This is a genomic window from Aequorivita sp. IT1183 (assembly GCF_058068265.1).
This window is the reverse complement of sequence record NZ_JBYRHS010000005.1, coordinates 230,685-288,166: the sequence shown is the minus strand read 5'-3', so window position 1 is coordinate 288,166 and position 57,482 is coordinate 230,685. Positions and strand designations below refer to the sequence as shown.

Here is a 57,482-nt window from a genome sequence, read left to right as displayed (position 1 = left end):
CTCCCGCAAATTTGTAGAAAAACTCGTTGCCAGCAATTCCACGGGAATTATCGCTACGCACGATTTAAGTCTTTGTGTGGCTGCTGAAGAATTGCCCGAAGTAAAGAACTATTTCTTCGATGCTCGAATTGAAAACGACGAACTCTTTTTCGACTATACTTTTAAAACCGGAATTTGCCAAAATATGAATGCTTCTTTTCTTCTTAAAAAGATGCAGATTGTAGATTAAAACATATATAAGTGTCACAATAACAGTTATGTAAAGTAATTTTAATTATATTTAGGTTCTGATTCCTAAACACTCTTTCCCATATTTTCATCCTCTTTTAGTTTGCCCCAACTATTAAATAGTAATCAAATTTAATATTTATACTAATTTAATTTTATGGGATTATGAAAACAACTACCAACCTTAAGTTTATCGCAATTGCATCTATTATGTTGCTTTTGAATTTTAGTGTATTTGCGCAAGATGCCGCGAACAGGCCACAATATCTTTCAGTAACAACTAACCATTGGAATATGGATAAGGAAGATTTCAGCATGGACGAATGGAAAGCCTTGGAAAAGGAATATTTGCAAAAAGTTGTAAGCAAAAATGAACATATTTTTTCGGCATCGTATTACACGCATTTATTCTCGCCAGATAATTCTGAAGTGCTTTATGTGCAAACCTACGCTTCTTGGGAAGCAATGGACAAGGCGACCAAAAGGACCGATGAGCTTGTAAAACAAGCGTGGCCGGATGAGAAAGCTAGGGGCGATTTTTTTAAAAAACTGGGCGACTACTTTGCAGTAAACCATTCCGATGAAATATATGCTCCAATTGATGGTGCCAAATACATACCACAGGACAATACAAAAGATTTAGTGCTTTATGTTCGAAAAACTTATTTCACTTTTCCAGAAGATGGTTCACAAAAGGAATTTGATGAATTACGAGCTGAAAATTTCGCAAAAGTCATTTCAAAGAATGATTACATTAAAGGATATTATCCAAATGTTCACGCTTGGGGAAGCGATAAAACCGAATTTGTAGAAGCATTTTTTGTAGATTCTATGTGCGACATGGAAAAAATGTTTGACAGAAGCGGCGAATTATTTAATCAAAATTGGACTGGAGATGTTGCAAAACAACGTGGCAAAAAATGGGGCAAATATTTTACAGGAATTCACGGTGATGCCGCCTATACTTTAGTTGCCGAGCTATCAAAATAATCATTAAAAATAATATTGAATTGAAAAGGATGCTTTAAAAAAGCATCCTTTTTTTATACTGGGGAAGTGTGTATTTTCACCGCTTCGTAAAAAGAAATAATGTTTTCCGAATGGATTCAGTAACACAGATAGTATTAGGCGCCGCAGTTGGTGAAGCGGTTTTAGGAAAAAAGATTGGCAACAAAGCGATACTTTTAGGCGCAATTGCAGGTACTATTCCAGATTTGGATATAATTGCAAACTATTTAACCGACACCGTTACGGCTTTAGAAATTCATCGTGGTTTTACTCATTCTATAGTTTTTGCCATTACATTCGGGTTACTTTTTGGGTGGCTACTTTCACTCTGGGACAAGCGCGCAACATTAAAACAATGGTCTTGGTTTTGGTTTTTGTGTTTCGTAACCCATCCGTTGCTGGATGCGCATACCACTTGGGGAACACAGCTTTTTTGGCCACTAGATCTTCGTTTGGCATACAAAAATATATTTGTAATCGATCCGCTTTATACCCTGCCATTTTTAGTGTTTCTGATTCTTGCGATGCTTCAAAAAAGAGGAAGTATTAAAAGACGAAGATTCAACAATCTTGGTTTGATTGTAAGCAGTTCCTATATGTTGCTCACCTTAATTCTAAAGGGAATTAGCTATACTAAATTTGAAGCTGCACTCAAGGATCAAAACATTGCATACTCGGCAATAGAGACGAAACCGAGTCCGCTAAATACAATTATGTGGACCGCAAATGTGGAAACTGAAGATGCATTTTTAATAGGCGATTACTCTTTTTTTGACACCAAACCCATTCAGTTTTTTTCGCACCAAAAAAATCACGAAGCGCTCGGAGATTTAAAGGAATACGACAAAGTACAACGGCTAATAAAAATTACCCAAGGTTGGTACACTATTTCCGAAAAGGAAAATGGTATTTATTTAAACGATCTTCGTTTCGGATTGATCAGCCTTGATCCTACTGCCGATAAATATGCCTTTAGTTTTCTTATAGAAAAGGAAGGAGATGATGTAAATATCAGCGAAGAGCCGAAGGACACTAGCGATGCCAAAAATCTTTTACCAGCCCTTTGGGAACGGGTAAAGGGAAATTAGCAGCTTAAATCTGCAATAATCTTCCATTCTCCCTCAATCTTTCGGAAAATAATTAAGAAGACTCCATTGGCATTTCCAGCATCCCGCACCAAATGGAATTGGCCCATTATGTAATATGAATTAACTTCAATTTTGGTAATGGCATCAATTGTAAATGATAGATTTCCAGTATATTCTTTGGTAGGATATCCTTTTTTGTAGTTATCCAGCGTTTTTTGCCAACCGTTGGTAACACCTTTACTTCCGTAAAACTTCAAGGAGTCGCTTTTCCAATAACCCTGCATAAAACCCTCAAGATCGTTTTGGTTCCAAGCGTTTTCCTGTGTTTTTAAAACTGAAAGGATCGCTTCTTTATCTGCGGCTTCTGTCTGCGAAACAGCATTTAGTGTTGCAAGTATGCAGAAAAGGAAAAGTAATTTTTTCATAAATATATATTTTAAGCTTCGTTTCCTCTGCGCATCTGTGGTGTATATTTTTACCGCAAAGTCGCAGAGGGCGCTGAGTTTCTAAATTAAAATTTCAACATATAGTCTTCTCCAAAAACAGTTTTCAATCTAGCGAGCAGCTCTTTTGCATTCTCTTTACTGAAAGCCATTGGCGGTTTTATTTTTAATACGTTGTGATCTGGCCCGTCGATGCTCATTAAAATACCGAGTTGTTTCATTCTGTTTGCTAAATAGGAAGCGTGTTTGGGCAACGGATTTTTGTTAGAATCGTTCAATTCAAACCCCAAAAACAAACCTTTGCCGCGCACATCTCCAATAATTGGAAATTGCTTTTGAAGTTTTTTCAATGCAGCAATTAAAAAACCGCCAACCTCCAATGCGTTTTGCTGCAGATTTTCATCATCAATTACTCCCAAAACCGTGCGGCCAATAGCGCAGGAAACAGGATTGCCGCCAAAGGTGTTGAAATACTCCATCCCGGTATTGAATTTTTCGGCAACTTCTTTTGTACAAGCCACAACTGCTAATGGATGCCCATTACCAGCAGGTTTGCCCATCGTTACTATATCTGGTTTAACATCGTAAAGTTCAAACGCCCAAAAGGTTTTTCCCATCCGTCCGAAACCAGTTTGTACCTCGTCTGCAATGCAAATGCCACCCGCTTCGTGAACGTACTTGTAAATTTCTTTGAAATAATTCTTCGGTGGCACAATTTGTCCGCCACAACTAATCATAGTTTCGCCTATAAAACCTGCAATTTCTCTGCCTTCAGCTTTTAGATTTGCAATGATTTCCTTTGCGTGATTGGCGTAATCAATGCCGCAATTTTCTCCCGAATATTTCCCTCGGAACGAATCCGGAAGCGGAAGAATATGTGTTGTTTCAGGTTTTGGGAAACCGCCTTCGCCTTCAAATTTATACGAACTCACGTCCATCACGGCGTTTGTGTTTCCGTGATAACCTACTTCGATTGCTAATATATCTTTGTTTCCGGTTAGAGTTTTCGCCATTCGCAGTGCGAGTTCGTTGGCCTCGCTACCTGAATTCACAATATGAATTACCGATAAATGTGGCGGTAATTTTTTAAGCAAAGCTTCCGCGTAAGCGATAATTTCTTCGTGTAAATAGCGGGTATTTGTATTTAAAACCGCCATTTGTTGTTGCCCAGCGGCAACCACTTTGGGGTGCTGATGGCCTACGTGGTTTACATTGTTTACGGTGTCTAGATATTTTCGGCCTTCAATATCAATTAAGTAAACTCCTTCGCCGCGGACGATATGCAAGGGTTTTTCATACGAAAGACTCAAACCTTTCCCGAGGTGATCTTTTCTAAAGTTGAGCATTTTTTCTTCGGAAATCTTCGCTTCGGCAGTTTCCAATTCCTCTTCAAAAATTAAATTTGGGTTGGGGCATATACTTTTCCAAACCTCCACTTTTGAAGGCAAAGCCACGCCGTTGAAGTTTTCATCGTTGCCCAAAAGATCCAAAATAAGTTGAAAGTGAAGATGCGGCGCCCAGTTGCCATTTTCCTTCGAAGCGCCTATGTAAGCAATGCGATCACCCTGTTTTACTTTCTGTCCTACCTGCAAAATCTCTAGGGACATTAGCGATAAATGTCCGTAAAGCGAATAGAATTTTTCGTCATTAAAACGATGTTCCAAGATGAGCATTGGGCCGTAATCCTTATCGTAATTGTTGTGGTGAATTATTTTCACTACGCCATCAAAAGGTGCGTGTACCGGTGTTTTTGCGGGTACCCAAAAATCGGTTCCCAAATGAACTGTTCTATATTGCGGACCGTTGTTACCTTCACTTTTAAACGCTGCGGTGGTGTAAAACGGACGTGTTTCTAAATAACCATTTAGTAAAATTGTTTTAGGTTGAAGTTTTTGAAATTGTCTAAGTTTAAATTTCGAAATTTCCGGGTCGTTGTATTCCGAAAGATTGCCGAGAAGCGTGCTCCCAACGCTCATGTCGAGATTCACTATTTTTTCAGAAGCAACATTTGGAAAGATTGTTTTTAATGTTATTTGTTTGCTTTTTGCCCAAGTTATAAATTTCTTTTCTAGTGGATGAGCCGTGTATCCACAAGCATTTCGGAAGGAATAATAGGCGAAATTTTCATTCACATTAAACCATTTTTCCAATAAATCCCAAGCGGGTTTTTCGCTAATTACGAAATATTCATCATTGGGGAACTCTTCTTTTTTAAGCGAAGCGTTTGTTACCGTAATAACGAGGCGCATTCCAACCAAAGTATAAAGACATTTAAGCTCTTTGTCTGAAAGTTTGTAGTATTTGTTATAACCGTTTATGACCTCCAATGCTGCCGAAAGCGGATCTGGCAAATCCATAATTGCGTACGCCACAGCAATTGCGAGATCGTTGACGGTGTGAGTGAAAACCGAGTCGCCGAAATCAATAAATCCCGAAATTTTTGGATTACTGAAATCTTCCGAAACCAATATATTATAATCGTTTAAATCGTTGTGAACAATACTTTTTGGAAGCTTATTATAGGTAGTTTGAATTTTTTCAAATCGATTTTGAAAGTGTTCCACAATCTCTTTTTGCTTCCCCGAAAAACGATTTAAGTGTGTGATTGTCCAAGTTGAATTTGCCAGATCCCAATCCAAATTTCTGTGTGCGTTTGGGTGTTCAAAATCTTGCAAGGCCTTTGTTAAACTGCCTGCAGCTTCGCCTAAATTATTTCGTAAACTTTCAGTTTTTGGGTTTGCAGTCGCCCAAAGTCGTCCGGAAAGCCACGATAGTACTCTGGCAGTTTTTTTATTCTGAAGTGCGGTAAGCGGTTTTTCTTCTTTGTTTAAAACAACTTCTGAAAGTGAGACAGCAAGTTTTTTATCTGAAATATATTTTAGGATTTCAATTTGAAAATCTAGCTGATCATAATATTCTTCGTCAGAAATTTTTAGCAGAAATTTTTCACCGTTTGTGCTTTGAAGCAAAAAATTTTCGTCCACATAACCGTCAAGTTTTATGGCTTCGGTTTTTATATTATAATGTTCACTGGCAATTTTTGAAACTTGAATGGGAGTGGTTTTAGACATAATATGTTGAGGATATATTATTTCAAAATTACTGAAAGTTTGGGCTAAAGCCCATCTCAAACAGCAAATTAATTACCCCCAGATAATTCTGGGAGTAATTATATAAATATAGCAATTGAGCACGAGTTCCCCTACGGGGGTTAGGGGGCTTACAACACGCTTTTCTGTTTTGTGTAAAATGCGTCTGCCTGCATTTGCATTAGTTCGCGGGCTTTTTTGCGTTTGTAGTCGTAGAGTTCTTGTTCTTCGGCAATGTCTGCGTAAACTCTGTTATTAATTTCGCGGTCTGTGGTTACGAGTATATCGCGTTGTGCTTGTTGTTGGGTTACCCAAGATTTTAGCGCGCTTTCCTGCTCTTCAAGTTTTAAGTCGTACGCACCTTTTGGAGACAAAAGCTTTGCTAAAATAGGAGAGGTTTCAATTGCTAAAAACAATAAAAAGATAAAAAGTGAAGGCAGCCACGGTAGTTTATCCAAAGCGTTAACCCGTGCCATCAAACCATCAAAACCGTCAATTACGGGTTGGGTGCTTGCAACTTTTGTTTGATAATTTGTAGCGAGGCTGGCTAACTGTTCTTCGGCAGCGGTAATTTTTTCGGCATTTGTGTTCTTTAATTCGGCTAAAGCTGCGAGTTCGGCGTCGTGTTTTTCTCGCTTTTCTTTATAAACTGGGCCTTTGCCTAATTTTTCGGTGCCACGAGTACCTTCAGCTTCGGCTATGTAAGTTTCGTAAAGTGCGTTTACCGATGCTTCTTTGTCGGATATTTCTTTTTTCAGTCCTACTATTTCGGTTTCCAATGCAGTTACGGAAGGCGTGTATTGCAAAGCCAATTGATCTTTGTTGGCAAGGGTCATTTCGTTTTTCTCGGTAAGCAAAACCTGGTTGATTTCCTTTTCGAAAATCTTCATTTCCAAAGGTTTTGAAATTACGATAGCAATTATAATTGCCAGAGCAATTCGCGGGGAGGCTTGTATTAATTCATCAAAGAAATTATTGCGTTTTTTGATTGTAGAAACAATAAATCTATCCAAGTTGAAAATTAATAATCCCCAAATGGTACCGAAGAAAATGGCAGAAAAATAGTTGTCGAAAACTGTATAAAGTGCATAAGCGCCAGCAATGGTTGCCATAACAGCGGTGAAGAAAACGGTGGCGCCAATGCCAGCATATTTTGTGCGTTCGCCTGGCGAACATTCGTCAAGGATGGCGGTATCTGCACCAGAGCAGAAGATGAAAAAGCGTTGTAACATACGGATTTTAGATTGATGAAACTATATAACGCTATTTCTGTCAGATTGTTACAGAAGACGAATGATTATTGACTAATGTTTAAGGAATAATTCGTTTCTGTGCTTACAGTAAAACAATTGTGTTTTAAACAAAAAAATAGCTTACAGATCTATTTTTTCAATCTGTAAGCCTAGAATAATAATGTCAAAAATTAATGAAGAATTTGGTTGTTTTTTAGGTCAGTTCTTTGTTAGCCACAGTTATTTTGTAATTTGTTTAATCGCAAAAGTTAACTTTTCCGTTATTTCTTCTATCGATTGAGTACTATGCCATAATATTGAACGTTGTCTAATATCGAAAGGTAAATCTTCAATTCTTTGTGTTTCCGTATCTAAAATCATTATCACTCTTTCCCATCCTAATTTAGCAGCGGCAAACCCTAGTTCAATTAAAACATTTGGGTTTGGGCTTAAAACATTTTCTCTATGTAGACTTGAAAAAACTAGGTTAACGTCTGCAATGAAAATGTCAGATTTCTCAATCTTGTTAAAAAGAGTATTTGGGATATCCTGACTTCCAGGAACGCCTCTCATATCTGAATCAATAATTACTGTCTTTCCTGCTTTTTTCAAGGTTTTAGCAGCGTTTGTTAAACCTTTTCTAATTAACTTTCTTTCAGCATCATTGTCAGATTGCCAAGAGTAGAATATTTGAATTGTATCTGCATCTTTAAGTACTTTCTTTGCTTTAGGTAGTAATTCAATCTGATTAACTAGAAAGTCAATTTTTGCTTTAGAATCGTTTATTATCTCTAACCACCCATTTGCATAGCTTTCAGCTTTGCGTTCAATTGAATCTTGATGGTTTGGGTTATTTCCTTTTGTGCCAGAGAATTTGACATTTACAAAACCGTTAAATTTGAATGTTCCTGCTGGTGCCCATTCCGTTTCCTCGTGGACATCTTCCTTTTCTGTTATGATATTCCTTAAACTAGAAAATTCTTCTGCAAAATATTCAAGTATATTTAATCTATCTTCAATTGAAGAAACTTCTAAAACTTCTTGAAGCTTTTCTAGACCTTCTTTGCAAAGCTTTTTAATTTTAGCCTTGAATTGCCAACTAGATTTAGTTTCGTTTACACCTCTAACAGAATAATCTATAAATGACTCATCCTTGTAGTATGACATTTTGTGGTCATATTCAATTGTAAATTCCTTACTTTCTTGAAGTAAAGATTTAAAAATATCTTCAAAGAATACTTCCTCGTCCATTGGTTTTTCTAACTGTGGCTAACATGTAGATATATGCAACCATTGTATATATCTACCCTTATATGTTGATACTGTTTAATTTCAAATATAAAGCAAACAATTTATTTCCAAAGCATATCTGCTAAGAGGAATGTTTGTTCAGGATAAGGGTATTTTGGATTTTAATCTTTTCAAATTTCATCTGTCTATCTTATACAGTTCTTTTATTCTTTCTATAGCTACGGTTTTCTGTAATTCGAAAAAATAATCTAGTTGCCATTGTTGGGTTTTTTGGGCTTGTTTGTTAATTGGCGTATCCCAAATAGGGTAAACTCTAAAGCCTCTTTTGCCGTCTTTCTTTTCGGTGGAAACAATTCCTTTAACTATTAAAATTGATTTCGGAAAAACAAATTGCCCCACGCGGTTGTCCTTTTCTACATTAATAACGTAAAAGTGGAAGTTGTCCTTTACAGAAAATGGTTGTGTGATTCCTTTTGTGTTTCGGTTCCAAAAAGTAACGAACTGCCCTATTTTTTTAGGAGTTATTTTCGCTGTTCGGCATATAACAAAACACCCGTCAATTTGAAATTGACAGGCGTTGTATTCTTTGCTTTCGGGTTCAGTTTTATGGTCAGAAATCTGGAAACCACAATGATTATAAACTTCTGTTGTGACTGTATTCATTAATAAAATTAAGGTAGAAGTTTTACTTTTTACTGTTAAATTGGCTTCATAACCTCAAATTTCAATCCGCTATCTTGGTCGGTAAAAAACACTTTATCGCCGCTTTGAGAAATTTTAAACGTCATTTTGGTACGCGTAGTAGAAATAGTTTGGGTGCTTTGGTTGAAACTCCACGTTGCATTTTTATTTGAAGTAGTGGTATATGAATAAGCAGTGCCATTTTCCTGTTTTTCCTTTACCTCAAAACTATTATCGGCATACAAATTAATTACAGCTTTGGTCATTGCCGTAGCCATTTTTGGATTGCTGTTACTGTTTTCAATATTTACTACAAGCCAAGTGCCAGTAACATCTTGTTGTGTTAAAGATTGACTTTGTGCCGTGGCAGCAATAAGTACGAAGGCGAAAAGTGCGATTAGATTTTTCATAGCTATATTTTTTATTGAATTGTTTTAATGCGTTTTTAAACTTTTGTGAAGATAGGAATTTTTAGATAATGATTTTAATTTATTAAAAAATGCCCCATATTTCAGGGGCATTCCGGTTGGAGTTCAACCTTACTAGCTATTGAAAAATCTATTGTTTTATAATCCTTAAAGTTTTTGATCCTTCTTTAGCAGTACTCACTTTTACGAAATAGGTTCCTGCGGAAGCATTTAATTGCTTTTCGATAACCTTTGCAGAAAGGTATTTTTCCGAAGAAATTTGTTGCCCGAGCATATTGTATATCTGTAGGGTTACATCAGTATATTCCTTGCCGAGATCTATTGTGAAATGACCATTGGACGGATTGGGATACATTGAAAGATTACTCAACGTATTTACTTCAGTGCCTAATACAATGTCGGTAATCTTTAATGTAACATTGTCTGGATTGCAGATAACATCGAAAGTATAGTTTTGGTCGCCATAATGAGCAACGACCGTATTGGGTAGATTGCAACTGGTAATTGAATTTGCTGTAACAATTATAAATTCATCATTTAAACTTGCCGGATACCTCAGGTGCAATAGTATGTTTCCGTCCATAATGGCGTTGCCTTGAATATCAAAAACGTCATATTCAGTTCCTGCGGTTGGTCCATATATTTCCGTGGCCAAGATTGCGTTTGCAGAAGCTGTGTAATTGCCTTCGTTGGTCAAAGTTCCAGGAAAACCACCTGGAGAGATTGTGCCTTCAAAGGTAGTTCCGCTTGGCAGTTTCACAGAGCCATTTCCTGTAAGGGTTCCGGTGCCGGCATAATTCATAAACTCCAATAATCCTGTTTCGCTCTCAAAAGTTCCAGAGGCTAAATTATTCATGGTGGCAAACATAACAAACGTGTCTGAACTACCTTGTTTTCGTACCAGTCCTGAATTTGCTAAGGTTCCCACTCCCGCACTATAGGTTATTTGTCCTCCAGCATTTAAATTGATAATTCCCGAGCTTGTGTTATCAAGGGTTGAGGTTCCTTCTAAAATCAAAAAACCAGCAATATTGTAATCAATAACTCCTTCATTCCTTAAAATTGACTGTCCGCTTACGCTCCAAGTTGCGGAACCGCCCAAATTTAGTAGTCGCCTGTTAATGAGTGTGCCATCTCCCAGAAGGCTACCGTTAGTCCACGTTAGACCTGGACCGTCAAAATCGAAAATTGCTTCTGTACCGCTAGCAACATTTATAGTTCCGTTCCATTCTAGCGCGCCGTCCAATTGCCCTGTAAGGGTTCCGGAAAGGTCAAATCCACTATTCCATATTAATTTCTGTCCGCCGCTCACGTTGTAAATTCCATCACTAAGAATTGCATTAGGTACATCTCCATTTTCCGAATTTATATTTAGGGTTCCATTTTCTACTGTTATGGTTCCATTGTCATTTTGAAATGCGGCCAAGATTAAAAACCCTCCATTACTTTGCTGTTTTTTTATCAAACCAGAATTTAAAAGCAATCCGCTTCCGCCACCAAGCATGTGCGTTATTTGCCCGCCAGCATTTAAATTGATTACACCTGTTGAAGTATTAGTAAAGCCGTGATTTATATTGTTCAGCACAAGCAATTCATCAGAATTCATATTAAAGTCTCCATTGTTTATGAAGTGAGTATTTCCATTCATACCCTTATTGTTGACATTACTAAAATTAAATGTTCCATTATTTGTAATTGTACCTCCTTCAAGATATCCGAATGTCCAGTTTACAGTAGCGTTGCTAGCTACAGTTGAATTCTCACTAAAAGTGATGGTATTTGTTAGAGAAACAACGGCATTGCCCTCAATAACTATGGATTTAATGTCGGCGCCATCTATAATCATATTGCTTCCTGTTGGAATTATAACATCATTAAGTGATCCAGGAACTCCCGCAGGGTTCCAGTTGGCCGCAACATTAAAACTGCCGCCCGAAGGGCCTATCCATGTTTTGGTCTGAGCCGAAATAGTAAGGCAAAAAAGGCTCAATACTGAAAATAATAACAATCGTTTCATAATATTTGGTTTTAGGATTATACCCTTACATCGAAACGTTTTGCAATTGTCATCGCTTAAATGAAAAAGAAGTTTATTTTTGTAGTCTATCCCTAACCTTATGCCGCAACACAGATTTATTGTTAGTAGTTATACCGAATTTTTAGCAGATGGAGCCGTTTCTTGGCAATCTCCTAGCAATATTGCACTCGTTAAATATTGGGGAAAATATGGCGAACAGATGCCGATGAATACATCTGTAAGTTTTACCTTGAGTAAATCTCACACAAAAACAAAGTTGTCTTTTGAAAAATCTTCTGTGAAGGAATTTCAATTTGAAGTTTACCTTGACGGGAAAAGAGAAACATCCTTCGAGCCGAAAATTGAGAAATTTTTTGAAAGAGTAGAAGTGTATTTGCCGTTTCTGAAAGATTTCAAATTTAAAATTGAAACTTCAAACAGTTTTCCGCATAGCAGCGGCATTGCCTCTTCCGCTAGCGGAATGAGTGCATTGGCGCTTTGTTTAATGGAAATGGAAAAACAATTACAGCCTGCAATCACCGAAGAGTACTTACTCGAAAAAGCCTCCTTTTTAGCTCGGTTGGGTTCGGGTAGTGCGTGCCGAAGTTTAGAAGGACCATTAATTGTTTGGGGTGAACACCCAGAAATTCAAGGTAGTAATAACTGCTATGGAACAGCATATCCGTTTGAAGTTCACCAAAATTTTGAAAATTATCAGGATACTATTCTGTTAGTCGATAAAGGTGAAAAGCAAGTTAGCAGCACGGTTGGTCATAATTTAATGTTGGACCATCCTTTTGCAGAGCAACGCTTTAGACAGGCAAAGGACAATCTTTCAAAATTGATCCCTATTTTTAAAAACGGCGATATTTCAGAATTTATGAAAATTGTGGAAAGTGAAGCTTTATCGCTTCATGCAATGATGATGACTTCTATGCCGTATTTCATCTTGATGAAACCAAACACTTTAGAAATCATCAACCGTATTTGGAAGTTTAGAGAAGAAACCAAAAGCAATGTATGTTTTACGCTAGATGCCGGCGCCAATGTGCACGTTCTTTATCCCGAATCTGAAAAAGCAACTGTTTTGAAGTTTATAAAAAATGAACTTTCTAAATTCTGTAAAAACGGTGAGTTTATTGAAGATGAGGTTGGTTTTGGAGCTTCCAAAATTCAGAATTAAGAAGTCGTTCGTTTTTTGTATTGAAGTATAAAAATAAGAAGTAGAACTGCAACAATACCCGCAAATAAAAACCACCACCAAGCAACACCCGTATTTAAAGAAATAGGCGCGGTATCGCCAATAAGAACGAGTCCCGCCCAATATTGAGGAGCTGCAGTTCGACCTTCCGCGGTTTCCAAATAACTCAGTTTTGCCTTTTGCAAAGCTTCATCCTTCGGCATTCCCTTCGATAAATTATCATAAAAAAACTTCACTATTTTAGCGCTAGATTCTTCGTCAATTTCCCAAAGACTGGTCAAAATACTTTCGCTACCCGCGTAATTAAAAGCGTGGGCTAATGAAATCATTCCTTCACCCGACTGAAAGGTGGGTTTTCCTGTTTCGCAAGCAGTTAAAATAGCAAGGTTTGATGATAAATCTATATTGTAGATTTCATAGGAATACAAAGAGTTTTCGTCATAATTTTCTTCGCCATCAAGCTTTTTTGCAAAAATTAAACGGCTCAATTCTGGATTTACATTATTGCTTTCTGCGTGGGTGCCAATGTGTATTATTTTATGTTCGTTGGCCTGTGTTACAAACAAATCTTTGCTCGCGTTCTCATTCAGAAAATAATTGCCGTTAAAAATTTTGGAGTATTGCTTCACCAAATCTTCACTAAAAGGTTGCGGAAGCAGCGTGAGATAGGTTTTATCTAATTTCACTGAATCTTTAATAGCAAGTTTATATTGTTCCTTCATTTTAGTGTTGAAACCAGGCGCAAAGGCAACAAAATCTGAAGTATAATCCACCACCTTCTTTTTGTCTTTGTAAAGTAAAAGGCTGAAATTATACGATATTTCATATTTGGCAAGCAAACTATTGTTAGCCATTTCTTGAAAACTTTCGATAGGTTTTGGCGTGAGCATTTCAAAACTAAGATTGAAAAGCTCTCGGTCGGGAATGATTATTATTTTTTTGGTTTGCACAAATTCCTCAATTGGAAACCAGAGTATTTGATAAAGTTCGTAAAGCACAGGCCGCATTTTTTCTAATGAAAAGCTATAATCCTTTAAATTTGAAATATCATTTTCGGCTTTGTAATTATTTAAGTGAATCATTTTTTTCATTGAAGGCGAAACCACATAGGCATACAATTCATCTTCAATAAAAATATAACGCACCACGGTTGTGTTCTTCGGAATTTTCTGTTGAAGATCGCTTATAGATTCTTCCAAAGTTGCATAGCGCATTTTGTAGTATTTGGGGAAATTCTGTTTTAATGAATCTAAAAATTCCTCCCAATTTTTTGATGCTTCAAAAAAGTTGGAAATACTACTGTTTTCAGAATCATTCAATGATGAAACCATTTCGTTTTTAAGTAGATTTTCACGTGTTTGCACTTCATCAGGAATATGTTTGAACGTTACATTCTCGCGAAGATTTAACCGCGATCGAATGCGATTGTAAATGCTGGATTCGTGAAGAGCAATTAGTTTGTCTAAGTAGGTTTCATCTTTTGTAAGTTGAAAAAGTTCAAGCCTTAATTTTTCAGCAAAATTTAAAAGATCCTCATTTTCAGACATAAGTAGCGTAATATCTTCGTGATTATTTACCACTTTTTTACGTTGGTCTAGAATTGCAATGCCTTGTTCAATTTGCAATAGCAGTACTTTTAAGAGAGCTTGATTTTTGTTTTCAGTTATATAATATTTAGACGCTGCGTTAATAAGTAATGCCTGTGGTTTACGATATTGGCCCAAAATACTGTCTGAGGCATTCATCTTTTTCTCGCCCACCATATTGTAATTCAAAGCTTCGTGGCTGTACTTTATTGCTTCGTTATAATTTTTGAGTAAATAGTGAACTTGAGCAATATTAATAGTATGGTAGAATTCCTGCAACGTATTTTTAAGACTTCCTTCGTGAAGAAAATTATAGGTCTCTGCGGCAATTGCGATTGCTTTTTCTGGTTGCTTATTTTTTGCGTAAAACAGAGAAAGCTCGATTAAATTATCAAGAAAATCTTTTGAATAGGTGCCGTTCAATGATTTTCGGTACACTGCTTCTCCCTTTTCATAAAATCGTTGCGCATTTTCTATATCGCCAGTAAGTTCATAAATAGTGGCTCGGGTAACAATGGCCGCGGCATCCCAATATAAATCGGCGCCAGAACTCGTTTTTAAAAGTTCGAGCGCTTCGTCTGCATTTTTTGCGGCCTCTTCAAAATTACGATTGGCAGTTTTTGCCTCTGCAAGTATTATTAATGAAATTATAATACTGATATCATTCATTTCCAAAATCTTCTTTTTTTGAGCGTACGAATATTCCATAAGTTCTTCGGAACGCGAATACTCACCTAAAGTATTGTAGTATGAAGCAAGGTTATCTATTGCCACTAGCTGATTTCCTTTTGCTTTATGAATTCTTCCTTCGTCAGTAGATTTTTCTATGAATTGTTGAAATCCAGCTATAGCTTCGTCAGAAATTTTAATGGCCTCCCTGTTTTTACCGAGGGCATTCCACAAAATGGAAAGGTTCATTTTAACCAATGCAGGTCGGTAATATTTATTCATTATATCTTTATCATCGGTTTTTTCAAGAACTAAAACAGCTTGTTCAAAATAATATTTAGCACTGTCTAGCTTAGCTTCCTGCCACATTAGCCCGCCCAATGAATTGTACAATTGCTGATAAAAAACATAATCAGGATCTCCACTTTTTTTCAATAGTGATAACGAACGGATGTAATGTTTTTTTGAAAGCGGATAATTTCCCAATTTAGTAGAATAGTAACCCAAACTGTACTGAATTCCGGCTGCATCGGTGTTTTTAGGATCTTTGATTGTAGCGACAATTGGGACTGCGGTGAGTAACAATTCGTACGCTTTTTGAAGTTGACCGGCATCGTCGTAAACCCAGCCCATTTCAGTAAAAGCCTTTTTTATAAAATGTGGATTATTGGTTTTTTTAATCTCGGCAGTAAGTGCTTCAGCTTTTTTAACGGCCAATTTTTTATCTCTGTTATTTAGTTTAAAACTTCCTTCTAATTGAATATAGTTGGAAAGGCTGTCGTAGTTTTTTTCAGCCCTGTAAAAAGCAATATTTTTCGCAACTATTGCGCGCGCTTTTACTAAAGAATCTTGCTCAACGAGGGTTTGAATTTCTTTTACTGTGAAAATCTTTTCTTGCGCATATCCATCGAAAATGGTGAGCAGAAATAGTAAGTAAAAAACAAAAAGGAATCTCCAGTTTTTAGACACCATAATTTAGAAATGTTTTAAAAGATAAAACGCAACCGGGGATAGTGTACAGAAAGATACAACTTATTTTTTATTGATCTAGTTGGCCGCTTAAAACCAGTAAATTAATTCACACAGCTTTCTGAAAATAAACTTCTTAAAAATGTTATCTTTGTAACATATTTCAGTTTTAGGAATAAAACCTGTATTTTTATAGTTACAACAACACAGCTTATGCGCGGCCCGCTTTTTTACTCAAAAATTTTACTTTTCGGTGAATATGGTATTATTAAAGATTCTAAAGGACTTTCCATTCCTTATAATTTTTATAATGGCGCACTGAAAATTGATACCCATCACACCGTTTCTACTCATAAATCCAATGCTAGTCTTAAAAGATTTGCAGCTTATTTGGAAACGATTCAAGGTGAAAATCCAAAACTTGTTACTTTCGACATGGAGGCTTTGAAAAATGATGTAGAAAACGGATTGTATTTTGATAGTAGCATTCCACAAGGGTATGGAGTAGGCAGTAGCGGTGCTTTGGTGGCTGCTATTTATGATAAATATGCCAACAATAAAATTACGGTTCTTGAAAATCTTACGCGCGAAAAATTGTTGTCTTTAAAAACTATTTTTGCTGAAATGGAATCTTTTTTCCACGGTAAATCTTCAGGATTAGACCCTTTAAATAGTTATTTGAGTCTCCCAATTTTAATCAATTCTAAAGATAATATTGAACCTGCCGGTATTCCTTCACAAACGGAAAACGGTAAAGGTGCTGTGTTTTTATTAGACAGCGGAAGCACAGGAGAAACTGCGCCAATGGTTCAGATTTTTATGGAAAATATGAAGCAGGAAGGTTTCAGAAATATGCTGAAAGACCAATTTGTAAAACATACCGATGCCTGTGTTGATGATTTTCTGCAAGGCGACGTAAAATCTCTCTTCGGGAATATTAAGCAACTTTCAAAAGTAGTACTCGACAATTTTAAACCTATGATTCCTGCACAATTCCACAAACTTTGGAAGAAAGGAATTGACAGCAACGCCTACTATCTAAAACTTTGCGGATCTGGCGGCGGTGGCTATATGCTCGGCTTTACAGAAGATATTGATAAAGCGCGCAAAGCCTTAAAAGATTATAATCTGGAAGTGGTTTATAGTTTCTAGCAATACATTTATCTGAAATATTTCTTCAGATTTCTTCAACTTTATAAGCTATGTTAACCCGAAAACAAAAACACTTCCTGCTAAAGTTTTTCAGCTTGTTTTCTGTGGTTCGCGGCTACAATATTTTAATAATTGTAATTGCACAATACCTTACCAGTATTTACATTTTAGCGCCAGATTTGCCGGTGCGACAGGTTTTGTTTGATGTTAGTTTGCTAATGCTTGTTCTTGCTTCTTCGTCTGCAATTGCTGGAGGGTACATTATAAACAGTTTTTACGACAGCGAAAAAGATTTAATAAACCGTCCGCGCAAAACAATGCTGGATAAGCTCGTAAGTCAGCATACTAAGCTTTCTGCGTATTTCGTACTCAATTTTTTGTCGGTCATTTTTGCGAGTTATGTATCTTTTAGAGCAGTGCTTTTTTTCTCTATTTATATCTTTTTCCTCTGGTTCTATTCGCATAAATTAAAAAAATATCCCTTTATAGGAAATGCTACTGCCGCTATACTTGCGGTGATTCCTTTCTTTGCAATTTTTATGCATTATGGTAATTTTGATATCATAATTTTTGTGCACGCTACCTTCCTGTTTTTGCTAATTTCTATGCGCGAATTGGTAAAGGATCTCGAAAACATTCAAGGCGATTTAACGCACGGCTACAATACAATTCCGGTTGTATATGGCGAAAAAGCCTCAAAAAGAGTGTTGACACTTTTAAGTGTTTTAACGCTAGTGCCTATAATTCTGCTAATCACAAAATTTAAAGTAGAAATAGGATATATGGATTATTATTTTTACGCAAGTATTGCCGGACTAGCTGTGTTTCTTGGGGTTTTGTGGTATTCAAAAAATAAAATACATTATATTATTTTGCACAATATTCTAAAGTTTGCCATCGTGCTAGGTGTTTTTAGTATTGTGTTAATACACGTAGAAATTATACTTCACCGCTTGTTTTAAATTGAAAAGCTATTTTTACTGACTATTTCAGTTTTACAAATAAGTCCCAAATCACAACCCCCACACTCACTGAAATATTTAACGAATGCTTGGTGCCAAACTGTGGAATTTCGATCACTGCATCGCTCTCAGTAACCACTTTTTGCTGCACACCTTTTACTTCATTTCCGAAAATTACTGCATAAGTTAATTCCGGTTGAACAGAAAAATCGTTGAGATTAACCGCAAGTTCGGCTTGCTCAATGGAAGCCACAAAAACCCCTTCCCTTTGCAGTTTTGCAACTACGTCTAAGGTGTTTTCAGCATATTCCCAATCTACGCTGTCCGTCGCGCCTAAAGCTGTTTTTTGAATATCTTTATGAGGTGGTTGGGCAGTAATGCCGCAGAGATATATTTTCTTAATCAAAAACGCATCAGCCGTTCTAAAAACAGAGCCGATATTGTTCAAACTGCGGATGTTATCAAGAATTATTATCAGTGGCGTCTTTTCCGAAGCTTTGTATTCTTCAGGATTGATGCGGTCTAGTTCGCTATTTTTTAATTTGCGGTTTTTCATAGGCGGCAAAGTTAATTATTAGCCAGCTATAGTTGAGGCCAATTGTTGATAAAAGCCAATAATTCTCAACCCCTTCATTTCAAAGAAAAAAGCATTTTCGTTACATTTATCCATTCAATAATTAATAGGAATATAAATTTAAAATTTTGAAAAAGGAAACCCCGTTGATGAAGCAATACAACACGATTAAGGCCAAGTATCCCGATGCTTTGTTGCTTTTTCGCGTGGGCGATTTCTACGAGACTTTTGGCGAAGATGCCGTGCGAGCCGCAAGAATTTTGAACATAACACTTACCGCTCGTAATAATGGCGGCGAGAATGTGGAGCTGGCTGGTTTTCCGCATCATTCCTTAAATACCTATTTGCCTAAATTGGTTATGGCTGGTTGTCGGGTTGCAATTTGCGACCAATTGGAAGATCCAAAAATGACCAAAACCATTGTAAAACGTGGCGTTACCGAATTGATTACGCCGGGTGTGGCTTTTAATGATGATATTTTACAATCAAAAACAAACAACTTTTTGGCTGCCGTTCACTTCGGTTCAAAAAACTTGGGTGTTTCTTTTTTAGATGTTTCCACGGGTGAGTTTTTGGTTTCTGAAGGTTCTGCGGAATATATTGATAAACTACTTCAGAATTTTAATCCTTCGGAAGTGCTTTTTTCGAAACAAAAACGAAAGCTTTTTTCAGAAACCTTCGGAAATAATTTTCACGTTTTCCACTTAGAAGATTGGATTTTTCAAACCGATTATTGCTTTGAAACGCTTACAAAACATTTCGATGTAAAAAACTTAAAAGGGTTTGGCGTAGATTATTTGGAAGATGGCATTATTGCCGCCGGAGCTGCGCTTCACTATTTAAGCGAAACGCGTCACACAAAGCTTCAGCATATTTCTCGCTTATCACGAATTGCCGAAGACGAGTACGTTTGGATGGATCGTTTTACCATTCGTAATTTAGAATTGTACCATTCTAATCAGCAAAACGCGGTTACGCTTTTGGATGTTATAGATAAAACTATTTCGCCTATGGGCGGAAGGCTTTTGAAACGTTGGATGGCGCTTCCACTTAAAAATGCCGAAAAGATAAATCGTCGTCATGAAGTGGTGAGTTTTCTGTTGGACAATCATACTGTATTAGAAAAAACGCAACAATACACCAAACGCATTGGCGATTTGGAACGACTCATTTCAAAAGTAGCAACCGCGAAAGTGAATCCTCGTGAAGTTATTCAGCTTAAAAATTCTTTGGAGGCTGTGGTTCCTATAAAAGCATTGGCTTTAAATTCAAAAAATGAATCTTTAAAAATTATAGGCGAACAATTGCACGACTGCGAATTGCTTCGGAATAAAATAAAGGAAACACTTTTTGAAGATGCTCCGGTGAATATTTTAAAAGGAAATTCTGTCGCCGAAGGTTTTTCGGAAACACTGGATGAGTTGCGTAATATTTCAGCAAATGGCAAGGGATATCTGGACGAAATGCTACAGCGCGAAACAAAACGCACGGGTATTACTTCATTAAAAATAGCTTCAAATAATGTTTTTGGATATTATATTGAAGTTCGAAATACCCATAAAGATAAGGTTCCTGAGGAATGGATTAGAAAGCAAACGCTTGTTAGCGCGGAAAGATATATTACCGAGGAATTAAAAGAATACGAAACCAAAATCCTCGGTGCCGAAGAGAAAATATTGGCTCTTGAGCAGGAGATTTTTGGAAAGTTGGTGGAATGGATGATTCAATATATTGATTCTGTTCAGCAAAATGCGGCTTTAATTGCGCAGTTGGATTGTTTGTCTTCCTTCGCTACCCAAGCAAGAGAAGCAAATTACACCAGACCGTTGCTTGATGATACTTATGATTTAGATATAAAAGATGGCCGTCATCCAGTAATTGAAAAGCAGTTGCCGCCAGATTCACCGTACATTGCGAACGATGTTTTTTTAGATCGCGATAACCAGCAAATTATAATGATTACTGGGCCAAACATGAGTGGTAAATCGGCTATTCTTCGGCAAACGGCGTTGATTGTGCTATTGGCGCAGATGGGTAGTTTTGTTCCCGCTAAGGCAGTGCGTATGGGCTGTGTGGACAAAATTTTCACTAGAGTAGGTGCGAGCGATAATATTTCGATGGGCGAATCTACTTTTATGGTAGAAATGAACGAAACCGCGAGTATTCTAAATAATCTATCGGAGCGGAGTTTAATTCTTTTGGATGAAATAGGTCGTGGAACCAGTACGTATGATGGAATTTCGATTGCGTGGGCTATTAGTGAATATTTGCACGAACATCCGTCGCGTGGAAAAATACTTTTTGCGACGCATTATCACGAGTTAAATGAAATGACCGAAACTTTTGCACGAATTAAAAATTATAATGTTTCGGTGAAGGAATTGAAAGACAATGTGCTTTTTCTTCGGAAATTGGTTCCGGGCGGAAGTCACCACAGTTTCGGAATTCACGTTGCAAAAATGGCCGGAATGCCGCAAGCTGTACTTTTAAGAGCGAATAAAATACTTAAAAGGCTCGAAAAAAGTCATGCTTCGGAAGAATTGACCGAAGAAATGAAGGCAGTTTCCAAAGATGAAATGCAATTGAGCTTTTTTAAATTGGACGATCCGCTGCTTGAAGAGCTGCGCGAAGAAATATTAGACATTGATATTGACACACTTACGCCCGTAGAGGCCTTAATGAAGCTAAATGAAATACGCCGCATGTTGCAACGTAATGCCACGGTTAAAATGAAAAAGTAAAATTCATTAATAATTTCTTCAAAAACACTTTGCTTTTGAAGTAAAATTTTTAAATTTGCTCCCGCTTTGAATACCAAGCGACGTTCATTAAAAATTACCCGAAAATTGCTCAGTTTGTGGAGCGCGTCCGCTTAAGGCGGATTGGGTTTGCGGGTAAGTATTGAAATAATGCGAAAATAGCTCAGTTGGTAGAGCGCCACCTTGCCAAGGTGGAGGTCGCGGGTTCGAATCCCGTTTTTCGCTCAACAAGATGCCGATGCAATTCGGCATTTTTTGTTATGTCCCGGTTGCAATAGGCAACCCAATTAAGCTCGAGTGGTGGAATTGGTAGACACGCCGGACTTAAAATCCTGTGACCATTAGGTCGTGCGGGTTCAAGTCCCGCCTCGAGTACTTTTAAAAAGCGCAATTCATTGATTATCAATGGTTGCGCTTTTTTTTGTCACTACATTTTTTATTAGACTAGCTGGTAAAGGACTTAGACAGAGATAGCTAGAGAAATAAAAAATTTAATTAAGTAGGTAGTTAATCCTTTTTCAGTTCCGAAAGAATGAGGTGTGTAGTTGGATTACCATATTTAATTAGCTTATCTATAAATTGTTGAAGGTGTAATTGGTCACGTAATACTACTACCATAAGTATATTATAAGGACCGGTTATTCTATATGCCTTTTGTACTTCTGGGAATGTTTTAATTTCTGTTAATATATAATTCAGTTTTCCATCAAAGATTTTTAATAAAACGAATACCTCTAATCCATTACCCAATAAGGCTTCATTTAATTGAACGTTATAGGACAATATCACTCCCATATCTTCTAGTTTTTGAACTCTTTCCCGTACAGAAGACGGTGAAAGAGCTATTTTTCTTCCAATTTCCGCAAATGAAAGTCTAGAATTTTCTTTTAATAAATTGATTATTTGAGTATCTATATCGCTTACCATTGATTCGTTCATATTTGTTTAAAAATACATTTTAAATTAATAATTATCTGCTTTTTGCCATTAAAGCCATTTTGCGAGGTGAGTTATCTCCCTTAATTTTAATGTAAATAAATAGTTTTTTTATATGGATTTAGAAATGTTTTTAGTTCTCTCAGTAGGAATATTTGTTGGGTTTTATGTGCAAACTGTAATTGGTTTTGCAGGGGCTTTAATGGCGCTCCCTATTTTGCTTTTTAAAATGCAACTACCAGATGCCGTAGCGTATATTTCTATATTTTATCTGTTTTCGAGTATTTTTCTAATAGCTAAGGAATGGAAAAATATTGACAGAAAAATTATACTTCAGCTTGCAATAGCATCTGTAATAGGCGTTATTTTAGGGATTGTAGTACTCGCTTTCACAAAACCGATAATTTTAAAAAGAGCGCTTGGACTATTTATATTGTTTTATGTAGCTTATGTTGTTTTTGGTAAAAAGAAGATAAAATTGAATAAGCCTAGTGTAATTAGTCTGGGTGTTTTGGCAGGTTTTTTTTCTGGAGTATTCTCTACTGGCGGCCCACTTTACGTAATATGTGTTGAAAATACAGTTAAAAATGTTAGAGCGTTTAGAGCAACAATGATTGGGATTTCGGGCGTTGTCACTATAGCTAGGGTTCCGGCACTTGCTGTGAGCGGAATATTAAATCTTAGTCATTTGAAAATGACGTTGATAGTATTTCCAGTTTTTATTCTTGCTCAATTCTTAGGAAAACGAACTTTTATGAAGATTGAAGAAAACTTGTTTAAAAGATCTTTAATGTTCCTTTTATGTGCTTCTGGCCTGATACTAATATTTTAAAGTGATAGTTTGTGAAAACAATCAGCCATGAGGCAGATAACCAGATTGTTGATGGAGATTTGATAAAAGTAATGGGTTGGTATGATAAGGAATTCGGGCTCACTAATCAGATGATTCGTGTGGTTCAAGAAATATAATTGATTTCTTTATTAGAATAATTCTAAGAGTTACCTTCAGTAAAGTCCTGAACATGTAATTTTGGGTGATAGCCATAAAAAAAGCCCTTTCATATTTGAAAAGGCTTTCTATTTTTTAGCAAAAAAATATGCTTATTGACCGTCAGTAGCGTCTTTTACAGCTTCTTTAGTGTCATCAGCAGCTTCTTCAACAGCTTCACCAGCATCATCCATAGCTTCTCCAGTTGCATCAGCAGCGTTGTCTATAGCATCGCCAGCTTCGTCAAGTGCATTTTCAGCATCAGATTGCATAGTTTCTGCAGTTTCTTCAGCATTTTCAGTAGTAGTTTCTCTGCAAGAGTAAACAGAAGCAACCAAAGCAAGAGCGGCAAGTGATAAAAATAATTTTTTCATTGTAGTAATAGATTAGTGATTAATAGTGCGCAAAAGTAATTAAAAATTCAATTCAAAAGTTTTTTTCAGGTAAATATTTCCAATACCTTTTTGGAATGTGTTTTATGTGTAATTCCATGTTCTTTCGAGAGACTATATTACTGTTTTTAAAGTAATTGCCCCACAATTTTTGAAACTGCATTTCTTTACATGTAAAGTAAGATTTCGCATCGATTTTACTATTTATGGTTGGCGAAACCTCTAATAAAACTGTTTCTACATTCTCAAGGTTGTAATAAATGCCATAATTTCGTTTTAAGTCGAAAATAAGCCATTTTTGATCGGCATATCTTCTTTTAAAATGAGTTTCAATTAAGGGCAATACATTAAAGTCTGGTTCTACTGTAGCAAAATAAATTCCATCTTTGCTTAATCGGAAACGTACAAAAGCATCCATTCTGTGTTTTTCGCGATTTACTTTTTTTACAACTTGTTCAATTTCTAAAATAAACGGATCCGAAAAATCTTTTTCAATATTAATTTCTGAAGAAAGTGCCCGACGAATATAATGTAAGATGGTATCTTCAATGGAAATGATCTCGCTTAGGTATGCTTTGTATAATTTCCTTTTAGCTTCGGCGCTTATTTTATTCGAAAGTCCATTCCAAACGCGTTGCGCTTTTTGAGAATCAGTAATTATTTCTTCTTCAGTATCGAAAAAACTTTTAACGGAATGCTCCTTTTTAACGATTGAAACAACCTTCAACTTATATTCATAAACGTAGAAAATAGCAGAAAGCATGCCATCAAAACTTCCGTCATAAATCAATATATTTTTCATGCAGAATGAATATTTGGAATGTCGAATAAATTTAATTGAGTGCTGAGATCTTTTCTAAATTTGCTGCTTGATTCGCTTAAAATTAAACCTTTTACTTGGGCAGCCGTCCGATCCTTACTTTCAAAAATTCTTGAATCGCAGGTAATAAAGTATTTTGCCCGGTTGAGCGAACCACCAATTGACTTTAGATTTTCCCAATTTAATTTTCGATACTTACGTGCGTGTATTATTTTATGAACAGATTTTAGTCCCAAACCGGGTACTCGTAACAACATGCGCATATCTGCTTTATTTATATCGATAGGAAATTGATCTAAATTTCGAAGTGCCCAACTTAATTTTGGGTCTATATCGGATTCTAAATTTGGAAAATCTTTGTTTAATAATTCACGAACATCAAAGCCGTAAAACCGAAGTAGCCAATCTGTTTGGTACAATCTATTTTCACGTAAAATAGGAACTGCGGAACCAATAGATGGCAATCGGGTATCATGGCTAATAGGCACATAACCGGAATAATAAACTCTTTTTAAATTAAACGATTTATAAAAATAGGCCGAAGTGTACATAATTTCCGCATCGCTTTCACCACTGGCACCCACAATCATTTGCGTGCTTTGTCCAGCGGGAGCATAAATAGGTACTTTCTTAAGAAGTTTCTTTTCGTTTTTATATTGAATGATTTCATCTTTTACCTTTTGCATAGGTTTAATGAAATCTTTTCTATCCTTTTCGGGAGCCAGAAGTTTTAAACCTTTCTCTGTGGGAATTTCAATATTTACAGAAAGTCGATCGGCGTAGAGACCAGCTTCGCGCATAAGTTCGTCGCTAGCTCCCGGAATTGATTTTAGGTGAATATAGCCGTTAAAATTTTCTTCTTCTCTAAGTTTTTTCGCCACGGAAATAAGGCGTTCCATAGTATAATCTGCGTTTTTGAAAATTCCACTGCTTAAAAAGAGGCCTTCAATGTAGTTTCTTCGATAAAAATTTATAGTGAGGTCAACTACTTCCTGAACTTTAAATGCTGCGCGTTTTATATCGTTGCTTTTGCGAGTAACACAATAGGCACAATCAAAAATACAGTGATTAGTTAGCAGAATTTTTAAAAGGGAAACACATCTTCCGTCTTCGGTATAGCTATGGCAAATGCCCATACCGCTGCTATTTCCTAAGCCTTTATTTTGGTTTTGCCTTTTGCTTCCGCTGGAAGAACAGGACACATCATACTTTGCAGCATCGGCTAAAATGCTGAGTTTTTCATTAATTCTTTCAAAATTCATAGTACACTTTGGAGTATGGCCAAAATTACGGAAATATTCCTAGTTGATTGGATATAATCCAATTTAAATTTAGGATATGTTCCAAATTATTATATATTTGTGTATGGAATCACAACTAACTATTGAAGCCCAACGATTTAAAAAGATTCGTGAAGAACAAAGGCATACGCAGCAGTCGTTTGCGGAATTGCTCGATATTGGTGCAACTACCGCCGATATTGAAAGGGGGAAAACCAAAATTACCGGTAAAATTATTATGGAACTCATGGCTCAGTTTAATATAAATCCGTTGTGGGTTTATGGTAAGAGTTTTGAAAAATATATAGATACGACGCGTGGCGACGTAAGTCCGAAAGTTTTAACTGTAGATACTACGGGCAACGACAGTATTTTGTTGGTTAATCAAAAAGCTGCGGCTGGTTATCCTAATAATATTCACGATGTAGGTTGGTATCAAACACTTCCTGCTTTCAATATACCATTGCCAGAATACAGAAACGCTTCATATCGTGGCTTTCAAGTAGAAGGCGATAGTATGTTACCAAATATTCGTCCCAACGAATGGGTATTGGGACGAGCAGTACCAAGCATTACTGAAGCTACGGATAGTAAAATATATATCGTGGTTTTGAGGGATTCTGTTCTGGTTAAAAAACTTCAGAAAATCCCAAATAATCCACAGGGCATTAGGCTTATTTCATTAAATGAAGAGTATTTGCCAATAGATGTAAAAGTGAAAGACATACAAGAACTTTGGATGGTAAATAGCAAACTTACTTTTGGAATTGACGAACCTTCAGAAAGTAATTTGTTGCGACAATTACAACATTCCATGGACGAATTGAAAGCGCAAATGACAGGAATAAGCCAAAAAAAAACCGACTAAAAGTAGTCGGTTTTTGAATTGTTGAAATTGCGAACTTAGTTGTTAACGTCAACTTTTATTTTAGAATCTCCGTCTTCATCTGTTTTTATTTTCACAGACTTTTCGTCGGTTTCCATTTTTATTTTGGTATCACCGTTGTCAGTTTTAACTTTTACGTCGGCGCCATCATTCTTCATTTCTTGAATAAGTGATTCTTCTTCAGTCATTTTCTCTTTTTGGTCACGACAAGAAGTAAAACCAGCAGATATAAATACTGCCGATAAGATTATTAATGCTACTTTTTTCATAATTGGTTTTTTAAGGTTAAATGTGATATTAAAATAGTATTCTAGATATCGTCTGTGCCGCCAGTTCCTGTGTTTTCCTGAATTTCATTTACACCTTCTTGAATGGTGTTTTCAATAGGATCTGTGGCGTCATCGTCTGTCATGTCTTTTACATCGTCTGCCGCGTCATTCATGTCGTCAGCAACATCTTGTACATCGTCAGTCTTTTTATTATCACGGCAAGAAACGAAAGCTGTGCTAAATGCAAGAACTAAAGCCAGACTTAAAATTAGTTTTTTCATAACTATATTGAATTTAAGTTAATTTATTTTTTGTCATCGTTACCGATGTCGTCAATTTTCTTATCAATTTCTTGATTTACTTCCTTATCCACTTCTTTAGCGGTTCTTTCTAAGATACCCTCTCTGTCATTAGAAGTATTGGTTTCAACCTTAACTTCGCGAATTACTTCTTTAGTTTCAGTTGTCTTCTCGCGGCACGAACCAAAGGCTGCGGCAACGATTGCAAGTGTTAGAATTAGTTTTTTCATAATTAGATTGTTTTTATTTGTTGGAACAAAGCTACCTTTTTAAAATTATGAAATGTATAATTATATACTAAAAAGTGTGAAGATTTTATTAATGCTTTTCTAATTTGTAGTTTTTAGCATAATATATTAAGGAAAATAAAGGCTATTTATAATTACTATTAATCCATTCCATTATTTTTTTTGTAGCGCCAGTATTTTTATTCACAAAGTGGCCTGCAATCATTCCAGTTTGGCTCCGAAAGCCTTCATTCGCAACTAGTTTCTCAAAGATTTCTTTACTTTCCGTAACATTTTTAATAGAGAATAAACCTGCCAACTCGCGCAAGCGAATGGCCTCGGGGAACTGTTCGTAATTGTTTCCTATTATAATAGGTACTCCAAAAGTGGCTGGCTCTAAAATATTATGAAGCCCAGTTTTTCCCATCGCGCCACCCACATAAGCGATATCTGCATAATTATACAGTTTGGTTAATAAGCCGATGCAATCTATTATTAAGACAGAATATGCAGCAATATTTACTTCATCTTTATTAGAATGAAGCACGGTTTTCTTTACAATATTTTCAGTGAAAGCTGCTATTTTATCGGCTTCTATTTTATGTGGAGCAATAATGAATTTTACATTTTCTGGGGCGCTATTTATATAATCTAAAAGTACGGCTTCATCTTCTGGCCAAGTGCTTCCGCAGACAATACAGAGTGAATTACCTTTAAATTCTTCAGCAAATTTTAAAGTATTGTCAATTTCAATTTGATGCGAAACCCTATCAAAACGCGTGTCGCCACTAACAGTTGTGTTGGTAAAACCGATGCTTTTCAAAAGTATTTCTGAATTTTCATCCTGCAAAAAGAAGTGATTAAAGCTTCCAAGCGCTTTAATCATAAAGCCGCCATAACTCTTAAAAAATATTTGGTCTGCGCGAAAAACACCCGAAACCAAAAGTGTTGGTGTATTTTTTTTCTGAAGTTCGAAAAGATAATTGGGCCAAAATTCATATTTCACAAAAATGGCGAGCGAAGGGTTAACTGCAGCAATAAATCTTTTCGCATTAGTTTCTTTGTCCATTGGCAAATAAATCACAGCATCTGCCAGTGGTGTATTCTTTTTATTTTCAAACCCCGAAGGCGAAAAGAAACTCACCACTATTTTATGGTTGGGTTTTAGTTTTTTCATCGCCTCTATAATTGGTACGCCCTGCTCAAACTCTCCTAATGAAGCACAGTGAAACCAAATGGTTTTATCTGAAGGAGAAATTTTTTGTTGAAGTATTTCAAACACATCTTTTCTGCCGTTGACGAAAAGCTTCATTTTACTACTAAATAGAGCCACAATCCTTAAACCGAAGGAGGCTACATAAATTAATAAATTGTAGAGTTGGTGCATATGCTGTAAAAATACTAAATTCAATGTTCAGTAATTTAGTTATTTTGAAACGTGTTATCTTTCGAATACCTAATTAACCAATCTCTAATTCCGACGAATCAAATATCATTTTCGTAATTTTACCGAATTCAAAATTATTTCAACAAAATGAAGAAAATTCAAATGGTTGACCTTAAAGGTCAGTATCAAAATATAAAGGAACGCGTGGACAGTTCTATAATGAACGTAATTGAAACTACCACTTTTGTTAACGGTCCCGAAGTTCACGAATTTCAAAAGGAGCTTGAAGAATATCTAGACGTAAAACACGTAATTCCCTGCGCTAATGGAACAGATGCACTGCAGATTGCTATGATGGGGCTCGGTCTAAAACCAGGCGATGAAGTAATTACGGCCGACTTTACCTTTGCTGCAACAGTGGAGGTTATCGCACTTTTACAACTCACTCCAGTTTTAGTTGATGTTGATCCAATCAATTTCAATATAGATGTGGAAGCAATTAAAAGAGCTATCACGCCAAAGACAAAGGCTATCGTTCCTGTGCATCTTTTTGGCCTTGCGGCAAATATGGACGAAATTATGGCCATTGCTAAAGAACATAATCTCTATGTAATTGAAGACAACGCCCAAGGAATTGGCGCTGATTATACATCAAAAGACGGTTTAAAAAAGAAGACTGGTACTATTGGCCACGTTGCTTCAACGTCATTTTTTCCTTCTAAAAATTTAGGATGTTACGGTGATGGCGGTGCTATTTTTACAAATGACGACGATTTGGCGCACATTATTCGCGGCATTGTAAATCACGGTATGTACGAGCGCTATCATCACGATGTGGTGGGCGTAAATAGTAGATTGGATTCTATTCAAGCAGCAGTTTTAAGAGCCAAGTTGCCACATTTGGATGCGTATAATATAGCACGTAAAAAAGCCGCGCAAAAATATTCCGAAGCATTTAAAGACCATAAAAATATTATTACCCCAACGGGTTGTGGCAAATGCTCAGAAACCAATTTTGCCGATTGCAATTGCCACGTTTTTCATCAGTACACTTTAAAAATCGTAAATGCAGATCGCGATGCGTTGGTGAATCACTTAAATGAAAAGGGAATTCCATGCGGTGTTTATTACCCAATTCCGCTGCATCTTCAAAAGGCTTACAGAGATGAGCGTTACAAAGAGGAAGATTTTCCTGTAACAAATCAATTGATAAAAGAAGTTATTTCCCTGCCCATGCACACCGAATTAGATGATGAGCAGATTGATTATATTACAAAAACTGTGATTGATTTTATTTCGAAAAAATAATTAAGAGATACCCGCCTTCGCGGGCTTAGATATGAAAAAAATACTCGTTACTGGTGGTTTAGGCTATATTGGCTCCCACACCGTTGTTGAGCTTCAGAATTCAGGTTATGAAGTTTTAATTGTAGATAATTTATCCAATTCTTCACTAGACGTTTTAGAGCGCATAACTAATATTTCTAAAACTCCTCCAACTTTTGAACGTTTGGACCTTCGGCTAAAAGCAGATGTTTCAGAATTTTTCAAAAGAAATAATGATATTGAAGGAATCATACATTTCGCAGCGAGCAAAGCCGTGGGAGAAAGTGTTGAAAATCCGCTTCTTTATTACGAAAACAATCTAAATACACTTATCTATTTGCTTCAGGAATGCAATACCCATGAAATTGAAAATTTCATTTTTAGTTCCTCGTGTACTGTTTATGGTGAGCCGGATTCGTTGCCCATTACAGAGGATGCGCCTGTAAAAGCAGCGACTTCGCCCTATGGAAACACAAAGCAGATAAGCGAAGAAATATTAAAAGATACTTGCGCAATTTCAACTCTAAAATCGATTGCACTGCGTTATTTCAACCCAATTGGAGCGCATGCAACTGCGCAAATCGGGGAGCTTCCAGCGGGTGTTCCGCAAAATCTGGTGCCATTTATTACACAAACTGCTGCGGGCGTTCGAGAACAACTTTCAGTTTTTGGAGATGATTACCCAACACAAGATGGTAGTTGTGTTCGTGATTATATTCACGTTGTAGATTTGGCAAAAGCGCACGTTATTGCATTGCAACGCTTGCTTTCAGCTAAAAACGAAACTCAATTTGAAGTTTTCAATTTGGGAACAGGTAGAGGAAGCTCAGTTTTGGAAGTGGTGAATTCCTTTGAAAAAACAACGGGCGAGAAATTGAATTACAAAATTGTAGAGCGTCGCCCGGGAGATGTTACTTCGGTTTATGCAGATACCAAAAAAGCGAATGAAGTTTTGGGTTGGAAGGCTCAGGAATCTATGGAAAATGCTTTGGCTTCGGCGTGGAAGTGGGAAAAAAAAGTGCGCGGTATTCAATAATTTAATTATTTATATATGAAAAAATTACTACCCCTCTTATTGCTGCTTGTTTTCATCGGAAGCAATGCCCAAGACATTTACCTGCATTGCGGAAAACTAGTTGACACTAAAAATGGCAAAGTGCTTTCAGAAAAAACCATTGTTATTTCTGAAAATAAAATAACAAGCATTGAAGACGGTTATGTAACTCCAAAAAATCCTACAGACCAAGTAATCGATTTAAAAAATAAAACGGTGCTACCCGGCTTAATAGATATGCACGTTCATATTGAAGGAGAAAGCAGTCGCAATGGTTATTTAGAGCCTTTTATTTTAAACGAGGCAGATGTAGCTTTTAATGCTGCAGAAATTGCAAAACGAACGCTTATGGCTGGTTTTACAACTGTGCGTGATTTAGGTGGAAGTGGAGTAAATGTATCTCTTCGCAATGCAATAAATAGTGGAAAAACCGATGGTCCGCGAATTTATACTGCAGAAAAGGCCTTGGCCACAACTGGTGGGCACGCAGATCCAACAAACGGACGAAAGAAAGAATTAATGGGAGACCCCGGTCCAGCCGAAGGTGTAGTAAATGGAGTGGAAGATGCAGCAAAAGCTGTTCGGCAACGATATAAGAATGGTGCAGATTGGATAAAGATTACTGCAACCGGCGGAGTTTTAAGTGTAGCAAAAAGCGGGAAAAATCCACAGTTTACTGAAGAAGAAATAAAGGCCATAGTAGATACCGCAAAAGATTACGATATGCAGGTAGCAGCACATGCACACGGCGATGAAGGTATGCAACGCGCCGTTCGCGCAGGGGTAAAAACCATTGAGCATGGTACGCTTATGAGCGATGAAACTATGGAGTTAATGAAAAAGCATAATACATATTTAGTACCAACGATTTCCGCAGGGAGGTTTGTAAGCGATCAGGCTAAAATTGAAAACTACTATCCGGCCATTATTGTTCCCAAAGCGTTGGAAATAGGTCCGAAAATTCAGGGTATGTTTGCACGAGCGTATAAAAAAGGGGTGCCAATAGTATTTGGTACCGATGCTGGCGTGTTTCCACATGGGCAGAATGCAAAAGAATTTAGTTATATGGTTGAAGCAGGAATGCCAGCAATGGAATCTATTCAGTCGGCTACTGTGGTTCCAGCGATGCTTTTAAAAGCTGAAAACGAAATCGGCCAACTCGCTATCGGTTTTATGGCAGATATTATTGCTGTAGATGAGGATCCAACAAAAAATATCAAAACGCTTGAAAATGTAGTTTTTATTATGAAAAACGGCATAATTTACAAGAATTAACCCTCAATTAACCCAGGTTTAACGCTAATTATTTGGAAATGAGGCTTAGTAATGGTTTCTTTGTACTCGAACAGCATCCTTTACTTTTGCTTTCAAACATTTTGTCTGGTGGGCTAAAGGGGATCAAAGAAAACATGATGAAGTTAGTTTCAGTGAAACGACAAACAAGAATAGAAAAAAGATTTACAGAAAAAATGGGAATGTTCACAACTAGTGTGATCTACATCAAAAAGACATTTTTGAGTGTTCCGTTTAAAACAGTACATAAGTATCGCGAAACCTATTACGGTAAAGTAAAGTCATGCGAAGATTGCAGCATAAGTGCTTAAAAAATTTTAAATTCAGAATTCTGGATTTATAAAAACGCCGAATGATAAATATCATTCGGCGTTTTTCATGTTACTATCCGTCCATTTCTTTTTTGGATAGAACTAATCACAATTTCAGCTACCATTAAATATGTGTTCCCAAGTATGCTTTAAATCATATTTTGGAGCTTTAATATGGGCTATTTTTGAGCTATTGTAAATAGTGAAAATTAAAAATCATAATTATGAAAACAGCATCATTAATAAACGACCTTAACTACAACGAGCAAAAGCCCGCAATACAAGTTTTAATGGAAACTGAAAGTGGAAAGGAAATCAGAATTGCCTTTAAAGAAGGTCAAATAATGAAAGAGCACAAAACTCCATTCCCAATTGTAGTAGAAATATTTGAAGGAGCCATAGACTTTGGTGTAAATGGAGTGATTCATAACTTGAAGAAAGGAGATTTAGTTGCGCTTGAAGGAGGCATTCCACACGATTTAAAAGCTTTAGAGCCAAGTACGGTACGTTTAAGTCTTAACAAGGCAGACTCAGCAAAACGGGTTCAAGATGTTGCCAATCAATAATATATTTTCAAAGTAAGTATAATTTTTAAAGGGAATATCAGTTTATACTTATAGCGAAGAATATCCAAAAGATATGCGTAATAATTGTTATTATTGCAGCCTTGATGGTGAAGGAGATTTTATAATAAAATAGTTAACCTAATCCTTTAAATTACTATGAAAAGAATCTTGTTTTTAATTTTTATGGGAGGATCCTTATTGGGGTTTTCTCAAGAGACAGAAAATTTTGAAGCTGGACCTCAGGGCAAGCACGAATTAAGACTTGATGCTTTTGAAGCTTTAGCCTTTAAAAACATTGAAATAAATTATGAATATATTATTAGCAAATACTCGGGGGCTGGTGCCGCCATTAGCTTTAATTTAGATGATGAGTCTATTGGTGGTTATGGTGAAAATTTTGCCTTTACTCCTTATTACCGACAGTATTTTCTGAATAAAAAAGAGTACGGAGCGCGCGGTCTTTTTGTTGAAGGATCGTTACAATTTGCGGGTGGAGAACGTGAAAATTATTTTTATAGCTATAATCCAGTTACAGACTCATATATAGAAGGAACCACAAAAGAAAACTGGTTTGACGCTGGTGTGGGATTGGCTATTGGTCAAAAATGGGTGAGTAATAATGGTTTCACTTTTGAAATTAGCGCAGGTGGCGGAAGGTATCTTTTAAATGACGATGCTGCACCGGGAGGCTATTTTAGAGGCGGAATTTTAGTAGGCTATAGATTTTAATGAATTTGTAATTCGCTAAATAAAAAAACCTTCGGTGCCTACCGAAGGTTTTTTATACTTCAAATTGTCTATATCTGAACTAACAGATTTATATTTCCGCTTTTTCAGTTTCTGCTGAAGAATCTATCTTTTTAACCAATCCCTGTAAAACATTGCCGGGGCCAACTTCAATAAATTTAGTAGCGCCATCTTTAATCATATTTTGAACACTCTGTGTCCATTTAACTGGAGAAGTCAATTGGAAAATTAGGTTTTCCTTTATTTCCGAAGGATTCGTAACAGCAAAAGTTGTAACGTTTTGGTAAATAGGGCAGGCAGGTGCTGTAAAAGTCGTTGCTTCAATAGCAGCGGCAAGTTCTTCGCGAGCAGGTTCCATTAACGGGCTGTGAAATGCTCCGCCCACGGGCAGAATCAATGCGCGTCGTGCGCCAGCTTCTTTCAAACTTTCGCAAGCTTTTCCCACCGCATCAACATCGCCAGAAATTACTAATTGTCCGGGGCAGTTGTAATTTGCTGCAACTACAATTCCGGGAGTGTTTGCGCAAATTTCTTCAACTAAATGATCTTCCAATCCTAAAACCGCAGCCATAGTTGAAGGTGTTTTTTCACAAGCTTTTTGCATTGCCAAAGCACGTTTGTAAACCAACTGCAGTCCGTCGCTAAAAGCAAGTGTTCTATTGGCTACTAATGCTGAAATCTCACCCAATGAATGTCCAGCAACCATATCTGGTTGGAACTTACTGCCCATTACTTCGGCCAAAATAGTTGAGTGAAGAAAAATAGCGGGTTGGGTAACTTTGGTTTCTTTTAGTTCGTCGGCAGTGCCTTCAAACATGATTTTGGTAATGTCAAAACCCAAAATTTCATTAGCTTGCTGAAACAGCTCTTTAGCTTTTGAAGAATTTTCGTAAAGATCTTTGCCCATTCCGGTAAATTGAGCGCCTTGTCCGGGGAAAATGTATGCTTTCATATTAGTGGTTTTCTATATTTAATCAACTTTTTTATTGTCTTTTAATTGCAACGAATTTGATTCTGGAATTCGTTTTTTCAGTAATAGTATTTGTCCCAAATGGCTGGATTGATGCTCCATTACGTGAAACCATGAAAAATGATTATTTACGGTCGATCCTTCTGTAAATTCGGCTAACCATGCATCGTCTTTCTCTTTCAACAATTCCAAGGTTTTTTTTCGGGCTTTTTTGTAAATATCTAAATAATAAGCTGCGTCGTGGCCTTTTATGTGTTGTCTGCCTTCATCGCCCAATTCCATGGCAATTCTTAACTCTTCTAATTCCTTTTCAGATAAATTACTACTGCCGAAAGTTGCTTCTTGATAATAAACTTCGGTAGCGGCAAGGTGCATTACCAAAGCGCCAACAGAGTTTGATTTTTTATCGATTTGATAATCTAATTCAGCTTGTGTCATATTTGCCACGGTATATTCTACGCGATCGCTGAGGTTGTTTAGCATTGTTACTAAGGTGCCAATATTAGGTGTGTAGCCATCAATGGGTCCAATGTAATTTGCGTCTATGTGATTAATGTTTTTGCCCTCGATTCTTATAGAATGATTGCCTTCAGAATTTTCCTCAGAACTATAAACTGAAAAACCTTTTATGCTTTCCGCACTTGCTTTGTCAATGCCAATCCACCATTTAGGAATTTGGCTGTCTTTTACCGTAGTTTCAAAACTAGAATTATCTATGATAACCGTTTCCATTTTTCCTGTCTTTGGGTTTTCAATGGAGAGTTTAAAATCATCAAAATAAAAATTTCCATTTCCGTAAACAAGTCCCCCAAAAACCAATCTTCTAGCCTTCGAATCTAAACTGCCTTTTATAGAATAAGTTTTCCAAACAGAATCTTTAATGGGTCTATTAAACATATTATCAAAAAAACCCATTTCCCCTTTTTTGTTATCAACCCGAGCCCAGAGTCCAGCTTTACTGTAAGCTTCAGAAGCGTCTGTTTTAACAGATGCGGTTAATTCAAAAGATAACTTTTTATTGACTTCCAAGTCTAATATTTGAGAAAATGCGACCCAATCCTGCTCTTTTTCCTGTGCTGATACCGATGAAATAATAACAAGGAAGAAACTGAAAAATATTAGTTTTCCGAAATTCATAATTCTTTTTTTAGTGAAGACTTCCTTGTAAAAATATGATAAAAATAAATTTAAGCGAAAACTATTTCTTCACCCAGGTTTCATAATCAAACGAATACTTATGTTTTTCGTCTTTGCCGTGTTCAACTTCAGAAATAAGTTGCCATTCTTCTTTAGAAAATTCAGGAAAAAAAGTATCGGCATCTTTGAAAGTTCCGTGAACGCGGGTGAGTTCTATTTTATCGGCAAAGGGAAGCCCCATTTTATATATTTCGCCGCCACCAATTATAAAAGGTTGTGCGTCATCTTTTGAAATTTGAAGTGCTTCCTCCATGCTATGAACCACCACAGCGCCTTCTTTTTTATAATCCGCATTTCGGGTTATCACAAGATGCGTTCTATTGGGGAGTGGTTTTGGAAACGATTCAAAAGTCTTGCGACCCATAATAATATGGTGTTCGGAGGTCAGTTGCTTAAAACGCTTAAAATCGTCTGGCAGATGCCAAAGCAAGTCATTGTCCTTTCCTAATTCATTGTTTTCGCCGGCGGCGGCGATCATTGTAATCATTGTACGTCTGGTGGTAAAGGATTATACAATTCGTTTTCATTTGTAGTATTTGGTGGTGTTGAGGGCAGTTGTAACTCAGTATCAACCTTTTTTTGAAGTTCTCCTATACGCTCTGCTTGGCGGGCTTTTAGTTTTTCTAACTGCATATCTTCCCACTCTTTGCCCATGAATTTGTTCATTACAAAAACATTGAAAAGGTGAATTAAGAAGATAAAAGTCCAAATTAAGATAGCCCAAATAAACCAATCTTTTATAAAGAAATCATTACCGTATCCTAAAAGCGGATTTATAATAATAAGTAATACCGAACCCACCAAAAATACTATGAAATGGCGCATTAGGTTTTTTTTCTGATTGATTCGGTGGCGTGCATATTCGTACTGCTCGCGCTGCTCTGAATCAATTCTTTCGGTTTTTTTAGATTTTGAAAACATAGTTGGTTATTTTCGTTGAAATTCAACAATTTCTGTTACTTTCAGTGTTGTAAAAATACCATTTTTCACCATTTAGACCACTCACTTATGGAAGATTTAAGAAAACACTTTCCTGCTTTGGAATCCTGTACGTACTTAAACACAGCCTCAAATGGCTTGATACCGAAACCTATTATTGAATGGCGCCGCCAGCACGATTTAGATTTATTGAATCATGCAAGTGTTTTTCGCGATAAACATAAAATTCATATTGAACAAATAAGGAAAACTGTTTCCGGTTTTTTTGATGCTTCCATTGCCGAAACAGCTTTGGTTCCTAACGTATCTTTTGCGCTTAATACCGTTTTAGAAGGATTTCCAAAGAAACAGAAAATCTTGCTTCTGAAAGATGATTATCCGTCAGTAAATTGGCCTGTTGAAACAAGAGATTTTGAAGTTTGCTACGCCGAAATCGATGAAAATTTAGAACAAAATATTGAAACGGCTGTGGCAGAAAACAAGCCAGATATATTTATGTTTAGCATAGTGCAATGGCTAAGTGGTATAAAAATAGATTTCGATTTTTTAAAGCAATTAAAAGGCTATCACCCCAATTTATTACTCATAGCCGATGGCACACAATATTTGGGCACAGAAGATTTTAGCTTTGCAGATAACGCTATTGATATTGTGGCTGCAAGCGCTTATAAATGGCTAACAGCAGGTTACGGAAATGGTTTTATCATGGTGAAAGAATCTGCACGTGAACGTATTATTCCAAAGACTTTAGGATTTAATTCGGCAGAACGTTTTGAGAGTTTGGCGACGGAAACAACGTTTATGAAGCATTTTGAACCGGGACATCAAGACACTTTAAATTACGGAAGTTTGGAGCAAGCAATATTATTTCAACAAAAGCTTGGGGCGAAAAATTTGTATCAAAAACTTGCTTCACTTTCTATGAAAGCGAAGGCGCGTTTTACTGAAATGGATTTGCTGAAAAATGACACCTTGCTTCGCGAAAAACATTCTTCTATTTTTAATTTGAAAGGTGATAAAGCACTCTTCAAAAAACTGAGGGAAAACGATATTATTTGTTCGCTTCGCGGTGGGGGAATACGAGTGAGTTTTCATTATTACAATACGGAAAAAGATTTGGAAAAGCTACTTCGAATTTTGAAATAATTATTCTTTTACTTCCACACCTTTCCAGAAAGCAACGTAATTTTTTATTCCCTTTGCAGCATATTTTGGCTCTGAATAATACCAGGCGGCATCTTTATTCTTTTCGCCATCCACAACGATGTTATAATAGGAAGCTTCCCCTTTCCAAGGGCAGTAGGTTACGGTATCTCTTTCTTCGAAATATTCTGATTTAATAGCATCTGCGGGAAAGTAATGATTGTTTTCTATAACTACAGTTTCTGAGCTTACTGCAATTATTTTATTGTTCCAAATGGCTTTCATGTTTTAAGTTTTGAGATTCGGGTTTATTACTTTTTAAGCTTCTTTCTTTACGCTTTTGTAAAGGCATAGTTTTTATAATATCCTTTTTCATCAGTAAAGGAAGATTCAATTTTTAGTCCAGCTTCTTCCGCGAGCCAGCTTACAATTGTATCATCATATTTCTGCGAAATTTCTGTGTGTATGGTTTCCCATTGTTCAAAATGAATCTTTAATTGCAATTTTTCAATAGATACGTCCATTGCTTCAAGTGCAACCAAAAAACTTTTTGCGGTACCTGTTTCTGGGTCGTAAACTTCCCAATGTTTAAATTTTGCCAAATCGAAGTTGCCATCTAATTCGCGGTTTATTCGCGTTAAAATGTTTTTATTGAAAGCTTCCGTTATTCCTTCGGCATCATTGTATGCATTTAAAATAGTTTGCGGATGTTTTTTTTGATCGAAACCCATAAAAACTATATCATCCGGAAGCATCGCATCCTTTAGTTTTGTAAGAAACTCGATTGCTTTTGGGTGTTTAAGATTTCCGATATTACTACCCAAAACCATAATTACTTTTTTGCGTTTATTGAACCCTTTCAATCGTTCCAATACTTCAAAATATTCACCTACTTCAGCATCTACATTTAGATTGGGCATTTCTTTTGCCAAATTATTCGAAAGTAATTCTACTGCATTTTCGCTTATATCAATCGGCTTGTAAACAAAGTTGAATTTGTTTTCAGACATATAATTTAGCAACACTTTTGTTTTTTTTCCATCTCCCGCTCCCAATTCAATTAAATCGAGGCCATTTTCACGATCGCGGAAAAGTTCGCCAATTGTTTCAGTATGCGTGGAGAGAATTTGAAATTCGCAACCGGTTAAATAATATCCCGGCATTGCCATAATTTCCTGAAAAAGCTTATCGCCTTTTTTATCGTAAAAATATTTTGACGACAGATACTTCGGAAAACTTGAAAGTCCTTCAGAAATTTCATCTTGAAAGGTCGTACTGCGCTGAGGTTGTGTTTTGGTAGTCATAAAGCTTTTGTCGTAATTATTTAGCTAACCTTAAACCGGTGAATTGCCATCTTAAATTTGTTTGAAAAAAGTTGCGATAGGTAGAACGCGTATGCTTAGGTGAAGTAGCCACAGAGCCACCGCGAAGCACCTTTTGGTTTACCATAAATTTGCCATTGTACTCGCCAATGGCGCCGGGTGCTTTTGTATAACCTGGGTAGGGTAGGTAGGCACTTTCTGTCCATTCCCATCGACTTCCCCAATCAAAATTATGTTGCGCTGCTTCCCATTCAAACTCGGTTGGCAAACGACAATCTTTCCATTGTGCAAACGCGAATGCCTCAAAATAAGAAATGTGCGAAACAGGCGCTTCACCATTGAGTTTGTGTAAACCTTGTAAAGTGTATTGATGCCAATCACCGTTAATATTATACCAGTGCATTGGAGCCACAATTTGGTCTTGCTTTACCCAATCCCAGCCTTCAGCGTGCCAAAGGTTGAAATCTTTGTAACCACCAGCATTTATGAATTCTAGGTATTCGGCATTTGTAATAAGTTTGTTTGAAATTTTATAATCGTGTAGATAGACTTTATGCCTTCCCAATTCATTGTCGTAGCAAAATTCTTCTGAATTTTTATGGCCAATTTCATAAATTCCTTCGTTCATTTCAATCCATTCTTGCTGGAATTTCTGAAGTGGATTTTCTATAAATGAATCATTGTATTTCGGCAATAAAGGATTGTTTCCTAAAATGTATTTTATGTCTGTAGTAAGTAATTCTTGGTGTTGTTTTTCGTGATGAATTCCTATTAAAAGGATCTCTCTAATTTCTTCGGAAATATCTTCCGAAAGAAATTCTCTCATTTCATTGGTTACATAAAGACGGTAATCATAAACTTTTGCCACTCCTGGTCTGGAAAGGTTTCCGCGATCATTCCGAATTACACGTTTGCCTACATTTTCATAATAACTATTGAAAACAAAGGCGAAATCGTCGTGAAAAAGCTGATAATTGGGTTTGTGTGGTTTTAAAATGAATTCTTCAAAAAACCAAGTTGTATGACCTAGGTGCCATTTTGGAGGGGATACGTCTACAATTGGCTGAACTACATAGTCTTCAATTTCCAGCGGTTTGCAAATGTTTTCGGTATGTTGGCGAGTTTCGAGAAAGAGCGAAACCAATGTATCGGTTGCAATCATAAAAAAAGTGCCGCATTTTTTTGACGACACTTTAAATATAAATATTATAATTGTTTAACTCTATTTCATACACGTTAAACAGTTGTTAAACTAGGTTTCGCGTTACAAAAAGAGTATTTTGAGTTATTATTTTCCTGTTTTGAAGGTAAAAGGTACGGCCATTTTAATTGCTCGTGGTTTTCCGCCCATCATTCCAGGCTTAGACATTTTTGGGATTGCCATAATATTTCGTTTAGCTTCCTCTTGTAATTCCTTTGTGCCGCCCGAAACATTTTGTACTTCTACCATGCCTTTTTCATTAATAATGAATTCAACAATAACTTTTCCTTGATCGTTATTTTTGTACGAAACTGTAGGATATTTGAAGTTTTGGGCGATGTGCGTAGCAAGTTTATTGTTAAAACAATTGTCGCGATCTGAGGCGCTACCTTTTTCACAACCGGGCCATACTGGGCCTATTTCTTTAAGGGTAACAGTGTTTTTTTGAACATCTCCCCATTCTTGCTGGGCAAAAATAGTAGTGGAGAATAGAATGCAGGCTAGAATAATTAAGTTCTTCATAATTGGGGGTATAAATTTGGGTTAAATGGCAACAGCACCTTTAATGTGGGGGTGTGGATTGTAATCCACAAGTGTAAAGTCATCAAAAGTGAAGCCAAATATATCTTTTACTTCTGGATTAAGCAACATTTTTGGCAAAGGTCTTTGATCTCGAGACAATTGAAGTTCAACTTGTTCGAGGTGATTGCTGTATATATGGGCATCGCCAAAGGTGTGTATAAAATCGCCAGCTTCGTAACCGCATACTTGCGCCATCATCATGGTTAAAAGTGCATATGAAGCAATATTGAAAGGAACTCCCAAGAAAATATCTGCACTACGTTGGTAGAGTTGGCAGGACAATTTTCCATCGGCTACGTAAAACTGAAAGAAGGCGTGACACGGTGGCAGTGCGGCTTTGCCATTGGCAACATTTTCTGCAAAAGGCTTTGAGGTATCTGGTAATACACTCGGATTCCAGGCGCTAACGAGCATTCTTCGGCTGTCAGGATTTGATTTAAGTGTTTTCATAACATCTGAAATCTGATCAATCTCCTCGCTGTTCCAATTTCTCCATTGATGGCCATAAACTGGGCCTAGGTCGCCATTTTCATCTGCCCATTCATTCCAAATACGAACACCATTTTCTTGCAGGTATTTAATATTTGTGTCACCATTTAAAAACCACAATAGCTCATAAATAATAGACTTTAAGTGAAGCTTTTTAGTAGTTATCATGGGGAAACCTTCGCTTAAATCGAAGCGCATTTGGTAGCCGAAAACACTTTTTGTGCCAGTGCCAGTACGGTCCTGCTTTACGGCGCCAGTTTCAATTACGTGCTTAAGGAGATCGTGGTATTGTTTCATTTTAAGGAAGCTAAATTAATGGTCTAAAATTACTAATAGTGCAGATGATGCTCAAGGAATTTAAGAATTGCTTTTTAAATAGTTATTAACGATTCAGAATTATTTCTTAATTTTAATCGTAATCTACTCACTATGGAAGAAAAATACGAGCTAATAACAGGAACATTAGAGTGTTATCCATTTTATGCTATATTCTATTTTGATGCACCGCAATATGATTTCGCCGAAGCAAAAGAGCTCGTTAATACTTTAGACACACATTATAAGGGTAGAAAATGTGTGGTTATTTCTAATAGGGAAATGGCTAAAAAAGTGAATCCAGAAGTGTACAACAGAGCTAAATCCAAAAGTGTCGTAGGCATCGCAATAGTTTCAAATAACGACGATGTTAAAAGCGAAGCAATTGAAGAGCAGGGGCTTTTTGAAGGCGCCTTTAGTTATTTTAAATGTATTAAAGAGGCAGCAGATTGGGCCGAAACTGTTGTTAATTAACATTAACCAATAATCATTCCTGCAATTGTCGCTGAAATTAGCGAAGCGATGGTTCCACCAATTAAAGCTTTCATTCCAAATTTAGAAAGAGTTTTACGTTGTCCGGGTGCTAAAGAACCAATCCCTCCAATTTGAATTCCAATAGAAGCGAAATTTGCAAACCCACAAAGCATGTAGGTTGCCATAATAATGCTTTTCTCATAATTAAGGTGAAGCCCGTTAGATATGTTTTTGAGTTCTGCTAACTGAATGTAGCCTACAAATTCACTTGCGGCGAGTTTAATACCTAACAACTGGCCCATCATATAAATGTCTTCCTCTGCAACGCCAATTAGCCACATTAAAGGCGCAAAAACGCTTCCGAGAATTGCTTCCAAAGAAAAACTTTTGTAGTCTGAATTTGCAATAACCCAATCATTTAAGGGGGTTACTCCACCAATCCAACCTAAAATTCCGTTTAGCATTGCGATAAAAGCTACAAAAACTAAAAGCATTGCACCTACATTTACAGCGAGTTTTAAACCTTCCGTAGTTCCGTTGGCGATTGCATCCAAAAGGTTGGAACCAATTTTTTCTGATGATACTTTTACATCTGTATTTATAGGTTCTGTTTGTGGATACAGAATTTTTGAAATCACAATTGCACCCGGAGCCGCCATTACTGAAGCTGCCAAAAGGTGTTTTGCAAATGTTAATCGTAACGCTGGATCATCACCACCCAAAAACCCGATGTAGGCCGCTAGAACTGCTCCGGCAACCGTTGCCATCCCACCAATCATTACGAGCAGCATTTCAGATTTGTTCATTTTTTCTAAATAGGCTTTTATAAGAAGCGGTGCTTCGGTTTGTCCTAAAAAGATATTTCCAGCAACGCTTAAACTTTCCGCTCCCGAAATATTCAAAAGCTTTGTAAGCAGCCAGCCCATTCCTTTTACTATTATTTGAATTATTCCGAGGTAAAAAAGAACCGACGTTAGCGCAGAGAAAAATACTATAGTTGGTAATACTTGAAAAGCAAATATAAACCCGTAGGAATTGATGTCCAGCATGCCGCCAAAAAGGAATTCGCTACCAGCTTTGGTGTAATCTAAAACATTTACGAATAATTGGCCCACACCTTCAAATGCGCTTTTAATAAAATTCACTTTTAACACGCCAATGGCAATTATCAATTGAAAAGCGAGGCCGATACCCACCGTTTTCCAATGGATGGCTCTTCTATTTGAACTAAAAAGAATGGCGATTACCAAAAGAGAAATCATCCCTAATACGCCACGCCAAAGACTTTGCATAGAAAAACCTTGACTAGGAGTTATTTCTGAACTATTAGCAATAGTGTCGAGCGCGGAAGCCTTTTGTATGCTTTGCGTTTTTAATTCGTATTTATAATTGTTTTCAGAAAGTAAAAGTGTGCTATCTGTAAGTTGCTCAACGCGAAATCTTCTTATACTGTCTGCAGGTTCGTTAAAGAAAAGAACCAATAAATTATTCTGAAGTAAATAGTCGCCGCTCGATTTTAAGCTGTCATTTTCAACTTGGTATTCAAAAGCTCCATTTTCGAGTTTTAGAAAATCCTTTTCAGAATTGATGTTTAGTGTAGAAAGGCCATTTTCATCTTTTACTTCTGAAAATTGCCATGTTTTTTCAATGCTTTGCGCAAAAACATTTCCGAAGAAGAAAAGCGCAATGGCTACAAGTATAAATTTCTGCATAAATTTTTTATAAATCCCAACCCTTCATTTGCACTTCGGCTTTACTCAGGGTGCCAAATATTTTAATTCTTAAACCAACAACCGACGCTACTCCCTTTTGGAAATTTCATCGCGGATGCTTGCTGCTTTTTCGTAGTTTTCGTTATTTACTGCCTCATCCAGCATTTTATTTAAATCGCCGAGGCTAAATTTAGTGAAATCCTCGCTTACTGGTTTGAAAGACTCTTTGTCTTCACCAAGAATTAAATTCTCAATAACGGCCTCTTCTTTTTTAGATAATGTTTTTTTAGAAGTAGTCGTTTTGAGAAAGATTCCAGCCTTGTCTAAAATGTTTTTATAAGTAAAAATAGGTGCTTTAAAGCGAAGTGCTAATGCAATGGCATCGCTGGTTCGGGCATCTATTATTTCTTCAATTTTGTCGCGTTCGCAAATAATGCTTGAATAGAAAACGCCATCCACCAATTTGTGAATTATAACTTGCTTCACCACAATATCGAAGCGATCTGCAAAATTTTTAAAAAGGTCGTGGGTGAGTGGGCGCGGTGGGGTAATATCTTTTTCTAGCGCGATTGCAATGGACTGTGCCTCAAAAGCACCGATAACTATAGGTAGTTTTCGTTCGCCATCAACTTCGTTCAATATAAGGGCATATGCGCCATTTTGAGTTTGGCTGTATGAAATTCCTTTGATTGTAAGTTTTACTAAACTCATTCTTCAAAAATCAGTGATAAATATTTAGTACGCGGTGTTCAGTTAAACAATTGATTATAAAAGTAACGAATAAAAAAACAATAAAAAAAGCTGTTTAAATTTGGATGCTTCCTTATTTAAACAGCCCTTTTTCGAGGCACAAATTAATGAAAAATTATGCGTTTTGCGCCTTAAATTCTTTTAATTTTTCTGTGAGTTTTGGCACTATCTCAAAGGCATCGCCAACAATACCGTAGTCTGCGGCTTTAAAGAAAGGCGCTTCGGGATCGTTATTAATTACCACCTTCACTTTTGATGCGTTAATACCCGCCAAATGCTGAATAGCACCAGAAATACCAATTGCAATATAAAGGTTTGAAGCAACAGGTTTTCCTGTCTGTCCAACGTGCTCGCTATGTGGTCTCCAGCCCATGTCGCTCACAGGTTTTGAACAAGCTGTGGCAGCACCTAATGTTTGTGCAAGATCTTCAATCATTCCCCAGTTTTCGGGACCTTTCATTCCACGACCAGCAGAAACTACAATTTCGGCATCGGCGATAGTAACTTTATCGGTTGCCTTATCTACGGAAACAATTTCCATATCAAAATCGTGTGCGTCAAGATTTGGTGCGAAGTCTTCATTTGTTGCTGAAGTTTCATTTTCCTTTAAACCGTATGAATTTTTCCCTAAACCAATTATTTTGATATCGGTTTTAATTTCTGTGGTTGCAAATGCTTTATTTGTGAAAACGCTGTGTTTCACTTTAAAAGGTGAAGTGCTTTCTGGAAGCGCAACTACGTTTGGCACAAAACCAGCCTCAAGATTAACCGCCAAAGTTGGCGCTAAAAACTTGCTGTTTGCACTTGCCGTTAGCACGATAACTTGTGCGCCTTCATTTTTTGCGGCTTGTCCAATTGCGTCTGCATAAGCTTCGCCATTGAAATTGTTCAATTTGTCATTTGAAACCTGCAATACTTTTGAAGCGCCATATTTTGCCAATTCTGAAGTGTCATTGGCATTAATGCTAACTGCAGTTACAGAAGTTCCCATTTGGTCTGCAATTCCTTTGGCATAAGCAACTGCTTCCAAAGCGATCTTCTTAATTTTTCCTTCTTCTGATTCTGTATATACTAAAACTGACATTTGATTTACGATTTTAGATTTACGATTTTAGATTGAAATGTTCGTAAATATTATTATTAAAAATTGAGTGAGCCGAACAGAGTCGAGGTATTAAATTACCTTGGCTTCGTTATGCAAAAGATTGATCAAGTCGTCCACATTATCAACCAATTTCACCGCGCCTTTTGGGGCTGGTTTTTCAAAAGAAATTGAAGTTGTTTCTGCTGTAGCATCAATTGGTTCTTTCACATTAAGTGGTTTTGAACGCGCTTGCATAATCCCGCGCATATTAGGAATACGAAGATCGCTTTCTTGAACCAAACCTTTTTGTCCGCCAATTACTAGTGGAAGTGAAGTTTTTAAAGTTTCCTTTCCTCCGTCAATTTCACGAATAGCAGTGGCTTTATCGCCTTCTACTTCAAGACCGATGCAAGTATTTACGAAATTTGCTCCCGTTAACTTTGCAAGCATTCCCGGCACCATTCCGCCGTTATAGTCAATTGATTCTCTACCGCCGATTACTAAATCGTAACCGCCTTCTTTTACAATAGCTGCAAGTTGCTTAGCTACGGAAAAACCATCAGTAGCAGGCGTATTTACGCGTATTGCTTCATCGGCACCAATAGCCAAGGCTTTACGAAGTGTTGGCTCTGTTTCTGGTCCGCCAACGTTTATAACGTGTACGGTTGCACCTTGTTTTTCTTTAAACCACATGGCTCTTGTTAAGCCAAATTCATCATTCGGATTAATTACAAACTGAACGCCATTAGCATCAAACTTGGTGTCTCCGTCGGTGAAGTTAATCTTTGAGGTAGTGTCCGGTACGTGACTTATACAGACTAATATTTTCATCTTTAAAAGTATTTTTGGATTGTAAAATATTGGCAAATTTAATTGTAAGTAAAAAAGAAATTTGCTCGTGTGCGAAGTTAAGAATATATTTCTTTTTTTTATTATGCACGCATAATAAATTTTGGTTAAAAGTGAGGAAATTATACTCAAACAGATGTTAATTATAGTATTTTTGCTTCCCCATTCCGATAATTTATGGAATTCAGTTATTTATATTTCAATCTAGACAAATGAAAACATTACAATTTAGAGAAGCCATACAAGAAGCGATGAGTGAAGAAATGCGTCGCGACGAAACTATATATTTAATGGGCGAGGAGGTTGCCGAATACAATGGTGCCTACAAAGCCAGTAAAGGAATGCTCGACGAGTTTGGAGCGAAACGCATTATAGATACTCCAATTTCTGAAATGGGCTTTTCGGGAATAGGCGTAGGTTCTGCAATGAACGGGAACAGACCGATTATTGAATTTATGACTTTCAACTTCTCGTTGGTTGCCATTGACCAAATTATAAATAATGCTGCAAAAATGCGCCAAATGAGCGGTGGGCAGTTTAATATTCCTATTGTTTTCCGTGGGCCAACGGCTTCTGCCGGACAACTTGCAGCTACACACAGTCAGGCATTTGAAAGCTGGTTCGCCAACTGTCCTGGTTTAAAAGTGATTGTGCCAAGTAATCCTGCCGATGCAAAAGGCTTGTTGAAAAGTGCCATTCGCGATAATGATCCGGTAATTTTTATGGAAAGTGAGCAGATGTACGGCGATAAAGGTGAAGTGCCAGAAGGAGAATATTTAATCCCGATTGGGGTTGCCGATATTAAAAGAAAAGGAACAGATGTAACGATTGTTTCCTTCGGAAAAATTATAAAAGAGGCTTATAAAGCTGCAGAAACACTTGCCGAAGAAGGCATTGAATGTGAAATAATCGATTTACGTACTGTCCGTCCGTTGGATTATGAAGCAATTTATGAATCTGTGAAGAAAACAAATCGTTTGGTGATTTTAGAGGAAGCGTGGCCTTTTGGAAACGTTGCTACCGAAATATCGTACCAAGTTCAAAACAATATTTTTGATTACTTAGACGCACCAATCGTAAAAATAAATACTGCTGATACTCCAGCGCCTTACTCGCCTGTATTACTAAAGGAGTGGTTGCCAAATAGTGAAGATGTTGTTAAGGCTGTAAAGAAAGTTCTTTATAGAGACTAATTTTACGACCGAAAATAATTTCGTCCCCCTAATTTATGAAGTACCTTCTTTTATCTTTTTTTATTTTAACTGGTGCTTCGGTATTTTCCCAAACCAAAGTAAGTGGTGTAATTAAAGACGCTACGGGTTATCCTGTTGCCTTTGCGAATGTTATCTATAAAGATTCGCAGGAGGGAACTATTTCCGACGAAAACGGTCGATTTTACTTAGAAAGCGATAAAACTTATAAAACCGTAATCTTCTCTTTTATAGGTTTCACAACTAAAGAAGTGGAACTCACTACGAGAACTACCTACACTATGGAAGTACTTTTGGAAGAGAGTGCTGATGCGTTGGACGAGGTGGTTATATTTGCAGGAAAAACTTCAAAAAAGAATAATCCAGCTTTGGATATTCTTCGGAAGATTTGGGAAAATCGCAGGGAGAATGGGGTTAAAAAATTCAAACAATACCAGTACGATAAATACGAAAAACTTGAATTTGATTTAAATACAATTGATAGTGCGCTCATTAAAAGCAAGATTTTTAAAGGGATGGAATTCATTTTTGACCAGACCGATACTTCAAGTGTAACTGGTAATACGTATCTGCCTATTTTTATAAATGAGGCAGCTTCCAAAGTCTATGGCGACAATTCTTTATCTGAAGAAAAGGAAGTGCTTCAAGGAAATAAAAACTCTGGTTTTGATAACAATCAAACACTTATCGCTTTCGTAAAAGATCTTTATAGCGACTATGATGTTTATGATAATTATCTGAAATTTTTCGATAAAGCTTTTACTAGTCCGCTATCAAAAACTGGAATAGACGTTTACAATTACGTGTTGCGCGACAGTGCCTATCGCGATAATAAATGGTGCTATAATATTGTGTATTACCCACGCCGAAAAAATGAACTGACTTTTAAAGGCGATTTTTGGGTGAATGATTCCACTTGGGCTATTAAAGAAATAAATTTAAAAGCTTCCAAAAGCGCAAACCTAAACTGGGTGCGCGATGTGTATATAGAGCAGGAGTTTGAAGTATTAAACGATTCTACTTTCCTAATTACTCGCGACTATTTTATGAGCGATTTCAGCTTTAGGAAAAAGGAAGAAGCTCGAGGCGTTTATGGCAAACGTACCACCTTATATGATAATTATGTTTTTGATATTCCGAAAGACAAAAAGTTTTATTCGCAGCAAGTAGATCCATATAATTATGAGGTTTACAACCGTCCCGATGATTTTTGGGATACAAACCGAATGGAGAAACTAAGCAAAGACGAAACAGGCGTTTACAAAATGCTGGACACGCTTAAAACTGTAGGTCGGTTTAAAGCGCTTTACAATGTGGGTGCAACATTGGCCAGTGGTTATTACGAAGTAAACAATTTTGATATCGGCCCTGTTTTTTCAATTTTTGGTTTTAATGAAGCTGAAGGTATGCGAATCCGTTTGGGAGGTAGAACCTATTTTGGACAAAATGACCCTTGGAGAATAGAAGGTTTTGGAGCTTACGGTTTTAAAGACGATCGTTTTAAATACGGTATTTCTGGAAAGCTGCTTTTAGATAGAAAATCTAGACTTACTGTCTTTGGCGGTAACCGTCGCGATGTGGAGCAAACCGGAGCTAGTTTAACAAATAGTAACGATGTTTTGGGAAGAAGTTTGGCGTCGTCGTCGCTGCTTTCCGTGGGCTCAAATGATAGGTTGTCGCGTATAAACTTAAGCACCATCGGTTTTGATATTGAACCGTGGAAGAACTTTATATTACGCTTAACAGGTTCTTATAGAACTTTAGAGTCTGCTACCGAAACTTTCAGTATAGATTATAAAGTAATGGAAGATGGTCTATTTACAGGCGATGTAAAGAGCCAACTAAAACAAGCCGAAATTCAAGTAGGATTTTTATATAGTCCCGGACGTAAAACTTCAGGTTATGGCGTGGAGCGCACGGTAATAAACGATGGCGATTTTCCATCGTTTTATGCAGGTTATAGCTACGGACTAAAAGATGTAATGGGAGGCGATTTTGAATACAAAAAATTGCAAGCACTTTACACCCAACCTTGGAATATAGGTGGTATTGGTCGTTTGCTTTCTACTGTTGAGGTAGGTACAACCATTGGCGCAGTTCCGTTAAGTCTGCTAAATCCAATTCCTGGAAATCAAACTTATTTCAGTCTTTACAATACTTTTACGCAGTTAGATTATTACGAATTTGTAAGTGATACCTATACTTCACTTCATTTGGAACACAACTTTGGAGGTAGAATTTTCTCCCGAATTCCATTACTTAGAAAACTTGACCTACGTGAAGTTGTTGGTTTTAGAGCTGTTTATGGTACAATTTCGCAAGAGAATAAAGACTTAAACGCTTCCAATATAGTTTATCAATCTCCCGAAGATATCTACTGGGAATACAGTGTTGGGGTGGGTAACATCTTTAGAGTTTTCAGACTCGATTTTAACTTCCGAGGTAATTACTTAGATAATATTGATGCACGAAGCTTTGGGGTAACAGGGATTTTCGGATTTAGTTTCTAAACTTTTCTTCTTTTTTATACTTTAAATATGATGTGTTTTTTCCAAGGGATGCCAGTGGGATATCGTGTATTTAATATAAGTATTATACGCTATAGAGATACTGTATATATACTATAAACATACTATAAGTATAGTATATAGTTACTTTAAATATACTATAAACAAAATTCCTACTACTGTTTTATTCGTCTTTCATAGAATTTAGATTATAGTGCAAACAGGGGAAATTTTTCTGGAAGGAAAAAGTAAGAGCGGCTGGTGCGTGTGGTTGGAGGGTATTTAGTGAAAACACGATGAATAAAGAGATATTGGAATCGTGTCTAGTTCTCAATGATGACAATGCTTTAAGGAGTCCCACCATTGATATAAAATGCTTACAGTTACGGTTTTCCGTAATGGGTGGGTTTGCGTTAGGGTGGCTTGGATTCATTTTTTATTCCGCTGCGCTTCATAAAAAACACTCGGACACCGTGATCACTTTGGCTTGCAAATGGAACAGGCTTGGTAGCCAAGGTTGATGGCTTGTTCTAAAGTGATCTCTTTTTCGGAGTATTTGAGGTGTACCCCAATATAAACACGAAAATTACCAATTTTAGAATCTTCATCTTAATGTTATATTCTTATTTTATAAACCTTATTTAAAGTAATCGATTAACTAATATAGTTAGATTTTATATATAATAATCTACCGTCCTCAAAAGTGCCTCCTCAAATTTATAGATGTCGTCTATTGATTGAATTGGTTCCCGAGTTTCGTTTTTCTTTTCGTCAAAAACACCCACATATTTATTGCCTCCGTTTAGATGTAACCTGCAGAGTGGTTTCCGATTATTATCATCCAAGAGAATTCCAAAATAGGATTGAGTATCACGGTGTATTATTCTGTTTATGGGCAGTTTTCTTCTCAGGATTGCTACTACAATTCGGAATCCTTCCATTTCCTCTTCAGTAGTAATAACTTTGCTTTCCGGCTCTTGAACTTCAATATTATCCTCCTGTTGTTTTTCTGCTTCTTTATTTATTGCGGCATTAAGCCGATCATTTACCTTTTCACTTATGGTTTGATTGAAAGCTTTTTGGACGAGCTCTGTAAACTCTTCCATTACACGTTCAGTAAGTCTTCCGGAATATGCTTTATTTGCAAAGAGCCTTACAAAGTCATGGGAGGGAGTGGTGAGTTCGTCGGAAATTAATCTTTTGATTTCCCTTGTATATTTAAGGGAACTGGCATTGTCCACAATAGAGTCTACATCAAAATTTGATTTGTGAAATTTGGCTATTTCATTTATCACATTTTCTTTTACCGTTGTGATATCGAATTCCAAAAATGGTTTTTCGTCCATTTTGTTGGGTTCTTCCAAATCTGTGTAGAAGCGATATTCTATTCCGTTGGTGAGCAATGAAAAACGTGTTTTTGTAACATGGAAATAACGGAACAATTGTGAATTATGAACGTTGAGGTTTTCTTTCCAGTTTTTACATTCCACAATGAGGATTGGGTTACCGTTTTGAAAAATGGCATAATCGACTTTTTCGCCCTTTTTAAGGCCCAGGTCGGCTGTAAATTCTGGAACTACTTCAGTGGGGTTGAAAGTATCATATCCCAAAATATTAATAAAGGGCAGTACAAAGGCGTGTTTGGTAGATTCTTCTGTTTCTATTTTGTCTTTTAGCTGATGAATTTTATCTGCTAATGCTTTTAGTTGGTTGTGGAGTTCCATATTTTAAAATTTTGATATGAATGTTTAAATCTATAATCTTGGTTTCAATCGTTTACGGGATTCCTTGAGAGATTATATCAATTTCTCATTTCCGCAACCAATTGTTGTGTTGCATCTTTAATAAATATTTCCAGTTCATCTTTTTCTACACCTTCATAACCTTTAGGCCCATTTTTTTCACGCGTTCTACGTTCTTTGGTTAACTCGTTCATAGATTTTTTGATGACACAACCTTCAGTACAGGGAGTATAATTGAACTTGTAAACTCCCGCAAATTCGTTGGTACTAATAAGGACTACTTTAAATTCTACAGAAGCGCCGTAGCGTTCGTGAACATAGGATTGCTCTATTTTTTCATCATTATTTTTATTGAAGTATTTGTTTGTAGAATACTTGATTTTGGGATCAAGTTTTGTTAATTCAATAATCAGGTCTGTGTCTGACTTGTTTTTGAGAACTTCATAATCTACATTATTGTCTTCATTGCCTATTATTTGATTGAACAACTGTCTGTCTCTTACAACAAAGCCGCTAGCCAAAAGCTGGTTTTCTATAGCATTATACAGGTAATCAATATTTTCGTTTTCCGTAACCGTGTATGAAGATTCATTAACCCTTAGCACTACTTTTGGATTTTTATTAATGGCGAGGAATTTTTTCAAAGACTCTGTTTTTACAATTTCATCTGGTTTTTTTGAAAACCTAATGTTTTTTGAAGAGGAACAAGAAGTGGCTATAATGAGTAAAGCAAATAGGAGGAAAGTAATATTTTTCATTTCGATTAGTTTTATTTGTTAGTAACTTCAAACCTACAACACCTAAATAAAAATTCCTTACGGGATTCCGTAAGGAGCTGAAAATAGCCTATATATCCTCCTCAATTCATTATACAGTCCTTTGGGCGTTCGATAAGGGTAACTGTTTTTGAGGAAATTTCAGACTGGGGTATGTAATACTTTATATCAAGAGGTATATTTGAACTTTGGATAGGATGCAACATTTAGTTGTAATAGTAGTATGAACTATCATTTTGTTGCGAATAGAATTTACTGCCTAATAGTAAAAAGCGCCTAAAAAAAAGAGGAATGAAAAGCTATGTGCATTCATTCCTCTAAAGTACTAACAAATTGGCAAATCTCTATCCGCCTCCGTTTCCACCAATAGGCGGAGGCGGAGGAGGCGGTGGTAAATTCCCATCATCGCCGCAACAGGCTTGTGTGCTCTTCACTTCCTCAGAAATTGCTTGTGGGGTACAGGAAAAAAGACCCATATTGAGAAAAACCGTAAATAAAATTAAAGCTATTTTTTTCATTTTGTATGATTTAAAAGTTGATACTAGCGTGGCTGTCCAGGTATTTACCCAGAGAATTTTACAGCGACACCTTATGGTGGAAGTGAATCCTTCCGATTTGAGAAGTGTGGAGCGCAGAAGTAAGGCGAGAGGTTACTTCTCATAATGGCCAATCAACTTAAACTGCGGCTCCAGTAGTAGTATTGAAATGTTTTGTAAACCCTGTTACACCCAAGGTGGCATTGCAATACTGAAGCAAATGAAGAAAGAATGTGCCTGAAAGGTTGGAAAGGAAATGGAAAGGTTATGGAAAAGAATTTCCAAGTATTTTCCATTTGGTTTTTGTAGTTTTAAAATGTTGAAAAACAGTTTATATGCATAGAGAATTACTTTTAAATGCTTTTGAGAAAGTAGAGCAGAAATTGAATAGTGAAGGCATTAACAGCCCCTCAGTAAATCAATGTGCCGTACGTTTATCAGAAATTATCTCTGAAACATTTCCTTATGGTGATAGACGCCTAAGGGATTTCTATAAGGAAGCGAAGAATAGTGATGGGGGAGCTATTAATATTCCGCAGCCTCAAGTTTTAATGGTCTTAGCGCAATATTTGGGATATGATAATTACAACGATTTTCTCGTTAAGAATACTATAGATGAAGTAAAAGGGCGCGCAGATGAAGGAAATGTTCCAAAGAAAAGAAACAAATTGCTGCTAATGCTAATGTCACTTTTCTTGATAGCGGTTATTGGATTTTTTGGATACCATTATTTTACAAAACAACGATGGATGGAATGGAATTCCACTCATTATGTTGAAACTAGTTTTGACGGTGAAAAGTTAAAAACTGGAATCCTTAAAGCATATAAACAGGAGCGCATTGAGGGTTTTAGAGAGTTATCTATAAATTGCTCGACCCAGTTTTTTAATGAGGATGGAAGTGTTCGTATTTGGTACGGAAAAGATAGGAATGGCGGAATGGAATATTTTTCGAGTTATGGTCTTCATCCGCAAACCAATAAAACGCTGAGGCCAATTACCAAATATATAATTGACAAGTATGTTTGCAATTAGATTTTTTAAAAGCCGAATTAGTCAATTTGTCAATATCTTTGTTCAATGGAAAACCTTTCGCTGGCAAAACCCATTCCTATTGTTGAAATAGATCTCTCTCTTTTCAATATAACGGGTTATAAATTATTTATAAAACGAGAAGATTTATTGCACCCGTTTGTTTCGGGGAATAAATTTAGAAAGCTAAAATACAATCTCCAAGCTGCCCAAGAACAGGGGCAGAATACACTTCTTACTTTTGGCGGTGCTTATTCAAATCATATTGCAGCTGTTGCGGCTGCCGGAAAAAAGATGAGTTTTAAAACCATCGGGATTATTCGAGGGGAAGAATTAGAAAGCAAGATTGCAGAAAACCCGACGCTTACTTTTGCAAAGGAATGTGGGATGCAGTTGCATTTTGTTTCTCGGGAAGAATATAGGCTGAAAGAGGAGCTTGAATTTATAGCTGAGTTAAAAAATCAATTTGGAAATTTTTATTTGTTGCCAGAAGGTGGAACTAACGCGTTGGCTGTAAAAGGATGCGAAGAAATTTTAGGCGAAGATAATTTTTCGGCAGATTATATATGTGTTCCTGTAGGTACTGGGGGTACGATGGCTGGTTTGGTAAAAGCTTCAAATGAAAATCAACATGTTTTAGGTTTTTCAGCTTTAAAAGGAACTTTTCAATCTTCCGAAATATCAAAATATACTTCGAAATTTAATTTTGAAATCACCGATTCCTATTGTTTTGGTGGGTATGGTAAAATAGATTCAGAATTGGTTCGTTTTATAAATGAGTTCAAGAAAAAAACGGCTATTCCATTAGATCCTGTCTATACCGGAAAAATGATGTACGGTATTATGGATCTACTAAAAAAGGGGTATTTCAAAGAAAATAGCTGTATTTTTGCCGTTCATACGGGCGGTTTGCAAGGCATAGCTGGTATGAACCAAAAATTGAAAAAGAAAAACCTACCTATAATTGAATAATATGATTGGCAGATTAACTTTCCTACTTATTGTATGTATTATTTGTTTTGGCAGTTGCAAATCGAAAAAAACGGCTTCAAAATATAAAAAGAAACCCAACACCGAGCGTGTTGTTCGCACAAATCCATCTGTTAAGGAGAACAATACCAAAGCAGAAGAACCTCGCGTGGTTGATGTGCCAGTAAATATTCCGTACAGTGAACGTGTAGCTAACTACATTAACGAATATAGCGGTATAGCCATGGAAGAAATGCTGCAATACGGTATTCCAGCCAGCATAACGCTTGCCCAAGGTATTTTGGAAAGTGGCGCTGGTGCGGGCGAACTTACGATGAAGGCTAATAACCATTTCGGTATAAAATGTCATACCGGTTGGGAAGGCGATAGTGTTTATCACGACGATGATGAACGCGGAGAGTGTTTCAGAAAATACAACGATCCTAAATATTCTTATCGCGATCACTCCTTGTTTTTAACGCAACGTAGTCGTTATCAAGATTTATTCAAATTGCGCAAAGACGATTATAAAGGTTGGGCGCATGGGCTTCGCAAAGCGGGTTATGCAACGGACCCCAAGTATCCGGAAAAACTTATAAGCCTTGTAGAAAGATACAGATTAGATCAATACGACAATCAGGTTTTAGGCAAGAGAGTAAGAAATGTAGATCCTGATGATTCCAAAATTGCTACTTACGCAGTCCAAGCTGGCGATACACTATATAGTATTTCGAGAAAATTTAATCTTACTGTGGAAAACCTAAAACAATACAACGGATTAAAAAATAATGATTTGTCTATTGGTCAGGTTTTGTATCTGCATTCTCTAAAAAATCAGTAAAAAAGAAAGTTGCATTTGCAGTTTTCAGTTTGAATATTTCTTCAACAGCAATTAAATAATATTATTACGAATTCTTCAATTATTACCATGAAATACCAAAGAAGCAGTGCTCTTTTTCAAGAGGCGTTAAAAGTTATTCCCGGAGGCGTAAATTCGCCTGTACGTGCTTTTAAAGCCGTAGGTGGGGATCCTATTTTTGTAGAAAAAGCGAAAGGCGCATATATTTACGACGTTGATGGCAACAAACTAATAGACTATATAAATTCTTGGGGCCCAATGATTCTTGGCCATGCTTTTGAGCCTGTTGTAAACGCGGTAATTGAGAAGGCGAAAAAAGGAACTTCTTTCGGGATGCCCACAGAAATTGAGACTGATATAGCGGCGCTTGCCGTTTCCATGGTTCCGAATATTGATAAAATCCGTTTTGTAAATAGCGGTACTGAAGCTTGTATGAGTGCTGTTCGTTTAGCACGTGGTTTTTCGGGGAAAGATAAAATTATAAAATTTGCAGGCTGCTACCACGGGCATAGCGATTCCTTCCTTATTCAGGCAGGAAGTGGCGCCGTTACTTTCGGATCACCAAATAGTCCTGGTGTAACTGAAGGAACCGCGAAGGATACGCTGCTGGCAACTTATAATGATTTGGACAATGTAGCAGAAGTTATTGCTGCAAACAAAAACGAAATAGCCTGTATTATTTTAGAACCTGTTGCGGGAAATATGG

General features: G+C 36.7%; 56 protein-coding genes and 2 tRNA genes (2 of these 58 cut by a window edge). 25 read left to right on the top strand and 33 right to left on the bottom strand.

Annotated features, from left to right (window positions below; all coding sequences use genetic code 11):
* The 3 genes from AC3RVF_RS11915 to AC3RVF_RS11905 all read left to right on the top strand — a co-directional run.
* Positions 1–229 carry the final stretch of a MutS-related protein gene (locus AC3RVF_RS11915; protein WP_489693448.1) on the top strand. Its footprint begins 1,544 nt before the window's first position, so 229 of the gene's 1,773 nt are visible here — the last part of the coding sequence; the start codon falls outside the window, past its left edge; its stop codon occupies positions 227–229.
* Positions 230–393: 164 nt separating this feature from the next.
* Entirely contained in the window at positions 394–1,218 is an 825-nt protein-coding gene (locus AC3RVF_RS11910; protein ID WP_489692220.1) for a hypothetical protein, read from the top strand.
* Between the two features lie 110 nt (positions 1,219–1,328).
* Positions 1,329–2,324 (top strand): metal-dependent hydrolase, encoded by a 996-nt coding sequence (locus AC3RVF_RS11905; protein WP_489692219.1) that lies wholly within the window; start codon positions 1,329–1,331, stop codon positions 2,322–2,324.
* Here the strand turns inward: AC3RVF_RS11905 and AC3RVF_RS11900 are convergent.
* The 7 genes from AC3RVF_RS11900 to AC3RVF_RS11870 all read right to left on the bottom strand — a co-directional run bounded on the left by AC3RVF_RS11900 (position 2,321) and on the right by AC3RVF_RS11870 (position 11,465).
* On the bottom strand, positions 2,321–2,749 hold the full coding sequence (locus AC3RVF_RS11900; protein WP_489692218.1) for a YybH family protein: 429 nt from the start codon (positions 2,747–2,749) through the stop codon (positions 2,321–2,323). The genes AC3RVF_RS11905 and AC3RVF_RS11900 overlap by 4 nt on opposite strands.
* An 86-nt stretch (positions 2,750–2,835) precedes the next feature.
* Positions 2,836–5,838, bottom strand: a complete 3,003-nt coding sequence (locus AC3RVF_RS11895; protein ID WP_489693447.1) for an aminotransferase class III-fold pyridoxal phosphate-dependent enzyme — start codon at positions 5,836–5,838, stop codon at positions 2,836–2,838.
* Positions 5,839–5,987: 149 nt separating this feature from the next.
* The gene (locus tag AC3RVF_RS11890; RefSeq protein ID WP_489693446.1) at positions 5,988–7,088 is read right to left on the bottom strand and encodes a DUF4407 domain-containing protein; all 1,101 of its coding nucleotides are present in this window, start codon (positions 7,086–7,088) and stop codon (positions 5,988–5,990) included.
* A 240-nt stretch (positions 7,089–7,328) separates the two neighbouring features.
* Positions 7,329–8,339: a TIR domain-containing protein gene (locus AC3RVF_RS11885; protein WP_489693445.1), complete on the bottom strand. Its 1,011-nt coding sequence runs from the start codon at positions 8,337–8,339 to the stop codon at positions 7,329–7,331.
* Positions 8,340–8,516: 177 nt separating this feature from the next.
* On the bottom strand, positions 8,517–9,002 hold the full coding sequence (locus tag AC3RVF_RS11880; protein ID WP_489693444.1) for a MepB family protein: 486 nt from the start codon (positions 9,000–9,002) through the stop codon (positions 8,517–8,519).
* 35 nt (positions 9,003–9,037) lie between these two features.
* Positions 9,038–9,430 (bottom strand): hypothetical protein, encoded by a 393-nt coding sequence (locus AC3RVF_RS11875; RefSeq protein ID WP_489693443.1) that lies wholly within the window; start codon positions 9,428–9,430, stop codon positions 9,038–9,040.
* 148 nt (positions 9,431–9,578) lie between these two features.
* Positions 9,579–11,465 (bottom strand): T9SS type A sorting domain-containing protein, encoded by a 1,887-nt coding sequence (locus AC3RVF_RS11870; RefSeq protein ID WP_489693442.1) that lies wholly within the window; start codon positions 11,463–11,465, stop codon positions 9,579–9,581.
* Between the two features lie 100 nt (positions 11,466–11,565).
* Here AC3RVF_RS11870 and AC3RVF_RS11865 point away from each other — a divergent pair, with 100 nt between their 5' ends.
* Entirely contained in the window at positions 11,566–12,648 is a 1,083-nt protein-coding gene (locus AC3RVF_RS11865; protein ID WP_489693441.1) for a diphosphomevalonate decarboxylase, read from the top strand.
* On the opposite strand, the gene AC3RVF_RS11860 is transcribed toward AC3RVF_RS11865, so the two are convergent.
* Positions 12,645–15,893: a CHAT domain-containing protein gene (locus AC3RVF_RS11860; protein ID WP_489693440.1), complete on the bottom strand. Its 3,249-nt coding sequence runs from the start codon at positions 15,891–15,893 to the stop codon at positions 12,645–12,647. The genes AC3RVF_RS11865 and AC3RVF_RS11860 overlap by 4 nt on opposite strands.
* 210 nt (positions 15,894–16,103) lie before the next feature.
* Between AC3RVF_RS11860 and AC3RVF_RS11855 the strand changes: the two genes are divergently transcribed.
* Both AC3RVF_RS11855 and AC3RVF_RS11850 read left to right on the top strand, forming a co-directional pair.
* Complete coding sequence (locus AC3RVF_RS11855; RefSeq protein WP_489692207.1) at positions 16,104–17,042, top strand: mevalonate kinase family protein; 939 nt, start codon at positions 16,104–16,106, stop codon at positions 17,040–17,042.
* A gap of 50 nt (positions 17,043–17,092) precedes the next feature.
* Positions 17,093–18,004 (top strand): geranylgeranylglycerol-phosphate geranylgeranyltransferase, encoded by a 912-nt coding sequence (locus AC3RVF_RS11850; RefSeq protein ID WP_489692206.1) that lies wholly within the window; start codon positions 17,093–17,095, stop codon positions 18,002–18,004.
* A 22-nt stretch (positions 18,005–18,026) separates the two neighbouring features.
* Here AC3RVF_RS11850 and AC3RVF_RS11845 read toward each other — a convergent pair whose 3' ends face one another.
* Positions 18,027–18,560: a TrmH family RNA methyltransferase gene (locus AC3RVF_RS11845; RefSeq protein WP_489692205.1), complete on the bottom strand. Its 534-nt coding sequence runs from the start codon at positions 18,558–18,560 to the stop codon at positions 18,027–18,029.
* A gap of 167 nt (positions 18,561–18,727) precedes the next feature.
* On the opposite strand from AC3RVF_RS11845, the gene mutS reads away from it, so the two are divergent.
* The 3 genes from mutS to AC3RVF_RS11830 all read left to right on the top strand — a co-directional run bounded on the left by mutS (position 18,728) and on the right by AC3RVF_RS11830 (position 21,712).
* Positions 18,728–21,319 carry a DNA mismatch repair protein MutS gene (gene mutS, locus AC3RVF_RS11840; RefSeq protein ID WP_489692248.1) on the top strand — a complete coding sequence of 864 codons (2,592 nt, stop codon included), beginning with the start codon at positions 18,728–18,730 and terminating at the stop codon, positions 21,317–21,319.
* Positions 21,320–21,489: 170 nt separating this feature from the next.
* A tRNA-Gly gene (locus AC3RVF_RS11835) sits at positions 21,490–21,562 on the top strand.
* A 66-nt stretch (positions 21,563–21,628) separates the two neighbouring features.
* Positions 21,629–21,712 (top strand) — tRNA-Leu (locus tag AC3RVF_RS11830).
* A 132-nt stretch (positions 21,713–21,844) separates the two neighbouring features.
* Here the strand turns inward: AC3RVF_RS11830 and AC3RVF_RS11825 are convergent.
* On the bottom strand, positions 21,845–22,264 hold the full coding sequence (locus AC3RVF_RS11825; protein ID WP_489692247.1) for an Lrp/AsnC family transcriptional regulator: 420 nt from the start codon (positions 22,262–22,264) through the stop codon (positions 21,845–21,847).
* Between the two features lie 124 nt (positions 22,265–22,388).
* Between AC3RVF_RS11825 and AC3RVF_RS11820 the strand changes: the two genes are divergently transcribed.
* On the top strand, positions 22,389–23,105 hold the full coding sequence (locus AC3RVF_RS11820) for a sulfite exporter TauE/SafE family protein (protein ID WP_489692204.1): 717 nt from the start codon (positions 22,389–22,391) through the stop codon (positions 23,103–23,105).
* 269 nt (positions 23,106–23,374) lie between these two features.
* Here AC3RVF_RS11820 and AC3RVF_RS11815 read toward each other — a convergent pair whose 3' ends face one another.
* From AC3RVF_RS11815 to AC3RVF_RS11805, 3 genes are read right to left on the bottom strand one after another with little or no spacing between them, the layout of a single operon-like run.
* A complete protein-coding gene (locus tag AC3RVF_RS11815; RefSeq protein WP_489692203.1) occupies positions 23,375–23,635 on the bottom strand; it encodes a hypothetical protein in 261 nt (86 codons plus the stop codon).
* Positions 23,636–23,687: 52 nt separating this feature from the next.
* Positions 23,688–24,455 carry a TIGR03915 family putative DNA repair protein gene (locus tag AC3RVF_RS11810; protein WP_489692202.1) on the bottom strand — a complete coding sequence of 256 codons (768 nt, stop codon included), beginning with the start codon at positions 24,453–24,455 and terminating at the stop codon, positions 23,688–23,690.
* Complete coding sequence (locus tag AC3RVF_RS11805) at positions 24,452–25,735, bottom strand: putative DNA modification/repair radical SAM protein (protein ID WP_489692201.1); 1,284 nt, start codon at positions 25,733–25,735, stop codon at positions 24,452–24,454. Before AC3RVF_RS11805 ends, AC3RVF_RS11810 begins: the two co-directional genes overlap by 4 nt.
* A 103-nt stretch (positions 25,736–25,838) precedes the next feature.
* On the opposite strand from AC3RVF_RS11805, the gene AC3RVF_RS11800 reads away from it, so the two are divergent.
* Positions 25,839–26,621: a LexA family transcriptional regulator gene (locus AC3RVF_RS11800; RefSeq protein WP_489692200.1), complete on the top strand. Its 783-nt coding sequence runs from the start codon at positions 25,839–25,841 to the stop codon at positions 26,619–26,621.
* 35 nt (positions 26,622–26,656) lie between these two features.
* Here AC3RVF_RS11800 and AC3RVF_RS11795 read toward each other — a convergent pair whose 3' ends face one another.
* From AC3RVF_RS11795 to AC3RVF_RS11780, 4 genes are all read right to left on the bottom strand, one after another.
* The gene (locus AC3RVF_RS11795; protein WP_489692199.1) at positions 26,657–26,908 is read right to left on the bottom strand and encodes a hypothetical protein; all 252 of its coding nucleotides are present in this window, start codon (positions 26,906–26,908) and stop codon (positions 26,657–26,659) included.
* Positions 26,909–26,949: 41 nt separating this feature from the next.
* A complete protein-coding gene (locus AC3RVF_RS11790; RefSeq protein WP_489692198.1) occupies positions 26,950–27,189 on the bottom strand; it encodes a hypothetical protein in 240 nt (79 codons plus the stop codon).
* A gap of 23 nt (positions 27,190–27,212) precedes the next feature.
* Positions 27,213–27,437: a hypothetical protein gene (locus tag AC3RVF_RS11785; RefSeq protein WP_489692197.1), complete on the bottom strand. Its 225-nt coding sequence runs from the start codon at positions 27,435–27,437 to the stop codon at positions 27,213–27,215.
* A 142-nt stretch (positions 27,438–27,579) separates the two neighbouring features.
* Positions 27,580–28,821 (bottom strand): 3-deoxy-D-manno-octulosonic acid transferase, encoded by a 1,242-nt coding sequence (locus tag AC3RVF_RS11780; RefSeq protein WP_489693506.1) that lies wholly within the window; start codon positions 28,819–28,821, stop codon positions 27,580–27,582.
* Between the two features lie 147 nt (positions 28,822–28,968).
* Between AC3RVF_RS11780 and AC3RVF_RS11775 the strand changes: the two genes are divergently transcribed.
* From AC3RVF_RS11775 to AC3RVF_RS11750, 6 genes are all read left to right on the top strand, one after another.
* Positions 28,969–30,129 (top strand): DegT/DnrJ/EryC1/StrS family aminotransferase, encoded by a 1,161-nt coding sequence (locus AC3RVF_RS11775; protein ID WP_489693439.1) that lies wholly within the window; start codon positions 28,969–28,971, stop codon positions 30,127–30,129.
* 31 nt (positions 30,130–30,160) lie between these two features.
* On the top strand, positions 30,161–31,183 hold the full coding sequence (galE, locus tag AC3RVF_RS11770; protein ID WP_489693438.1) for a UDP-glucose 4-epimerase GalE: 1,023 nt from the start codon (positions 30,161–30,163) through the stop codon (positions 31,181–31,183).
* 15 nt (positions 31,184–31,198) lie between these two features.
* Positions 31,199–32,476, top strand: coding sequence for a metal-dependent hydrolase family protein (locus AC3RVF_RS11765; RefSeq protein WP_489692194.1), 1,278 nt, complete (start codon positions 31,199–31,201; stop codon positions 32,474–32,476).
* 38 nt (positions 32,477–32,514) lie between these two features.
* Complete coding sequence (locus AC3RVF_RS11760) at positions 32,515–32,805, top strand: hypothetical protein (protein ID WP_489692193.1); 291 nt, start codon at positions 32,515–32,517, stop codon at positions 32,803–32,805.
* Positions 32,806–33,029: 224 nt separating this feature from the next.
* The gene (locus AC3RVF_RS11755) at positions 33,030–33,371 is read left to right on the top strand and encodes a cupin domain-containing protein (protein ID WP_489692192.1); all 342 of its coding nucleotides are present in this window, start codon (positions 33,030–33,032) and stop codon (positions 33,369–33,371) included.
* A 156-nt stretch (positions 33,372–33,527) separates the two neighbouring features.
* Positions 33,528–34,100 (top strand): hypothetical protein, encoded by a 573-nt coding sequence (locus AC3RVF_RS11750; protein WP_489692191.1) that lies wholly within the window; start codon positions 33,528–33,530, stop codon positions 34,098–34,100.
* An 88-nt stretch (positions 34,101–34,188) separates the two neighbouring features.
* Here AC3RVF_RS11750 and fabD read toward each other — a convergent pair whose 3' ends face one another.
* The 4 genes from fabD to AC3RVF_RS11730 all read right to left on the bottom strand — a co-directional run bounded on the left by fabD (position 34,189) and on the right by AC3RVF_RS11730 (position 37,206).
* Entirely contained in the window at positions 34,189–35,070 is an 882-nt protein-coding gene (gene fabD, locus AC3RVF_RS11745) for an ACP S-malonyltransferase (protein ID WP_489692190.1), read from the bottom strand.
* A gap of 18 nt (positions 35,071–35,088) precedes the next feature.
* A complete protein-coding gene (locus tag AC3RVF_RS11740; RefSeq protein WP_489692189.1) occupies positions 35,089–36,225 on the bottom strand; it encodes a DinB family protein in 1,137 nt (378 codons plus the stop codon).
* A 61-nt stretch (positions 36,226–36,286) separates the two neighbouring features.
* Positions 36,287–36,772, bottom strand: coding sequence for a dihydrofolate reductase (locus AC3RVF_RS11735; protein WP_489692188.1), 486 nt, complete (start codon positions 36,770–36,772; stop codon positions 36,287–36,289).
* Positions 36,769–37,206: a 2TM domain-containing protein gene (locus tag AC3RVF_RS11730; RefSeq protein WP_489693437.1), complete on the bottom strand. Its 438-nt coding sequence runs from the start codon at positions 37,204–37,206 to the stop codon at positions 36,769–36,771. Before AC3RVF_RS11730 ends, AC3RVF_RS11735 begins: the two co-directional genes overlap by 4 nt.
* Before the next feature lie 87 nt (positions 37,207–37,293).
* On the opposite strand from AC3RVF_RS11730, the gene AC3RVF_RS11725 reads away from it, so the two are divergent.
* A complete protein-coding gene (locus tag AC3RVF_RS11725; RefSeq protein WP_489692186.1) occupies positions 37,294–38,370 on the top strand; it encodes an aminotransferase class V-fold PLP-dependent enzyme in 1,077 nt (358 codons plus the stop codon).
* Here the strand turns inward: AC3RVF_RS11725 and AC3RVF_RS11720 are convergent, their stop codons facing one another.
* From AC3RVF_RS11720 to AC3RVF_RS11700, 5 genes are all read right to left on the bottom strand, one after another.
* On the bottom strand, positions 38,371–38,652 hold the full coding sequence (locus AC3RVF_RS11720; protein ID WP_489693436.1) for a DUF427 domain-containing protein: 282 nt from the start codon (positions 38,650–38,652) through the stop codon (positions 38,371–38,373).
* Positions 38,653–38,699: 47 nt separating this feature from the next.
* Entirely contained in the window at positions 38,700–39,671 is a 972-nt protein-coding gene (locus tag AC3RVF_RS11715; RefSeq protein WP_489692184.1) for an L-histidine N(alpha)-methyltransferase, read from the bottom strand.
* Positions 39,672–39,687: 16 nt separating this feature from the next.
* Positions 39,688–40,851: an ergothioneine biosynthesis protein EgtB gene (gene egtB / locus AC3RVF_RS11710; RefSeq protein ID WP_489692183.1), complete on the bottom strand. Its 1,164-nt coding sequence runs from the start codon at positions 40,849–40,851 to the stop codon at positions 39,688–39,690.
* Between the two features lie 126 nt (positions 40,852–40,977).
* Positions 40,978–41,412, bottom strand: a complete 435-nt coding sequence (locus tag AC3RVF_RS11705) for a TonB family protein (protein WP_489692182.1) — start codon at positions 41,410–41,412, stop codon at positions 40,978–40,980.
* Between the two features lie 21 nt (positions 41,413–41,433).
* Positions 41,434–42,258, bottom strand: a complete 825-nt coding sequence (locus AC3RVF_RS11700) for a thymidylate synthase (RefSeq protein WP_489692181.1) — start codon at positions 42,256–42,258, stop codon at positions 41,434–41,436.
* A gap of 132 nt (positions 42,259–42,390) precedes the next feature.
* Between AC3RVF_RS11700 and AC3RVF_RS11695 the strand changes: the two genes are divergently transcribed.
* Complete coding sequence (locus AC3RVF_RS11695; RefSeq protein ID WP_489692180.1) at positions 42,391–42,750, top strand: hypothetical protein; 360 nt, start codon at positions 42,391–42,393, stop codon at positions 42,748–42,750.
* A 2-nt stretch (positions 42,751–42,752) separates the two neighbouring features.
* Here AC3RVF_RS11695 and AC3RVF_RS11690 read toward each other — a convergent pair whose 3' ends face one another.
* From AC3RVF_RS11690 to AC3RVF_RS11675, 4 genes are all read right to left on the bottom strand, one after another.
* Positions 42,753–44,462, bottom strand: coding sequence for a NupC/NupG family nucleoside CNT transporter (locus AC3RVF_RS11690; RefSeq protein WP_489692179.1), 1,710 nt, complete (start codon positions 44,460–44,462; stop codon positions 42,753–42,755).
* Between the two features lie 87 nt (positions 44,463–44,549).
* Positions 44,550–45,173: a bifunctional nuclease family protein gene (locus tag AC3RVF_RS11685; protein WP_489692178.1), complete on the bottom strand. Its 624-nt coding sequence runs from the start codon at positions 45,171–45,173 to the stop codon at positions 44,550–44,552.
* Between the two features lie 154 nt (positions 45,174–45,327).
* The gene (locus tag AC3RVF_RS11680) at positions 45,328–46,296 is read right to left on the bottom strand and encodes an electron transfer flavoprotein subunit alpha/FixB family protein (protein WP_489693435.1); all 969 of its coding nucleotides are present in this window, start codon (positions 46,294–46,296) and stop codon (positions 45,328–45,330) included.
* Positions 46,297–46,386: 90 nt separating this feature from the next.
* Positions 46,387–47,127 (bottom strand): electron transfer flavoprotein subunit beta/FixA family protein, encoded by a 741-nt coding sequence (locus AC3RVF_RS11675; protein ID WP_489692176.1) that lies wholly within the window; start codon positions 47,125–47,127, stop codon positions 46,387–46,389.
* Between the two features lie 230 nt (positions 47,128–47,357).
* On the opposite strand from AC3RVF_RS11675, the gene AC3RVF_RS11670 reads away from it, so the two are divergent.
* Entirely contained in the window at positions 47,358–48,338 is a 981-nt protein-coding gene (locus AC3RVF_RS11670) for a pyruvate dehydrogenase complex E1 component subunit beta (RefSeq protein ID WP_489693434.1), read from the top strand.
* A 35-nt stretch (positions 48,339–48,373) separates the two neighbouring features.
* Positions 48,374–50,866, top strand: coding sequence for a DUF5686 and carboxypeptidase-like regulatory domain-containing protein (locus AC3RVF_RS11665; RefSeq protein ID WP_489692174.1), 2,493 nt, complete (start codon positions 48,374–48,376; stop codon positions 50,864–50,866).
* A gap of 671 nt (positions 50,867–51,537) precedes the next feature.
* Here AC3RVF_RS11665 and AC3RVF_RS11660 read toward each other — a convergent pair.
* The 3 genes from AC3RVF_RS11660 to AC3RVF_RS11650 form a co-directional block, all read right to left on the bottom strand.
* Positions 51,538–52,587, bottom strand: a complete 1,050-nt coding sequence (locus tag AC3RVF_RS11660) for a type I restriction endonuclease (protein WP_489692173.1) — start codon at positions 52,585–52,587, stop codon at positions 51,538–51,540.
* A gap of 77 nt (positions 52,588–52,664) precedes the next feature.
* Positions 52,665–53,363, bottom strand: coding sequence for a hypothetical protein (locus AC3RVF_RS11655; RefSeq protein ID WP_489692172.1), 699 nt, complete (start codon positions 53,361–53,363; stop codon positions 52,665–52,667).
* 362 nt (positions 53,364–53,725) lie between these two features.
* A complete protein-coding gene (locus AC3RVF_RS11650; protein WP_489692171.1) occupies positions 53,726–53,899 on the bottom strand; it encodes a hypothetical protein in 174 nt (57 codons plus the stop codon).
* 353 nt (positions 53,900–54,252) lie between these two features.
* Between AC3RVF_RS11650 and AC3RVF_RS11645 the strand changes: the two genes are divergently transcribed.
* From AC3RVF_RS11645 to hemL, 4 genes are all read left to right on the top strand, one after another.
* Positions 54,253–54,951: a hypothetical protein gene (locus AC3RVF_RS11645; protein ID WP_489692170.1), complete on the top strand. Its 699-nt coding sequence runs from the start codon at positions 54,253–54,255 to the stop codon at positions 54,949–54,951.
* Positions 54,952–54,996: 45 nt separating this feature from the next.
* The gene (locus AC3RVF_RS11640; protein ID WP_489692169.1) at positions 54,997–55,920 is read left to right on the top strand and encodes a 1-aminocyclopropane-1-carboxylate deaminase/D-cysteine desulfhydrase; all 924 of its coding nucleotides are present in this window, start codon (positions 54,997–54,999) and stop codon (positions 55,918–55,920) included.
* Between the two features lies 1 nt (position 55,921).
* Positions 55,922–56,758, top strand: coding sequence for a glucosaminidase domain-containing protein (locus AC3RVF_RS11635; protein ID WP_489692168.1), 837 nt, complete (start codon positions 55,922–55,924; stop codon positions 56,756–56,758).
* A gap of 87 nt (positions 56,759–56,845) precedes the next feature.
* A protein-coding gene (gene hemL, locus AC3RVF_RS11630) for a glutamate-1-semialdehyde 2,1-aminomutase (RefSeq protein WP_489693433.1) crosses the window boundary here: on the top strand, positions 56,846–57,482 show its 5' portion. It continues 653 nt past the right edge of the window; only the first 637 of its 1,290 coding nucleotides appear in the window; the start codon lies at positions 56,846–56,848; its stop codon lies beyond the right edge, outside the window.

Coding starts and splice junctions, on each gene's coding strand:
- AC3RVF_RS11755 (WP_489692192.1), top strand. CDS start 33,030: ATGAAAACAGCATCATTAATAAACGACCTTAACTACAACGAGCAAAAG.
- AC3RVF_RS11865 (WP_489693441.1), top strand. CDS start 11,566: ATGCCGCAACACAGATTTATTGTTAGTAGTTATACCGAATTTTTAGCA.
- AC3RVF_RS11805 (WP_489692201.1), bottom strand. CDS start 25,735: ATGAATTTTGAAAGAATTAATGAAAAACTCAGCATTTTAGCCGATGCT.
- AC3RVF_RS11900 (WP_489692218.1), bottom strand. CDS start 2,749: ATGAAAAAATTACTTTTCCTTTTCTGCATACTTGCAACACTAAATGCT.
- AC3RVF_RS11720 (WP_489693436.1), bottom strand. CDS start 38,652: ATGAAAGCCATTTGGAACAATAAAATAATTGCAGTAAGCTCAGAAACT.
- AC3RVF_RS11640 (WP_489692169.1), top strand. CDS start 54,997: ATGGAAAACCTTTCGCTGGCAAAACCCATTCCTATTGTTGAAATAGAT.
- AC3RVF_RS11765 (WP_489692194.1), top strand. CDS start 31,199: ATGAAAAAATTACTACCCCTCTTATTGCTGCTTGTTTTCATCGGAAGC.
- AC3RVF_RS11780 (WP_489693506.1), bottom strand. CDS start 28,821: ATGCACCAACTCTACAATTTATTAATTTATGTAGCCTCCTTCGGTTTA.
- AC3RVF_RS11705 (WP_489692182.1), bottom strand. CDS start 41,412: ATGAAGAACTTAATTATTCTAGCCTGCATTCTATTCTCCACTACTATT.
- AC3RVF_RS11860 (WP_489693440.1), bottom strand. CDS start 15,893: ATGGTGTCTAAAAACTGGAGATTCCTTTTTGTTTTTTACTTACTATTT.
- AC3RVF_RS11795 (WP_489692199.1), bottom strand. CDS start 26,908: ATGAAAAAAGTAGCATTAATAATCTTATCGGCAGTATTTATATCTGCT.
- galE (WP_489693438.1), top strand. CDS start 30,161: ATGAAAAAAATACTCGTTACTGGTGGTTTAGGCTATATTGGCTCCCAC.
- AC3RVF_RS11895 (WP_489693447.1), bottom strand. CDS start 5,838: ATGTCTAAAACCACTCCCATTCAAGTTTCAAAAATTGCCAGTGAACAT.
- mutS (WP_489692248.1), top strand. CDS start 18,728: ATGAAGCAATACAACACGATTAAGGCCAAGTATCCCGATGCTTTGTTG.
- AC3RVF_RS11870 (WP_489693442.1), bottom strand. CDS start 11,465: ATGAAACGATTGTTATTATTTTCAGTATTGAGCCTTTTTTGCCTTACT.
- AC3RVF_RS11675 (WP_489692176.1), bottom strand. CDS start 47,127: ATGAAAATATTAGTCTGTATAAGTCACGTACCGGACACTACCTCAAAG.
- AC3RVF_RS11810 (WP_489692202.1), bottom strand. CDS start 24,455: ATGAAAAATATATTGATTTATGACGGAAGTTTTGATGGCATGCTTTCT.
- AC3RVF_RS11680 (WP_489693435.1), bottom strand. CDS start 46,296: ATGTCAGTTTTAGTATATACAGAATCAGAAGAAGGAAAAATTAAGAAG.
- AC3RVF_RS11850 (WP_489692206.1), top strand. CDS start 17,093: ATGTTAACCCGAAAACAAAAACACTTCCTGCTAAAGTTTTTCAGCTTG.
- AC3RVF_RS11815 (WP_489692203.1), bottom strand. CDS start 23,635: ATGAAAAAATTATTTTTATCACTTGCCGCTCTTGCTTTGGTTGCTTCT.
- AC3RVF_RS11885 (WP_489693445.1), bottom strand. CDS start 8,339: ATGGACGAGGAAGTATTCTTTGAAGATATTTTTAAATCTTTACTTCAA.
- AC3RVF_RS11890 (WP_489693446.1), bottom strand. CDS start 7,088: ATGTTACAACGCTTTTTCATCTTCTGCTCTGGTGCAGATACCGCCATC.
- AC3RVF_RS11845 (WP_489692205.1), bottom strand. CDS start 18,560: ATGAAAAACCGCAAATTAAAAAATAGCGAACTAGACCGCATCAATCCT.
- AC3RVF_RS11820 (WP_489692204.1), top strand. CDS start 22,389: ATGGATTTAGAAATGTTTTTAGTTCTCTCAGTAGGAATATTTGTTGGG.
- AC3RVF_RS11800 (WP_489692200.1), top strand. CDS start 25,839: ATGGAATCACAACTAACTATTGAAGCCCAACGATTTAAAAAGATTCGT.
- AC3RVF_RS11690 (WP_489692179.1), bottom strand. CDS start 44,462: ATGCAGAAATTTATACTTGTAGCCATTGCGCTTTTCTTCTTCGGAAAT.
- AC3RVF_RS11715 (WP_489692184.1), bottom strand. CDS start 39,671: ATGACTACCAAAACACAACCTCAGCGCAGTACGACCTTTCAAGATGAA.
- AC3RVF_RS11725 (WP_489692186.1), top strand. CDS start 37,294: ATGGAAGATTTAAGAAAACACTTTCCTGCTTTGGAATCCTGTACGTAC.
- fabD (WP_489692190.1), bottom strand. CDS start 35,070: ATGAAAGCATACATTTTCCCCGGACAAGGCGCTCAATTTACCGGAATG.
- AC3RVF_RS11730 (WP_489693437.1), bottom strand. CDS start 37,206: ATGTTTTCAAAATCTAAAAAAACCGAAAGAATTGATTCAGAGCAGCGC.
- AC3RVF_RS11670 (WP_489693434.1), top strand. CDS start 47,358: ATGAAAACATTACAATTTAGAGAAGCCATACAAGAAGCGATGAGTGAA.
- AC3RVF_RS11855 (WP_489692207.1), top strand. CDS start 16,104: ATGCGCGGCCCGCTTTTTTACTCAAAAATTTTACTTTTCGGTGAATAT.
- AC3RVF_RS11735 (WP_489692188.1), bottom strand. CDS start 36,772: ATGATTACAATGATCGCCGCCGCCGGCGAAAACAATGAATTAGGAAAG.
- AC3RVF_RS11635 (WP_489692168.1), top strand. CDS start 55,922: ATGATTGGCAGATTAACTTTCCTACTTATTGTATGTATTATTTGTTTT.
- AC3RVF_RS11685 (WP_489692178.1), bottom strand. CDS start 45,173: ATGAGTTTAGTAAAACTTACAATCAAAGGAATTTCATACAGCCAAACT.
- AC3RVF_RS11665 (WP_489692174.1), top strand. CDS start 48,374: ATGAAGTACCTTCTTTTATCTTTTTTTATTTTAACTGGTGCTTCGGTA.
- AC3RVF_RS11740 (WP_489692189.1), bottom strand. CDS start 36,225: ATGAATTTCGGAAAACTAATATTTTTCAGTTTCTTCCTTGTTATTATT.
- AC3RVF_RS11760 (WP_489692193.1), top strand. CDS start 32,515: ATGAGGCTTAGTAATGGTTTCTTTGTACTCGAACAGCATCCTTTACTT.
- AC3RVF_RS11660 (WP_489692173.1), bottom strand. CDS start 52,587: ATGGAACTCCACAACCAACTAAAAGCATTAGCAGATAAAATTCATCAG.
- AC3RVF_RS11700 (WP_489692181.1), bottom strand. CDS start 42,258: ATGAAACAATACCACGATCTCCTTAAGCACGTAATTGAAACTGGCGCC.
- AC3RVF_RS11695 (WP_489692180.1), top strand. CDS start 42,391: ATGGAAGAAAAATACGAGCTAATAACAGGAACATTAGAGTGTTATCCA.
- AC3RVF_RS11790 (WP_489692198.1), bottom strand. CDS start 27,189: ATGAAAAAACTAATTTTAAGTCTGGCTTTAGTTCTTGCATTTAGCACA.
- AC3RVF_RS11905 (WP_489692219.1), top strand. CDS start 1,329: ATGGATTCAGTAACACAGATAGTATTAGGCGCCGCAGTTGGTGAAGCG.
- AC3RVF_RS11910 (WP_489692220.1), top strand. CDS start 394: ATGAAAACAACTACCAACCTTAAGTTTATCGCAATTGCATCTATTATG.
- AC3RVF_RS11785 (WP_489692197.1), bottom strand. CDS start 27,437: ATGAAAAAACTAATTCTAACACTTGCAATCGTTGCCGCAGCCTTTGGT.
- AC3RVF_RS11750 (WP_489692191.1), top strand. CDS start 33,528: ATGAAAAGAATCTTGTTTTTAATTTTTATGGGAGGATCCTTATTGGGG.
- AC3RVF_RS11875 (WP_489693443.1), bottom strand. CDS start 9,430: ATGAAAAATCTAATCGCACTTTTCGCCTTCGTACTTATTGCTGCCACG.
- AC3RVF_RS11645 (WP_489692170.1), top strand. CDS start 54,253: ATGCATAGAGAATTACTTTTAAATGCTTTTGAGAAAGTAGAGCAGAAA.
- AC3RVF_RS11775 (WP_489693439.1), top strand. CDS start 28,969: ATGAAGAAAATTCAAATGGTTGACCTTAAAGGTCAGTATCAAAATATA.
- AC3RVF_RS11650 (WP_489692171.1), bottom strand. CDS start 53,899: ATGAAAAAAATAGCTTTAATTTTATTTACGGTTTTTCTCAATATGGGT.
- AC3RVF_RS11655 (WP_489692172.1), bottom strand. CDS start 53,363: ATGAAAAATATTACTTTCCTCCTATTTGCTTTACTCATTATAGCCACT.
- AC3RVF_RS11880 (WP_489693444.1), bottom strand. CDS start 9,002: ATGAATACAGTCACAACAGAAGTTTATAATCATTGTGGTTTCCAGATT.
- egtB (WP_489692183.1), bottom strand. CDS start 40,851: ATGATTGCAACCGATACATTGGTTTCGCTCTTTCTCGAAACTCGCCAA.
- AC3RVF_RS11825 (WP_489692247.1), bottom strand. CDS start 22,264: ATGGTAAGCGATATAGATACTCAAATAATCAATTTATTAAAAGAAAAT.